General features: G+C 68.9%; 40 protein-coding genes and 1 tRNA gene (1 of these 41 running past the window's edge). 29 read left to right on the forward strand and 12 right to left on the reverse strand.

The genetic code is table 11. The annotated features are described in order from the left end of the window. The 3 genes in view from ABIB15_RS10890 to ABIB15_RS10900 are tightly spaced (at most 39 nt apart) and all read left to right on the forward strand, a layout consistent with a single transcriptional unit that may run on beyond the window. A protein-coding gene (locus tag ABIB15_RS10890; protein WP_354478211.1) for an MFS transporter crosses the window boundary here: on the forward strand, positions 1–197 show its end. 1021 nt of this gene lie to the left of the window's left edge; the window shows 197 of its 1218 coding nt (coding positions 1022–1218); the start codon falls outside the window, past its left edge; its stop codon occupies positions 195–197. A 39-nt stretch (positions 198–236) separates the two neighbouring features. After that, positions 237–953: a MerR family transcriptional regulator gene (locus ABIB15_RS10895; protein ID WP_354478214.1), complete on the forward strand. Its 717-nt coding sequence runs from the start codon at positions 237–239 to the stop codon at positions 951–953. Beyond that, entirely contained in the window at positions 950–1909 is a 960-nt protein-coding gene (locus ABIB15_RS10900; protein ID WP_354478299.1) for a hypothetical protein, read from the forward strand. The genes ABIB15_RS10895 and ABIB15_RS10900 overlap by 4 nt, the downstream gene beginning before the upstream one ends. 41 nt (positions 1910–1950) lie before the next feature. On the opposite strand, the gene ABIB15_RS10905 is transcribed toward ABIB15_RS10900, so the two are convergent. Next, a complete protein-coding gene (locus ABIB15_RS10905) occupies positions 1951–2637 on the reverse strand; it encodes a GntR family transcriptional regulator (protein ID WP_354478216.1) in 687 nt (228 codons plus the stop codon). Between the two features lie 134 nt (positions 2638–2771). Between ABIB15_RS10905 and ABIB15_RS10910 the strand changes: the two genes are divergently transcribed. From ABIB15_RS10910 to ABIB15_RS10920, 3 genes are all read left to right on the forward strand, one after another. After that, positions 2772–4502, forward strand: a complete 1731-nt coding sequence (locus tag ABIB15_RS10910; RefSeq protein WP_502908951.1) for an L-lactate permease — start codon at positions 2772–2774, stop codon at positions 4500–4502. Continuing rightward, positions 4499–7375: an FAD-binding and (Fe-S)-binding domain-containing protein gene (locus tag ABIB15_RS10915; protein WP_502908949.1), complete on the forward strand. Its 2877-nt coding sequence runs from the start codon at positions 4499–4501 to the stop codon at positions 7373–7375. Before ABIB15_RS10910 ends, ABIB15_RS10915 begins: the two co-directional genes overlap by 4 nt. A 102-nt stretch (positions 7376–7477) precedes the next feature. Further along, positions 7478–9001, forward strand: coding sequence for a M20/M25/M40 family metallo-hydrolase (locus tag ABIB15_RS10920; protein ID WP_354478221.1), 1524 nt, complete (start codon positions 7478–7480; stop codon positions 8999–9001). Between the two features lie 59 nt (positions 9002–9060). On the opposite strand, the gene ABIB15_RS10925 is transcribed toward ABIB15_RS10920, so the two are convergent. Beyond that, a complete protein-coding gene (locus tag ABIB15_RS10925; protein WP_354478223.1) occupies positions 9061–9699 on the reverse strand; it encodes an MBL fold metallo-hydrolase in 639 nt (212 codons plus the stop codon). 64 nt (positions 9700–9763) lie between these two features. On the opposite strand from ABIB15_RS10925, the gene ABIB15_RS10930 reads away from it, so the two are divergent. After that, a complete protein-coding gene (locus ABIB15_RS10930) occupies positions 9764–10669 on the forward strand; it encodes a diacylglycerol kinase family protein (protein WP_354478226.1) in 906 nt (301 codons plus the stop codon). A 67-nt stretch (positions 10670–10736) separates the two neighbouring features. Continuing rightward, positions 10737–10809 (forward strand) — tRNA-Glu (locus ABIB15_RS10935). A 75-nt stretch (positions 10810–10884) separates the two neighbouring features. Here the strand turns inward: ABIB15_RS10935 and ABIB15_RS10940 are convergent. The 3 genes from ABIB15_RS10940 to ABIB15_RS10950 all read right to left on the reverse strand — a co-directional run bounded on the left by ABIB15_RS10940 (position 10885) and on the right by ABIB15_RS10950 (position 12940). After that, entirely contained in the window at positions 10885–11139 is a 255-nt protein-coding gene (locus ABIB15_RS10940) for a hypothetical protein (RefSeq protein WP_354478228.1), read from the reverse strand. Positions 11140–11179: 40 nt separating this feature from the next. After that, complete coding sequence (locus tag ABIB15_RS10945) at positions 11180–12094, reverse strand: hypothetical protein (RefSeq protein WP_354478231.1); 915 nt, start codon at positions 12092–12094, stop codon at positions 11180–11182. 207 nt (positions 12095–12301) lie between these two features. Next, entirely contained in the window at positions 12302–12940 is a 639-nt protein-coding gene (locus ABIB15_RS10950; RefSeq protein ID WP_354478304.1) for a TIGR00645 family protein, read from the reverse strand. 281 nt (positions 12941–13221) lie between these two features. Between ABIB15_RS10950 and ABIB15_RS10955 the strand changes: the two genes are divergently transcribed. Further along, the gene (locus ABIB15_RS10955; RefSeq protein WP_354478234.1) at positions 13222–14229 is read left to right on the forward strand and encodes a TerC family protein; all 1008 of its coding nucleotides are present in this window, start codon (positions 13222–13224) and stop codon (positions 14227–14229) included. A 29-nt stretch (positions 14230–14258) separates the two neighbouring features. Here ABIB15_RS10955 and ABIB15_RS10960 read toward each other — a convergent pair whose 3' ends face one another. Next, positions 14259–15338: a Glu/Leu/Phe/Val dehydrogenase dimerization domain-containing protein gene (locus ABIB15_RS10960; RefSeq protein ID WP_354478237.1), complete on the reverse strand. Its 1080-nt coding sequence runs from the start codon at positions 15336–15338 to the stop codon at positions 14259–14261. Positions 15339–15508: 170 nt separating this feature from the next. Here ABIB15_RS10960 and leuC point away from each other — a divergent pair, with 170 nt between their 5' ends. From leuC to ABIB15_RS11005, 9 genes are all read left to right on the forward strand, one after another. Next, positions 15509–16927: a 3-isopropylmalate dehydratase large subunit gene (gene leuC, locus ABIB15_RS10965; protein ID WP_354478240.1), complete on the forward strand. Its 1419-nt coding sequence runs from the start codon at positions 15509–15511 to the stop codon at positions 16925–16927. Next, the gene (leuD, locus tag ABIB15_RS10970; RefSeq protein WP_354478243.1) at positions 16927–17523 is read left to right on the forward strand and encodes a 3-isopropylmalate dehydratase small subunit; all 597 of its coding nucleotides are present in this window, start codon (positions 16927–16929) and stop codon (positions 17521–17523) included. Before leuC ends, leuD begins: the two co-directional genes overlap by 1 nt. Before the next feature lie 40 nt (positions 17524–17563). After that, the gene (gene murA / locus ABIB15_RS10975) at positions 17564–18931 is read left to right on the forward strand and encodes a UDP-N-acetylglucosamine 1-carboxyvinyltransferase (RefSeq protein WP_354478244.1); all 1368 of its coding nucleotides are present in this window, start codon (positions 17564–17566) and stop codon (positions 18929–18931) included. Continuing rightward, positions 18921–19670, forward strand: coding sequence for a lysophospholipid acyltransferase family protein (locus ABIB15_RS10980; RefSeq protein WP_354478247.1), 750 nt, complete (start codon positions 18921–18923; stop codon positions 19668–19670). Before murA ends, ABIB15_RS10980 begins: the two co-directional genes overlap by 11 nt. Before the next feature lie 8 nt (positions 19671–19678). Then, on the forward strand, positions 19679–20710 hold the full coding sequence (locus ABIB15_RS10985) for an NAD(P)H-dependent glycerol-3-phosphate dehydrogenase (RefSeq protein ID WP_354478250.1): 1032 nt from the start codon (positions 19679–19681) through the stop codon (positions 20708–20710). Further along, a complete protein-coding gene (locus tag ABIB15_RS10990; protein ID WP_354478253.1) occupies positions 20711–21820 on the forward strand; it encodes a D-alanine--D-alanine ligase family protein in 1110 nt (369 codons plus the stop codon). It abuts the gene before it with no gap. A 249-nt stretch (positions 21821–22069) separates the two neighbouring features. Then, entirely contained in the window at positions 22070–22957 is an 888-nt protein-coding gene (locus ABIB15_RS10995; RefSeq protein ID WP_354478255.1) for an ABC transporter substrate-binding protein, read from the forward strand. Between the two features lie 6 nt (positions 22958–22963). Next, a complete protein-coding gene (locus ABIB15_RS11000) occupies positions 22964–23938 on the forward strand; it encodes an amino acid ABC transporter permease (protein WP_354478257.1) in 975 nt (324 codons plus the stop codon). A 47-nt stretch (positions 23939–23985) separates the two neighbouring features. Further along, the gene (locus tag ABIB15_RS11005) at positions 23986–24738 is read left to right on the forward strand and encodes an amino acid ABC transporter ATP-binding protein (protein WP_354478307.1); all 753 of its coding nucleotides are present in this window, start codon (positions 23986–23988) and stop codon (positions 24736–24738) included. 35 nt (positions 24739–24773) lie between these two features. On the opposite strand, the gene ABIB15_RS11010 is transcribed toward ABIB15_RS11005, so the two are convergent. After that, the gene (locus ABIB15_RS11010) at positions 24774–25271 is read right to left on the reverse strand and encodes a DUF3515 family protein (RefSeq protein ID WP_354478310.1); all 498 of its coding nucleotides are present in this window, start codon (positions 25269–25271) and stop codon (positions 24774–24776) included. A gap of 33 nt (positions 25272–25304) precedes the next feature. Between ABIB15_RS11010 and thiL the strand changes: the two genes are divergently transcribed. After that, positions 25305–26288, forward strand: coding sequence for a thiamine-phosphate kinase (gene thiL / locus ABIB15_RS11015; RefSeq protein ID WP_354478260.1), 984 nt, complete (start codon positions 25305–25307; stop codon positions 26286–26288). Here the strand turns inward: thiL and rsmD are convergent. Continuing rightward, positions 26285–26851 (reverse strand): 16S rRNA (guanine(966)-N(2))-methyltransferase RsmD, encoded by a 567-nt coding sequence (gene rsmD, locus ABIB15_RS11020; RefSeq protein ID WP_354478262.1) that lies wholly within the window; start codon positions 26849–26851, stop codon positions 26285–26287. The two genes, thiL and rsmD, sit on opposite strands and share 4 nt — an antisense overlap. A gap of 87 nt (positions 26852–26938) precedes the next feature. Here rsmD and ABIB15_RS11025 point away from each other — a divergent pair, with 87 nt between their 5' ends. The 10 genes from ABIB15_RS11025 to cofC all read left to right on the forward strand — a co-directional run bounded on the left by ABIB15_RS11025 (position 26939) and on the right by cofC (position 39580). Then, entirely contained in the window at positions 26939–28651 is a 1713-nt protein-coding gene (locus ABIB15_RS11025) for an acyl-CoA dehydrogenase family protein (RefSeq protein ID WP_354478265.1), read from the forward strand. A gap of 53 nt (positions 28652–28704) precedes the next feature. Next, a complete protein-coding gene (corA, locus tag ABIB15_RS11030) occupies positions 28705–29835 on the forward strand; it encodes a magnesium/cobalt transporter CorA (protein WP_354478267.1) in 1131 nt (376 codons plus the stop codon). A gap of 42 nt (positions 29836–29877) precedes the next feature. Then, positions 29878–32049: an ATP-dependent DNA helicase RecG gene (locus ABIB15_RS11035; protein ID WP_354478269.1), complete on the forward strand. Its 2172-nt coding sequence runs from the start codon at positions 29878–29880 to the stop codon at positions 32047–32049. Between the two features lie 61 nt (positions 32050–32110). Next, positions 32111–32599 carry a pantetheine-phosphate adenylyltransferase gene (gene coaD, locus ABIB15_RS11040; protein ID WP_354478272.1) on the forward strand — a complete coding sequence of 163 codons (489 nt, stop codon included), beginning with the start codon at positions 32111–32113 and terminating at the stop codon, positions 32597–32599. 9 nt (positions 32600–32608) lie between these two features. Further along, the gene (locus ABIB15_RS11045) at positions 32609–33610 is read left to right on the forward strand and encodes a TIGR03557 family F420-dependent LLM class oxidoreductase (protein WP_354478275.1); all 1002 of its coding nucleotides are present in this window, start codon (positions 32609–32611) and stop codon (positions 33608–33610) included. Then, on the forward strand, positions 33611–34378 hold the full coding sequence (gene cofE, locus ABIB15_RS11050) for a coenzyme F420-0:L-glutamate ligase (RefSeq protein WP_354478278.1): 768 nt from the start codon (positions 33611–33613) through the stop codon (positions 34376–34378). Between the two features lie 104 nt (positions 34379–34482). Next, entirely contained in the window at positions 34483–35514 is a 1032-nt protein-coding gene (locus ABIB15_RS11055; RefSeq protein ID WP_502908950.1) for an AAA family ATPase, read from the forward strand. Positions 35515–35521: 7 nt separating this feature from the next. Further along, entirely contained in the window at positions 35522–36793 is a 1272-nt protein-coding gene (locus ABIB15_RS11060) for a DUF58 domain-containing protein (RefSeq protein WP_354478315.1), read from the forward strand. Next, complete coding sequence (locus ABIB15_RS11065) at positions 36783–38966, forward strand: transglutaminase TgpA family protein (RefSeq protein WP_354478281.1); 2184 nt, start codon at positions 36783–36785, stop codon at positions 38964–38966. Before ABIB15_RS11060 ends, ABIB15_RS11065 begins: the two co-directional genes overlap by 11 nt. Then, complete coding sequence (gene cofC / locus ABIB15_RS11070; protein ID WP_354478284.1) at positions 38963–39580, forward strand: 2-phospho-L-lactate guanylyltransferase; 618 nt, start codon at positions 38963–38965, stop codon at positions 39578–39580. The genes ABIB15_RS11065 and cofC overlap by 4 nt, the downstream gene beginning before the upstream one ends. A gap of 9 nt (positions 39581–39589) precedes the next feature. Here cofC and cofD read toward each other — a convergent pair whose 3' ends face one another. From cofD to ABIB15_RS11090, 4 genes are read right to left on the reverse strand one after another with little or no spacing between them, the layout of a single operon-like run. After that, positions 39590–40582, reverse strand: coding sequence for a 2-phospho-L-lactate transferase (cofD, locus tag ABIB15_RS11075; protein WP_354478287.1), 993 nt, complete (start codon positions 40580–40582; stop codon positions 39590–39592). Beyond that, complete coding sequence (locus ABIB15_RS11080; protein WP_354478290.1) at positions 40579–41388, reverse strand: ABC transporter ATP-binding protein; 810 nt, start codon at positions 41386–41388, stop codon at positions 40579–40581. Before ABIB15_RS11080 ends, cofD begins: the two co-directional genes overlap by 4 nt. Continuing rightward, a complete protein-coding gene (locus tag ABIB15_RS11085) occupies positions 41385–42293 on the reverse strand; it encodes an iron chelate uptake ABC transporter family permease subunit (RefSeq protein ID WP_354478293.1) in 909 nt (302 codons plus the stop codon). Before ABIB15_RS11085 ends, ABIB15_RS11080 begins: the two co-directional genes overlap by 4 nt. A 6-nt stretch (positions 42294–42299) precedes the next feature. Further along, positions 42300–43301 (reverse strand): putative F420-0 ABC transporter substrate-binding protein, encoded by a 1002-nt coding sequence (locus ABIB15_RS11090; RefSeq protein ID WP_354478296.1) that lies wholly within the window; start codon positions 43299–43301, stop codon positions 42300–42302. Positions 43302–43798 lie beyond the last annotated feature (497 nt).

The following is a 43798-nucleotide window of genomic DNA, read 5'->3' on the forward strand; positions in this document are numbered from 1 at the left end:
CGGGGCCCAAGGGTGGCCGGCCGGTGGCCGTCTTCTCGATGTTCGCCGACTTCGGCGCCATCATCGGCCCGCTGGTCGCGGGATACCTCGCCGACACCGTCTCCTACCCCGTCGCCTTCGCCGTCGGCGGGATGCTTCTGCTCGCCACCTCCCTCTACGCGACCCGGATGCCGGGCGGGGTTCCCGCGCAGAAGTGACTATGGACAGTTGTACTATCCGATAGTTACACTATCCACATGCGGATCTCCGAACTCAGCGTCACGAGCGCCGTTGCCACGGCCACGATCAAGTTCTACCAGCGCGAGGGTCTGCTCCCTCCCGGCGAGGCGACGGGCCCGAACCAGGCGAGCTACGGAGACGAGCACGTGCGCCGGCTGCGGCTCATCCGGGCCCTGATCGATGTCGGTGGACTCTCGGTCGCCTCGGCACGCGACGTGCTCGGCGCCGTCGACACCCCCGACCTGCCCCTCGCCCAAGTGTTCGGCGCGGCGCAACGCGCCATCTCCCAAACCGACCTCTACGCGGATCCCGCCTCCGCCGAGGCGACCGCACGCGTGCGCGCGCTCGTCGCCGCGCGCGGCTGGCATGTGTCGGCCGGCAACCCCGGACTCGTCGGCGCGGCCAACGTGGTCGACGCCTTCGGCGCGATCGGACATCCCGAACTCGCGGACCTCCTCGAGGGGTACGCGGCGGCGGCGGAGGTCGTGGCGCGGGCGGATCTCCGCTCCGTCGGCAGGCAGGCGGATGTGGCCGCGATGGCCGAGACCGTCGTCGCCGGCACCGTGCTCGGAGACGCGATGTTCGCCGCACTGCGGCGCATCGCCCAGGAGCACATCACCTTCGAGCTCTACCCGGTCGTCCACTCCGTGGCGCCGGTCCACACCCCCCTCGCGCCGGTCGCCGCAGACGCCGGGCACGACGACCCGAGAGGAATCATGCCGTGTCCGAAATGATGGCGGATGTCCACGCAGCCCATCGCCCGGAGGAGACGCCCCCGCGCATCCGCTGGCACCGCCCGCTACTCTGGCTCGCGGCCGTCATGGCCGCGCTCGCCGTGTTCGCGCTCGTCGCCCGATTCGTCGACGAGAGGGAGGTTCTCGGCGCGAACCTCTGGGACAAGCCCCTCAAGTTCGCGATCTCCACGGTGATCTACGCGGTCACCTGGTCGTGGCTCATCGGGCAGCTCGAGCGCTCCCGGCGCGTCGCCTGGGCCTCTGGCACCGTGATCGCGGCCGCCCTCGTCGTCGAGCTCGCGATCATCGTCAGCGTCGCGGCGGCCGGAACGACGAGCCACTTCAACGTCTCCACGCCGCTCGCAACGGCCATGTGGTCGGTGATGGCGGTGTCGATCTCCGTGCTCTGGGTCGCAACCTTTGTGGCCTGCATCCTGCTGTTCCGCACCTCGCTCGGCGACCGCGCGCGCACCATCGCGATCCGCGGCGGTGCGCTCATCTCGCTCGTCGGGCTGGGGCTCGGCTACCTCATGACGTCGCCGACCGCGGCCCAGCTCGCGGACTTCGGCGGCATCGCGGGCGCTCACGCCGTCGGCGTTGCCGACGGCGGGCCCGGACTCCCGGTTCTCGGCTGGAGCACGGTGGCGGGCGACCTGCGCATCCCGCACTTCATCGGCATGCACGCGCTCCAGGCGATTCCGCTCGCGCTCATCGCGATCGAGCTGCTCTCGCGGCGCACCCCGGTGCTGCGGGATGTCGCCGTGCGCGCCCGGCTCGTCGGCACTGTGGCGGTCGGCTACCTCGCTTTCGTCGGGCTCGTGACGCTGCAGGCGCTACGCGGGCAGTCGGTCGTGGCGCCGGACGCGGTGACGCTGGGCCTCGGCGGGGCGATCGCCGTCGTGATGGCGGCCGCGGCGCTGGTGGTCGTTGCACCGGGAAGGACGCGGGCGACGTAGGCGAGCCGGGCGCGCCCGCCCTGCCCCCGCCCGTGGCGCGCTCAGGGTCGAAGCGCCGACGGCACCCGCGCCTCGGGGCCCGCGACGCCGCCGACCGCCTCGACGAGCAGCTCTCTGGCCCTGCCGAGGTGTTCTTCCAGCAGGGCGACGGCGGCCTCGCCGTCGCCGGCCGCGATGAGTTCGAGCAGGCGGGCGTGCTCATCGTGGATCAGCCCGGCAGGCAGGAGTTCCCTCCCCTGCACCTGGCTCATGCACAAGCGCACCTCGGACACGAGGGAGCGATACATCCGGCTCGTGCGCGGGCTGTCCAGTGCGTCGACGAGGCACATGTGGAACCGCATGTCCGGCTCGACGATGCCGACCGGGGAACCGCCGGCCACGGCGATGTCGGCGTTGGCCTGCGCCGCGCCCGCCGGAACGGCCCGCACGCCGGCGAGGCGCCGCAGCACCTCGCTCTCGAGATAGGCGCGGGAACGGTAGATGTCGCGCACATCCGCCGGGCCGAGCGCCGGAACGCGAGCCGACTTGTTGGCGCCGCGCACGAGCAGCCCCTCGGCGACAAGCTTCTCAATCGCCGCCTTCGCCGTCGGCCGGGCGACCTCGTACGTCGCGGCGACCTCCGACTCGGTGAGCACGGCATCCTGCCCCAGGTCGCCCGAGAAGAGCCGCAGGCGCAGATCGGCTCCGATTGCCTCGACCGCGGACTTCGTGACGACCCGCACGACCATGAGGCTCCCTTTCGACCCGAGACCACCATTTTGACATGCAAATAGAAGAGAATGCTTGACTGTATTGCGTACTTGTATAACAATCGAGACAAGCCGCGGTACTGGAGCCGTGCATGACTCAGTGCGGAGTTCTTATGTTCGAGCAGGTTCTTGATCCGATTCTCGGCTCGCTGGCGGTCTCCGCCGCCGTCGCCGCGTTGCCGCTTGCGGCCCTCTTCATCCTTCTGGGCGTGTTCAAGATGAAGGCCGCCTACGCCGCCCTCGTCAGTCTCGCGATCGCCATGGCCCTCGCCGTGTTCGGGTGGCGGATGCCGGTGACGCAGTTGCTCAGCGCGACCGCGGAGGGCGCCTTCTACGGCCTGTTCCCGATCCTCTGGATCCTCGTCAACGCCCTCTGGATCTACAAGCTCACGGTCGTCACCGGGTGGTTCGAGGTGCTCGGCCGCACGATCCGTGCGATCTCGCCCGACCTGCGCATCCTCTCGATCCTCGTCGCGTTCTGCTTCGGCGCCCTGCTCGAGTCGCTCGCCGGGTTCGGGGCGCCGGTGGCCATCTCCGCCGCGATGCTGCTCGCCGCGGGCATGAAGCCCATCCGCGCCGCCGTCGTCTCCCTCCTCGCCAACACCGCCCCCGTGGCCTTCGGCGCCATGGCCGCCCCGATCATCACGCTCTCGGGCGTCACGGGACTGCCCATCGATGACCTCGCGTCGATGGCCGGGCGGCAGACGCCGTTCGTCGCCATCCTCATTCCCCTTGTTCTCGTCTTCGTCGTCGATGGTAAGCGCGGGGTGCGCCAGACGTGGCCCGTCGCGCTCGTCGCCGGTTTCGTCTTCGGTCTCGCCCAGTTCGTGACCTCCAACTTCTTCGCGGTCGAGCTCACCGACGTCGTCGCCGCCGTCGCCACCGTCGCTGCGGTGCTCGTCATGCTGCGGTTCTGGCAGCCGAGGGAGATCGTCGGGCTGGGTGTCGACGGGGACGTCGTCGTGCAGACCCGCGCCGAGGCCGCCGCGGCCGAGAGCATCCGCAGCGGCATCGCCCCGCGCGCCACCGAGACGATCAGCGGCGGCGCAGCGGTCGCCACGGCCACCGCGACTTCCGGCGTCCCCGTCGCCCAGCGCACGGGAGCCCGGTCGGTGTGGATGGCCCTCGCGCCGTACCTCGCGATCATGGCGATCTTCTCGGTCGCCCAGATCCCCGCGGTGAAGACCTGGCTCGCCGAGGTCGGCACGGTCGTCTTCCAGTGGCCCGGACTCGACGTCGTCGATGCGAGCGGCGCCCCCGCTCCCGCGATGACCTTCAAGCTCGACCACCTCAAGGCGACCGGAACGCTGCTGCTCCTCTCCGGGATCGTCACGATGGCGCTGTACCGGGTCGGCCTGCGCGACGCGGTCCGGGCCTACCGCGACACGATCGTGCAGCTCAAGTGGACGATCCTCACCGTCACCGTCGTGCTCGCCCTCTCGTTCGTCATGAACCTCTCCGGCCAGACCGCGAGCCTGGGCTTCGGGCTCGCGGCGACCGGAGGACTGTTCGTGCTGCTCTCCCCGGTGATCGGCTGGTTCGGTGTCGCCCTGACCGGATCGGACACCTCCTCCAACTCGCTCTTCGGCCTGCTCCAGGTCACCGCGGCCCGCCAGGTCGGGCTCGACCCGGTGCTGATGGCCGCCGCGAACTCCTCTGCCGGCGTGCTCGGCAAGATGCTCTCCGTTCAGAACCTGGCCGTCGCCGCCGCCGCGGTGGGCATGGTCGGCTCGGAGGGCGAGCTGTTCCGCAAGCTCATCGGCTGGAGCCTCGGGCTGCTCGCGTTCCTCACCATCATCATCGTGCTGCAGGCGGGCCCCGTGCTCGGATGGATGGTGCCGTGACAACCGTGGCCGCGCCGGCCGAAGCGGAGTCGGCGCACGGCGCGCGGGCGGCATCCGCCTCGGTTCTCGAGGCCCTGCGGGGGAGCGTGGCCGACCCCGCCCGGGTCACGTCCCGCGCGATCGACCGTTACGCTCTCGCCCACGACGCCTCGCACTTCCTGCTCATCCCGCAGGCGGTCGTCGTCGCGCAGGACGCCGAGGAGGTCGGCCGCCTGATGCGCTCGAGCGCCGCGCACGGGGTGCCCCTCACCCTTCGCTCTGGCGGTACCAGCCTCTCCGGGCAGGCCATCACCGACGGCATCCTCGTCGACGTGCGCCGCAACTTCACCCGCGTCGAGGTGCTCGACGGCGGCGCTCGGGTTCGGGTTCAGCCCGGCGTGACCGTGCGCGCCCTCAACGCCCGGCTCGCACGGTTTGGCCGCAAGTTCGGCCCGGACCCGGCGAGCGAGATCGCCTGCACGATCGGCGGCGTGATCGCCAACAACTCGAGCGGTATGGCCTGCGGTACGGTCGACAACGCCTACCAGACCCTCGAGTCGTTGCTCATTGTGCTGCCGAGCGGCACCGTTATCGACACCGCCGAGGTCGACGCCGACGCCCGCCTGCGCGCCCTCGAGCCGGTGCTGCACGCCGGCCTCGTGCGGCTCGCCGCCAGGGTGCGGCAGAACCCGGCATCCGTCGCGGTCATCCGCCACCAGTTCTCGATGAAGAACACGATGGGATACGGGCTCAACTCGTTCCTCGACTTCGAGCGCCCGGTCGACATGCTCGCCCACCTCATCGTCGGCAGCGAGGGCACCCTCGGTTTCGTCGCGGAGGCCGTGTTCCGCACTGTTCCGCTGAAGACGTACGCGGCCACCGCGCTGCTCGTGTTCGACGACCTCCTCGCCGCGAACAGTGCTCTGCCCGCGCTCGTCGACACGGGCGCCGCCACCGTCGAGCTCATGGACGCGCTGTCGCTTCAGGTCGGGCAGTCCGGCGCGGACGCCCCCGCCCAACTGCGGGACCTGCGCATCGACAAGCACGCCGCGCTGCTGCTGGAATACCAAGGCGAGAGCGCCGCCGAGCTCGAGCAGTTCGCGACCGCCGGCCGGGGCCTTCTCGCCCGTCTTCCGCTCGACGCGGCGACCGCGCTGTCGACGGATGCCGCGGCGCGGGCCGCGCTCTGGCACCTGCGCAAGGGCCTCTACGCGACCGTCGCCGGGGCGAGGCCCCCTGGTACCGTCGCCCTGCTCGAGGACGTCGTCGTCCCCGTCGACGCGCTCGCCGGGACTTGCGAGACGCTGATCGGGCTCTTCGGCAAGTACTCCTACGAGAACAGCGTGATCTTCGGCCACGCCAAAGACGGCAACGTGCACTTCATGCTCACCGACACGTTTGTCGGGGAGGAGTCCCTCTCGCGCTTCGGCGCCTTCACCGAGGACCTCGTCGAGCTCGTGCTCGGCGCGGGCGGATCGCTCAAGGCCGAGCACGGGACCGGGCGCGTCATGGCGCCGTTCGTGCGCCGCCAGTACGGCGACGAGCTCTACCGGGTCATGCGCGAAGTCAAGAACCTGTGCGACCCGGGCGGCCTGCTCAACCCCGGCGTGCTGCTGAGTGACGACCCGAACGCGCACGTCACGTCGATCAAGTCGTCTCCGCCGGTCGAGGCCGAGGTCGACTCCTGCGTCGAGTGCGGGTATTGCGAACCGGTGTGCCCCAGCCGCAACGTGACCCTCACCCCGCGCCAGCGCATCGTCACGAGGCGGGCCATCGCGCAGGCAGAGCTCGACGGCGACACCGCCCTCGTGGCCGAGCTCGAGAAGGACTCCGTGTACGAGTCGGTGCAGACATGTGCCGTCGACGGCATGTGCCAGACCGCCTGCCCGGTGCAGATCAACACGGGCAGCCTCGTCAAGCGGCTGCGGGAGCAGGACAACACCCGCATCGAGAAGGCCCTATGGGCGCAGGCGGCCACCCATTGGGGCGTCGTCACCCGCGGCGCCGCGGCCGCGCTGAGTGTTGTCGATCGCGTGCCGATCGGCCTGCTCGCCGCGCCCAACGCGGCAGCGCGTGCGGTGTTCGGCACAGACCGTGTGCCGCTGTACTCCGACGAGCTCCCGCGCGGTGGCGCGTCGAGACGTCGGCCGGCCCCGACCGGTGCGCCGGATGCCGTCTACCTGCCCGCCTGCGTCGGGACGATGTTCGGACCCGTAGACGGAAGCCCCGGCATCCAGGCGAGCTTCGAGGACCTGTGCGAGCGGGCCGGCATCACCCTGCTCGTGCCGACCGAGATCGACGGGCTCTGCTGCGGCACACCGTGGTCGTCGAAGGGACTCGCCGACGGCCTATCCCGGATGCAGGAGCGCACGGTCGCCGCGCTGCTCGCGACGACCCGAGGGGGAGAGCTGCCCGTCGTCTGCGACGCGTCCTCGTGCACCGAGGGCCTGCTCCAGTCGATCGCCCAGACCCCCTCCGGAGCGGCCCTGACGATCGTCGACGCCGTCGAGTTCGTCGCCACGCGGGTGCTGCCCGGCCTGCCGCCGCACGAGCGGATCGCGTCGCTCTCGCTGCATCCGACCTGCTCCTCCACCCGGCTCGGCACGAACGGGCACCTCGCCGAGGTCGCTGCCGAGGTTGCCGAGAGCATTCGGGTGCCAGAGGACTGGGGATGCTGCGCCTTTGCGGGTGACCGCGGGATGCTGCATCCGGAACTCACCGAGTCGGCGACCCGGGTGCAGGCCCAGCAGGTGCGCGACGCCGGCAGCGAGGCCCACGCCTCATGCAACCGCACCTGCGAGCTGGGCATGACCCGCGCGACCGGCCAGGAGTACCAGCACGTGCTCGAGCTGCTCGCGGCGGCGACGAGGCCGGGGGAAACCCCGGCACGGTAACAAAAGTTTTCCTTGGCTCTCCCCCGTTCGGGGGATAGCGTCGAGATCACGGCCTCAAGCCGGACCGGCTCGAGTCGAATTCCGTGATCATAGGAGATCCCCTTGGAACAGAATAGGAAAACCCGGCGAGCCGTGCTCGCCACCTCGGCCGTCTCGGCCATGGCCCTTGTCGTGAGCGTCGGCTTGCCCGCCAACGCCGACAACGGCACCGACACGAGCGCTCTGCGTGAAGCGGTATCGTCCGCCGCGATCATCGATCACCTCGAGCAGCTGCAGCTGATCGCCGACCAGAACGACGGCAACCGCGCCGCCGGCACTTCCGGCTACGAGGCCTCGGCCGTGTACATCGAGGAGCAACTGGCCGCCGCGGGATACACCACGTCGCGCCAGGCATTCTTCTACGACCAGTTCGTCGTCACGAGTTCCGCCGTCGCGCGGATCACGCCGTCCCCGCGCACCTACGTGGACTTCGACGAGTACTACGTCATGACCAACTCGGGCGCGGGTGACGTCACCGCCGCCGTCACCGCGGTGGACCTCAACCTCGCCGGCGACCGCGCCTCCACCAGCGGGTGCGAGGCGAGCGACTTCGTCGGCTTCCCCGCGGGAGATATTGCCCTCATTCAGCGCGGAACCTGCGCGTTCGCGGACAAGGTCGTCAACGCAACGGCAGCCGGAGCATCGGCCGTCATCGTGTTCAACCAGGGCAATGCCGACGACCGCCTCGGTGTCGTCTTCGGAACCCTCGGTGACGTGCAGCTGGGCATCCCCGCGATCGGCACGAGCTTCGCCATCGGCGAGGAACTCGCCGGGCTCGCCGGCGTGACGATGAGGGTCGCCGTAGACGCGGCGCTTGAGACGATCGACACGTTCAACGTGCTCGCCGACTCGGCCGGTCGCACCGACCGCACCGTCGTCGTGGGTGCGCACATTGACTCGGTGGCCGAGGGTGCCGGAATCAACGACAACGGGTCGGGAGCAGCCGCAATCCTCGAGACCGCCATCCAGCTCGCCGAATCCGGCAACGCGCCCACCAACCGGGTCCGCTTCGCCTTCTGGGGAGGAGAGGAGGACGGCCTGATCGGCTCCGAGTACTACGTGTCCCAGCTCAGCAAGAAGGACATCCAGGACCACGCCGTCAACCTGAACTTCGACATGGTCGGATCGCCGAACTACATTCGCTCCGTCTACGACGGCGACGGATCCGCGTTCGGCGCGACCGGCCCCAACGGCTCGTCGCTCGTGGAGAAGGTGTTCCTCGACTACTTCGCCTCGCAGGGTCTGACGACCGTGCCGTCGGAGTTCGACGGCCGCTCGGACTACTTCGCGTTCATCAACAACGGCATTCCCGCCGGTGGACTGTTCACCGGAGCCGAAGGAGTGAAGACGGCGGAGGAGGCCGCGCTGTTCGGCGGCACCGCCGGTGCGGCCTACGACCCGTGCTACCACGCGGCGTGCGATGACATCAACAACATCAACCCCGTGGTGCTCGAGCAGATGGCCGACGCCATCGCACACTCCACGCTGACGTTCGCCGAGACCACCTCCGCGATCAACGGCACCGGCAAGGGCAAGGGCTCCGGCTCGATCGACATGGAGTTCAAGGCCGACCGCAACATCAAGTAGCGCACGCACGCGGGGGGAGGTCGCCTTCGGGCGGCCTCCCCTTTTTTCTAGGTCGAGTTCTACAGGTCGAGCGACTCGCCCGGCTCGAGTGGGCTGAACTGGCCGCCGTTCTGTTCGGTCACCGACCCGATCCGCGCGTTCGACAGCGACTTGCCTGCGACCGAGAGCAGCATCTCGTGCACCGGGAAACTGCGCTGCGGCTTGACGGCGTCGACGTAGTCCATGACCTCGGCGATCTTGAGCCAGGGGGCGCTGGCCGGCACCGCGAGGGTGCCCACTTCCACGCCCTCGGGGATCGTGAACGAGTCGCCGGCGTAGTAAAGCTCGTCGTTCACGAGAACCCCGACGTTGTCGACGATCGGGATCGACCGGTGAATCTCCGCGTGCGAGCCGCCGAAGAAGCGCAGGGTGAACGGACCGACCACGTGGGTGTCGCCAGCGGCAACCTCGGTGACGTCGAACCCCTCGGCAGCCGTCACGACGCCAGCCGGGCCGAAGATCTGCGCGTCGGAATTGACGTCGAGGATGCGCCGGAGGTGCTCCGGGGTCCAGTGGTCGGGATGCTCGTGCGTGATCACGATCGCGACGACGCCGCGCGCGTCGGTGAGCGGCAGGGTGAACGAGCCGGGATCGACGATGAGCGTCTCACCGGCCTGTTCGAGGACCAGGCAGGAGTGTTCGCGTTTGGTGAGCTTCATGTCGAAATCCTACGCGCGGGCCGAATGGCGTCGAAGGGGGCGAGCCGCGCCTAATGTTGGCCTCGTGGAGACGGCGCCGAAGAGAATTGTCGTCGCGATCAATCCGGCGGCCGCGTTCGGGTCGAACGGCGGCGTGGGCCCGGCGGTCGTCGCTGCGCTCCGTGCCCGCGGACACGATGTCACGAGCCTGAGCGAGGCGAACTTCTCGCGGCTCCTCGAGGTGACGACCGCGGCTCTCACCGATCCCCCCGACGCCCTGGTTGTCGTGGGCGGCGACGGCATGGTCGGTTTCGGAGTGAATCTCACCGCGCAAACCGGCATCCCCCTCGGCATCGTGCCGTCAGGCACCGGCAATGACATGGCGCGCGGGCTCGGCATCCCCGTCGACGACACCGAGGCCGCCATCGCGGGCCTCGTCGCCGCGATCGAGCTGCCGCCGCGCACGATCGACGCGGGGCTCATCACGCGCACCGACGGCAGCATCCGCTGGTTCGCCTGCGTGTTCTCGGGCGGATTCGACGCGAAGGTCAACGAGCGCGCGAACCGGATGCGCCGCCCCAAGGGCAAGAGCCGTTACATCGTCGCGCTCCTCCGGGAGCTCGTGACGCTCGCGCCGATCCGGTACGGCCTCGAGCTCGACGGCGTGCGCTCGAGCCAGGACGCGATCCTTATCGCCGTCGGCAACAACGTGTCGTTCGGGGGAGGGATGCGGGTGGCCCCGGACGCACGTCTCGACGACGGACTGTTCGATGTGGTGACGCTCGACCCGGTGAACCGGCGCCAGCTGCTGAGAATCTTCCCCTCGGTGTTCTCCGGCACCCATATCCGCGACCCGCGGGTGCGCGTGCGGCGTGCGGCGCGCGTGCGGATCGCGGCCGCCGGCGTTGTCGCCTACGCCGACGGGGAACGGGTGGGGGAGCTGCCGCTCGACCTCCGGGTCGTGCCCGGTGCCCTGGCAATTCTCGCCTGACGCGCCCGGGCGCGCTCGGTTGGTGCGGCACCCCGAGTTATGGCATACTCGTTGAGTTGTCTACTACGGCCCCATCGTATAGCGGCCTAGTACGCTGCCCTCTCACGGCGGTAACACGGGTTCGAATCCCGTTGGGGTCACAACTGCCCGGCGCTCTTGTTCTGCAAGGGTGCCGGGCACTTTTTCGTTCAGTGCGCCGTTCGTGCGGCTGTTGTTCACTCGTGCGGCCGTAATCGCACTAGCGCGAGTGAACGACGACCGCGCGACCGCTGCCGGACCGCCACGTACGCCGCTTCGACGGGGAGCTCGAGTTGCCCGGCGGAGCCGACGTCGATCGAGACGACGGATGCCAGTGCCCTCGACATCCTGTTCGAGACCGATTCCGACGGGCCGTGCACCGCCGACCTCGCGCCGACCACCTCCGAGTTCACCGTGCCCGACGATGCCGCGACGTCACCGCTTGTGATCACCGGTCGCGGCGTGAGCGAGGAGCCGCTCGAGCTCGCTCGACTAGCCCGCCATGCCGCACGCCTCCACGAGGTAGGCGTAGATCTCCGAACGCAGCTCGTCGCTCACGGGCACGGAGTAGACGCCATCCACCTTGCCCATCGATACCTCGACCGGCAGCAGAGTACCCCGCTTGTCTTCGGCGATCGCGTGCGGGTCGCAGCGATTGGGCACGAAGTCGACCATGATCAAGCTCGGTCTGCCGGCGGCGTCCACCTCGAGGTTCAGACCCCTCGATTCGATGATGGCCCCGGATGCCGGATCGGCGAGTGCCATCAGGATCGCGCCGCGCATCGATACCAGGGTCAGAGACCCGGATGCCCCGGTCGGCACGATCTCGAGCCCGAGCGACCCGACGAGGGTGCCGCCGATGACGGTCGTGCTGAGCGGCCCGGCCAGTGCGAGCATGGCGATGGTCTCGACGGACTGCGCGAGGCAGTCCTCGGCGCGGAGGGCGGGCAGTCGATCGAAGCGGTCGAGCGGGAGCACCTCGGCGACCTTGGGGCCGTCCTGCACGAAGCTCAGGCGCACCTTGTGCTCCGCCCGGCTCGACGAGCAGTCCGCGGCGCTGAGCTGGACGGGCAGGTTGACCGTCGTGCCCGGGCGGATCGTCGCGGAGTCGCGCACGGTCCAATCGGCCGGTGCGACGAACTGCGACGAGTCGAAGCGAGCTCCGGTGACGACGATGGCCGCCGCCGTCTCGTTCGTGATCGAGATCTCGAGACGGCGCGTTGGCACGTCGGCCCGGGTCTGGAACACGCTCACCGAGACGCCCGCCGGCACCGAGGCCGGCTCGGCCGTCGGGGGAGGGGTCGCGACGGGAGTCGGATCGGTCACCGAGCATCCGGCCACGACGAACGCCGTAACGAGCGCTCCAATGAGCGCCGCGCCCGCCGACCTGCCAGCTCGCCCGTGCATCCGCCGTCCGTCCTCTCGAGCGGAAGGCGTCAGAGACCGCGCCCCTTAGCCTGGCCGGTCATCCGCGCGATCTCCGCGTCGACATCGGCCTCAGTGTAGTAACGGCGGCCGGGGCCGTAGGCGTCGAGGCCGATGAACAGCGCCGCGATTGCTCATACTGCGAGGTTACGCCGAGCCCGCGCCGTTCCCCACGGACGAAGGTCCCGTTCAGCGGGCGCGCAGCTCCCGGGCGAGCTCGTCGTAGCGGGCGGCCTTGAGTTCGTTCTCGGCGCGCACGAGGTACTCGTCGATCGTCGGGTCGACGGGCGCCCCAACGGCGGGGGCGGATGTAGGACCGGCGTGCGTTCCGGCCGACATCCGGTCGATCCAGGCCAGCGCGATCGCCGACACGATGAAGACGATGTGGATCATGACCTGCCAGAAGACGCCGTCGTAGGTGTAGTTGTCGCCCGTGACGTTGTCGGAGGCGGCGCCGGTGGCGCCGAGGTCGCCGACCTCGATAAAGGTCTTGAGCAGGTGAATCGAAGAGATGCCGATGATCGCCATCGCGAGTTTGACCTTGAGTACGTTGGCATTGACGTGCGAGAGCCATTCGGGCTGGTCGGGGTGCCCGTCGATCCTGATGCGGGAGACGAAGGTCTCGTAGCCGCCGATGATGACCATGATCAGAAGGTTCGCGATCATCACGACGTCGATGAGGCCGAGCACGCCGAGCATGATCGCAGCCTGCTCGATGTGGAGGGGGTCAGCGATGACCTCCTCTGCGAGGTGGAATAGCTCGACCATGAAGACGATGACGTAGATGACCTGGGCAACGATGAGGCCCAGATAGAGGGGGGCCTGCAGTCAGCGGCTGAAGAAAATCAGGTATCCGACCGCGGAGACCCACGCGGATTGCGGCCGATATTGACGGGGACTATTGAGAGATGACACCCGAGGGAGCGTAGCCCCACGCATCCTCGGCTATCCTGTAGGTCGCGAAGGGGAGTATCCCAATTCGCCGCAGTCGTCATCACGGGCAGCAGAGTCGAGGCCCCGGTTGCGGTGGTGATGTCCATCTGGTCGTCACGGGAGAGACTTTCGGTCTGTTTGGCGTTCGCGCCCCCCCTCACAGTGAAAGGTTCCTCGTGGAACTCACCCAACTCCCGCTCGCATTCGAGGTCATCTCGATCGTCGTGCTGCTCGTCATCCTCACAATCGACCTGCTGCTCGTCATCCGGCGCCCGCACGTTCCGTCGCTCAAGGAGTCGAGCCTCTGGGTCGCGTTCTACGTCTCACTCGCGCTGGTCTTCGCGTTGCTGATGCTGATCCTCGCGGGCGGCGAGTATGCGGGCCAGTTCGTAGCCGGGTGGCTCACCGAGTACTCCCTCAGCATCGACAACCTCTTCGTCTTCGTCATCATCATGGCGAGGTTCGCCGTGCCGCCGAAGCTGCAGCAGGAGGTGCTCATGATCGGCATCGTCATCGCGCTGATCCTGCGCGGTATCTTCATCCTGCTCGGAGCGCAGCTGATCGAGAACTTCAGCTGGATCTTCTACATCTTCGGCGCATTCCTCCTGTATACGGCGTGGAAGCAGGCCTTCCACGAGGAGGACAACGCGACCGAGGCGACCGACAACTTCGCCATCCGCATGATCAAGAAACGCGTCGCGACGACGCCCGAATACCACGGCGCGAAGATCCGCGTGAACATCGACGGCCGCAAGGTGTTCACCCCGATGCTCATCGTGTTCCTCGCGATCGGGTCGACGGATCTGCTGTTCGCCCTCGACTCGATCCCGGCCATCTTCGGGATCACGCAGAGCCCGTTCATCGTGTTCACCGCCAACATCTTCGCCCTGATGGGCCTGCGCCAGCTCTACTTCATGCTCGGTGGCCTGCTCGAGCGCCTCGTCTACCTGCACTACGGGATCGCGTTCATCCTCGCGTTCATCGGCGTCAAGCTCGTGCTGCACGCGATGCACGTCAACGAGCTCCCGTTCATCAACGGCGGCGAAGGGATCGAGTGGTCGCCGGAGATCGGCACGTTCACCTCGCTCGGCGTCATCGTCGGGGCGATGGCCGTCGCGACCGTCGCGAGCCTCGTGAAGTCGTCGCGCGACGAGCGCAAGCGTCTGGCCGGCGTCACGAAGTAGCGGGACGGAGTGCGGTCTGCCGCTCGCTGTCAGACCGCCGCGCCCAAGCGCTCCGCCGACAGGCGCTCCGCGGCCTCGAGCGTCGTGGTGCCCTGCTCCCGCGAGGTCGTCAGGATCGCCGCGACCGTGTCGCCGATCGCGTCGACCCGACGGGAGACCGCGTCGAGGTCGGCGCCGTGAACGGAGGCCATCGAGAGGTAGATGACGCCGCCCGCGTTCACGACGAAGTCGGGCGCCCAGAGGATGCCGCGAGCGTCGAGCAGTGCCGCGCCGCTGCGGTGGGCGAGCTGGTTGTTCGCGGCGCCGACGACACCGAGCACCCGCAGCTCCGAGATGACGCGCTCGCTCAGCACGCCGCCGAGGCCGCACGGCACGAAGAGGTCGGCCTCGACCGTGTGGGCGGAGTCCACGTCGACCCACTCCGCACCGATCTCGGCCGCGAGCTTCCGTGTGGTGAGGTTCACATCGGTGACCGTCAGACGCGCGCCGGCGGCGGCGAGGGCGCGGGCCAGGCGGCCGCCGACCTGCCCGAGGCCGGAGATGACGAGATGGCGGCCGGCGATTTCCCTGGTTCCGAAGAGGGCCTCGACCGTCGCGAGGATGGCCGCATAGACGCCGGCCGCGGTCGCATCCGCCGGCTCGCCGACGCCGCCGCGGTCGGCGGGTAGGCCGCAGACGTGGTCGGTGCGCTCGGCGACGATCGACATCAGCTCGGCGCTCGTACCGACGTCTTCGGCGGTCATGTACGCGCCGTTCAGGCTCTCGATCGCATCGCCGAGGTCGAGCATCGCGTCCCGCTTCTGTGCGGAGGTCAAGACGGTTCCGACCGGAATGCGGATGACCGACTTGCCGCCGCCGAGGGAGAGCCCTGCCGCAGCGTTCTTCAGGGTCATGGCCGCGGAAAGGCGGAGGGCGTCGGCGAGGGCATCCGTCCAGTTCTCGTACTGCCACATGCGGGCGCCGCCGAGGGCCTGCCCGAGGGCGGTCGAGTGAACGGCGACGATGACGACGAGACCGGAGCGAGGGCCGGTGGTCACGAGCACGCGCTCGTGGGTGAGATCGATTCCATCGAGGGCATCGCGAACGGGGGTGGGCGTGGCAATCGTCATTGAACTGCTCCTGTGTGACTGGCCTTGTGGGCGGATGTTGGCGCGCGATTGTGGTGCGCATCGACTCCCAGCATATGGGCGAGCGTTCCTCCAGCGTGCCCCGTCCGATGCTCGGCACGTAGAATGACGAGATTGAGCGCACGCGCTCGTCGTGACGGAAAGGTGGGACAGTGGGCAGGACGCTGGCAGAGAAGGTATGGGACGACCATTTGGTCGTCGAGGGTGCCGACGGCAACCCCGACCTGCTGTACATCGACCTCCACCTTCTCCACGAAGTCACCAGCCCGCAGGCGTTCGACGGGTTGCGCCTCGCCGGTCGCCCGGTGCGTCGGCCCGACCTGACGATCGCGACGGAAGACCACAACACCCCGACGCTCGACATCGACAAGCCGATAGCCGACCTCACCAGTCGCACCCAGATTCAGACCCTGCGCAATAACGCCGCCGAGTTCGGGGTGCGCCTGCACTCGCTCGGGGACATCGAGCAGGGAATCGTGCACGTCGTCGGCCCGCAGCTCGGCCTCACGATGCCGGGCATCACCGTCGTCTGCGGCGACTCTCACACCTCGACGCACGGCGCCTTCGGCGCGATGGCGTTCGGTATCGGCACGAGCGAGGTCGAGCACGTGCTGGCAACCCAGACCCTGCCACTCACGCCGTTCAAGACGATGGCCATCACCGTCGAGGGGACGCTGCGCTCCGGCGTCACCGCGAAGGACATCATCCTCGCGGTCATCGCCAAGATCGGCACGGGAGGCGGCCAGGGCTACGTGCTCGAGTACCGCGGCAGCGCCATCCGCGCCCTCTCGATGGAGGGCCGCATGACGATCTGCAACATGTCGATCGAGGCCGGAGCACGCGCCGGAATGATCGCACCCGACCAGACGACCTACGACTACCTGCAGGGGCGCCCGCACGCGCCGACCGGAGCCGACTGGGACGCCGCGGTCGCCTACTGGGAGACCCTCGCGACCGACGCCGATGCGGTGTTCGACGCCGAGGTGTTCCTCGACGCGGACGAGCTCGAGCCGTTCGTCACGTGGGGCACGAACCCCGGCCAGGGCGTCTCGCTCAGCGACAGCATCCCCGACCCCGCATCGATTGCCGACCACAATGATCGCGCGGCAGCCGAACGAGCCCTCGCCTACATGGACCTGGCCCCCGGCACCCCGATGAAGGACATCGCCGTCGACGCGGTCTTCATGGGCTCGTGCACGAACAGCCGCATCGAGGACCTTCGTGCCTTCGCCTCCGTCATCAAGGGCAAGAAGAAGGCCGAGGGCGTGCGGGTCATGGTCGTACCCGGCTCAGCCCGTGTGCGGATCGAAGCCGAAGCGGAGGGGATCGACAAGATCGTCACCGAGTTCGGTGCCGAATGGCGTTTCGCCGGATGCTCGATGTGCCTCGGAATGAATCCCGACCAGCTCGCCCCCGGAGAGAGGTGCGCCTCGACCTCGAACCGCAACTTTGAGGGGCGTCAGGGCAAGGGCGGACGCACCCACCTCGTCTCCCCGCTCGTCGCCGCGGCGACCGCGATCCGCGGTACGCTATCGAGCCCCGCCGACGTCGCCCTGGAAGTGAACGCCTGATGGAAAAAGTCCTGAGCATCACCGGGATCGCCGCGCCTCTCGCCGAGTCGAACGTCGACACCGACCAGATCATCCCGGCAGTGTTCCTCAAGAGGATCACGAAGACCGGGTTCGACGACGCGCTGTTCTACGCGTGGCGGCAGGATCCGGACTTCGTGCTCAACAGGCCGGAATTCCAGGGCGCGAAGGTGCTTATCGCCGGCCCTGATTTCGGCACCGGGTCCAGCCGCGAACACGCCGTCTGGGCGCTGCGCGACTTCGGGTTCGCCGCGGTGCTGAGCCCCCGGTTCGGCGACATTTTCCGAGGTAACTCGGGCAAGCAGGGCCTCCTCGCCGGCGAGATCAGCGAGGCGGATGCCGAGAGGATCTGGGCCGTCATCGCCCAGTCGCCGGGCATCGAGGCGACGGTCGACCTCCTCGAGAAGACGGTCACCGTCGGCGATTTCACCACCGGATTCCAGATCGACGACTACACTCGCTGGCGGCTACTCGAAGGCCTCGACGACATCAGCCTCACGCTGCGCGAAGAGGCGCAGATCACCCAGTTCGAGGACCGTCGGGAATCCTGGCGGCCGAAAACCCTCCCCGCCCAGTAATTTTCCCCCCTCCACTACAAAGTCAGCGCAGGTGTAATGCATGATTCCTCTCGTCACGGATGCCAATAAGGCAGCAGCACGTGTGGGCCTGAAATCCGACTCGATCGTCATCAACGGCGGCAAGCGCCTCGAAGGGCGAATCGAGGTGCGGGGTGCGAAAAACCTTGCGACCAAGGCCATGGTCGCCGCGCTGCTGGGCGACACCCCGAGCCTGCTCAAGGGCGTGCCCGAGATCAGTGACGTCGGAGTCGTTCGTGGCCTCCTCGAGGTCTACGGCGTCAAGGTCACGAGTCCGGCCCCCGGCGAGCTGAGCTTCGACACGAGCCGGGTGGAGAGCGCGCACTTCGCCGAGATCGACGCGCACGCCGGTGCCAGCCGCATCCCGATCCTGTTCTGCGGTCCGCTCCTGCACCGCCTCGGCGAGGCTCGCATCCCGGACCTCGGCGGATGCCGCATCGGCGATCGCCCGATCGACTTCCACCTGGATGCGCTGCGCCAGTTCGGCGCGGTCATCGAGAAGGGTTTCGAAGGAATCCACCTCACGGCGCCGGACGGCCTCAGGGGTGCTGACATCGAGCTGCCCTACCCGAGCGTCGGTGCGACGGAGCAGGTGCTGCTGACCGCGGTGCTCGCGACGGGAACCACGGAGCTCAAAAACGCGGCGATCGAGCCCGAGATCATGGATCTCATCGCGATCCTGCAGAAGATGGGCGCGATCATCTCGGTCGAACCCAACCGCGTGATCCTGATCGAGGGCGTCGAACGACTCGACGGCTACAACCACCGCGCCCTGTTCGACCGCAACGAGGTCGCCAGCTGGGCCGCGGCCGCGCTCGTGACCCACGGTGACATCTTCGTCGGCGGGGCCCGCCAGACCGAGATGATGACCTTCCTCAACGTCTTCCGCAAGGTCGGCGGCGCGTTCGACGTGCAGGAGGACGGCATCCGCTTCTGGCACCCGGGCGGCGACCTCAAGCCCGTCACCATCGAGACGGATGTGCACCCGGGGTTCATGACCGATTGGCAGCAGCCGCTCATCGTCGCCCTCACCCAGGCGCACGGCGTGTCGATCGTGCACGAGACGGTATACGAAAACCGCTTCGGATTCACCGAGGCCCTGAATGAGATGGGCGCGGAGATCGTCGTACACAAGGACGGGCTGCCCGACCACCCGCGCCGCGTCGCCCGCCGGGACTTCGAGCAGGCCGCCGTGATCACCGGCCCGACGAAGCTCCGCGGCGCGAACATCTACGTTCCCGACCTGCGCGGCGGGTTCAGCCACCTCATCGCGGCGCTGAGCGCCGAAGGCCAGTCGGTCATCAGCAACATCGGCATCATCAGCCGCGGGTACGAGCACATCATCGACAAGCTCGAGACGCTCGGGGCTGACTTCGTCTATGAAGGCTGAGTTGTCCCAGTACCCCTCCGAGAAGACCCCGATCTTCCGGTTCCTCGCCGTCCTGTTGCTCCCGTTCATGCACGTGGTGGCGCGCTACCGCATCCACGACGGCGACAAGATGCCGAAAGCGGGCGCGTTCGTGCTCTCGCCGAACCACTACAGCGAGATCGACCCGGTCGTCATCGGCGTCGTCATGTGGAAGCTCGGACGGATGCCGAGGTACCTGGCCAAGGCGAGCCTGTTCAAGTACCCGGTGCTCGGCGCACTGCTGCGCGCCTCCGGCCAGATCCCGGTCGAGCGCGCGGGAGCAATGCGTGGCAACGACCCGCTCGTCGCCGCACGAAAGATCGTGAACGACGGACTGGCCGTCGTGATCTACCCCGAGGGGTCACTCACCCGCGACCCCGACATGTGGCCGATGCGGGGCAAGGCCGGCGCGGTGCGGATGGCCCTCGAAGCGGACATCCCGCTGATCCCGATCGCCCACTGGGGCACTCAGCTCGTGATGCCCCGCTACGGTAAGCGCATCAGCCTCTTCCCCCGCAAGACAATCCACGTGAAGGTCGGCGACCCCGTCGACCTGTCGGCGTTCCGCGGCAAGCCGCTCGATGGCCAGACGCTGGCCGCCGCGACCATGGTCGTGATGGATGCCATCACGGCGCTGCTCGAGGACCTCCGCGGCGAGAAGGCGCCGGCACAGCGCTGGGACCCGTCGAAGAACAACCAGAAAGAGACCGGTCGCTTTTGATCAACACGATGCCCATCCGGATCGTCTCACCCGGATCTCGCCGTGTCGCCGTGCTCGGTGCCGGCAGCTGGGGAACCACCTTCGGCAAGATCCTCGCCGACGGCGGCTCTGACGTCGCGATCTGGGCTCGCCGCCCGGAGCTCGCTCGCGAGATCTCGCAGAGCAAGCGCAACAGCGACTACCTGCCCGGCATCAACCTGCCCCGGCGGCTCTGGTCGAGCTCGCTGCTGCCGGACGTGCTCGAAGGCGCCGAGTACGTGTTCGTGTCGGTGCCGAGCCAGTCGGTGCGGGAGAACCTGCTCATCGTGCGCGAGCTCATCCCGAAGGACACCATCGTCGTGAGCCTCATGAAGGGCGTCGAGAAGGGCACCGGGATGCGCATGAGCGAGGTGATCCGCGAGGTGCTCGACATCGACGAGGACCGAATCGCCGTCGCATCCGGCCCCAACCTCGCCCTCGAGATCGCGAAGGAGCAGCCGACGGCCGCCGTCGTCTCCTCGACGAGCATGGAGACGGCGACGGCGGTCGCGATCGCCGCGACGAACCCGTACTTCCGCTCCTACGTCAACACCGACGTCATCGGCACGGAGTTCGGCGGCGTGCTCAAGAACCTCATCGCCGTCGCGATCGGCATCGTCGACGGCGTCGGCTACGGCGAGAACACCAAGGCCTCGATCATCACCCGCGGCCTCGTCGAGATGACCGACTTCGCCGTCGCCTATGGCGCGCGCCCGGAGACGCTCTCTGGGCTCGCGGGCCTCGGCGACCTGATCGCGACGTGCGAGTCGTCGCTCTCGCGCAACAACACCGCCGGGCGGCTGCTCGGCCAGGGCTACAGCTTCTCCGACGTCGTCGCGCAGATGAACCAGACCGCCGAGGGGCTCGCCTCGGTGGCCCCCGTGCTCAAGCTCGCGGAGGCGAAGGGGGTCGACATGCCGATCGTGTCGCAGGTGGCGCAGGTGCTCGCCGGCACGATGAACCCGCGCGACATCGCGCCTCACCTGACAACCGACAGCGACGAACCACGACCGGAGTCCTGAGTGACCCACGACAACGGCACCGGAAAGCTCGTCGTCGCCGTCCTGTTCGGCGGCCGCTCGAGTGAGCACTCGATCAGCTGCGCGACGGCCGGGGGAGTGCTCGCGGCGATCGACCGCGGCAAATACGACGTCATCCCGATGGGCATCACGGTCGACGGCGCGTTCACCCTCCAGCCGGATGATCCCGCCGCGTTCGCCCTCGACGGCGAGATGCTGCCCAGCGTGCCCGACAACGGCACCCGCGTGCAGTGGCCCCTCTCCTCGGCGTCGCGCGAGCTGACCGTCACGGATGCGGCCGGCGCGACACGCAGCCTCGGCGACATCGACCTCGTGTTCCCGATCCTGCACGGACCGTTCGGCGAGGACGGCACCATCCAGGGCCTGCTCGAGCTCATCGGGCTGCCCTACGTGGGCGCCGGCGTGCTCGCGTCGGCGGTCGGCATGGACAAGCACTTCTCCAAGACCGTGCTGCAGCACTCCGGCATCGCCGTCGCCCCGTGGCGCACCGTGTCCGCGCGCGAATGGGCGGCATCCCCCGGCATCATCGTTTCGGCGGCCGCCGCCCTCGGCTGGCCCGTGTTCGTGAAGCCGGCCCGTGCCGGATCGAGTGTCGGAGTGTCCCGGGCGGACTCGGCCGAAGACCTTCCCGCCGCCATGGCCGTTGCTCTCGCCGAAGACAGCAAGGTGCTCATCGAGGCGCGGCTTGTCGGCCGCGAGATCGAGTGCGGGGTGATCGGCGGGCGACGAGGCGAGGCCCCTCGTGTCTCGGTTGCCGGCGAGATCATTGTGCGCGGCGCCGGCTTCTACGACTTCACCGCCAAGTACCTCGACGCCGGTGGCGTCGACCTCGTCTGCCCGGCCTCGCTGACGCCGGGCGAGCTCGTCGAGATGCAGCGCCTCGCGGTGCTCGCCTTCGAGGCGATTGGGGCGGCGGGCCTCGCCCGCGTCGACTTCTTCCTCACCGACTCCGGGTTCGTCATCAACGAGCTCAACACGATGCCGGGCTTCACCCCGATCTCGATGTTCCCCAAGTGCTGGATGGCCACCGGGCTCAGCTACCCCGAGCTCATCGACGAGCTCATCGAGATCGGGCTCGAGACGGTTCGCTGACCACCGGCGTCGCCAGCGGAGCCGGCTCGGTTCGACGGCCGTCCGCGTGACCTTGTTCACCAGCCCCTCGAGCCGACACCAGACGCCGAAATGGGGCAGCGCCCGCACGACGGACACAGACACTGGCATCCACCACAGGGCCGCATCGTGGCGAGGGGATGTTGGGTCCAATGGCCACTGACGCTGCTACCCGCCCGGAGTAGGCTCACACCCAACAGCACCAGCAGAACAAACACCAGAGGTGGAATCATGCGCGCAAAATTCGCTGTACCGGCACTCGCGGCCATCGCCGTTGTGCTCCTTTCCGGATGCGTTGACAACTCGACGCCCGGCACCGACACCGGTTCGCCCCGGGAGATCACCGTCGACGAGGCGGCAGTTGCACTGCTCCCCGAGGCCGTTGCGAGCTCCGGCACCCTCCTTGTCGGGACCGACCCGACCTACGCGCCCAACGAGTTCAAGGACGAGGCGGGTGCCCCCATCGGCTGGGGCATCGAGCTCGCCGAGGCGATCGCCGCGAAGCTCGGCCTTGAGCCGGAGTTCCAGGTCTCGAAGTTCGACAACATCATCCCGAGCGTGACGGGGGGCAAGGTCAACATCGGCATGTCCTCGTTCACCGATACGGTGGAGCGGGAAGAGCAGGTCGACTTCGTCAACTACTTCACGGCAGGCATCCAATGGGCGTCCGCCGCCGGAAACGACATCGACCCCGACGCCGCGTGTGGGCTCAAGGTCGCAGTTCAGGCCACAACGTACGAAGACACCACTGAGGTGCCCGCAAAGAGCGAAGCGTGCGTTGCCGATGGCAAGCCCGCGATCGAGAAGATCCAGTTCGACACGCAGGATGCCGCGACCAACGCCGTCGTGCTCGGCCAGGCTGACGCCATGAGCGCCGACTCTCCGGTGACCCTCTACGCCATCGCCCAGACCGGCGACCAACTGCAGTTGGCTGGGGAAACCTTCGACGTGGCACCCTACGGAGTCGCAGTGGGCAAGGATTCCGGCCTCGCCGAAGCGATCCAGGCTGCGCTGCAGGCGATGGTCGATGACGGAACCTACAGCGACATCCTCGACGAGTGGGGCGTCGCCGACGGCGCTATCGACGAGATCACGATCAACGCCGCCGCGAACGGCTAGCCGGGCATGAGCAGCGAGAGCCCGATTCAGGCCATCCGGCTGCGCCACCCGTGGCGCAACGTCTTCGCGGTGGTCCTCATCGCCGGGGCCGCGCTGTTCATCCTCGACGCCGCGGGGCGATCGGCCTACGACTGGCCGGCCGTTGCGAAGTACGTGTTCGACCGTCGCATCACCCAGGCCGCCGTTAACACGTTGCAGTTGACGGTCTACTCGATGATCATCGCGATCGTGCTCGGTGTGATCCTCGCCATCATGCGGCTCTCCCCGAACCCCGTCGTCAAGAGCGTGGCATGGTTCTACCTCTGGGTATTCCGGGGAACCCCCGTGTACGTGCAGCTCGTGTTCTGGGGCCTGCTGTCGATCATCTACCAGAGCATCGACATCGGCATCCCGTTCATGGAGCCGTTTTACTCGTTCCAGACCAACGCGGCGTTGAACACGTTCACGCTCGCAATCATCGGGCTCGCCCTCAACGAGGCGGCGTACATGGCCGAGATCGTTCGCGCCGGTCTGCTGTCGGTTGACCGTGGCCAGGAGGAGGCAGCGACGGCACTCGGGATGAGCTGGTTCCAGACCATGCGCCGGGTCATCGTGCCGCAGTCGATGCGCATCATCATCCCGCCGACTGGCAACGAGGTCATCTCGATGCTCAAGACGACGTCGCTGGTCACGGCCGTGCCCTACAGTTTCGATCTCTACACGCGGTCGAGGGACATCTCGGCGGAGACCTTCAACCCCATCCCCATGCTCATCGTCGCGTCGCTGTGGTACCTGTTCTTCACCTCCATTCTGATGGTGGGCCAGCACTTCCTCGAGAAACGTTTCGCCCGCGGCATCGGTGACCGCCGACCGGACAAGAAGGGCGGCGCGCCCATCGGCACCGCAGCGGTGCCGCTGGTCACGGGCACCCAGCCGACGGTCGTCGCCCCGATACAGAGCACGAACCCACCGGCGGCGCCGGGCAGGGACGGCGCCAAGTGAATGCGAGCACGGCGTCCGGCGCATCCGGTGACGGGTCCATTCCCCCCATGGTGCTCGCCGAGTCGGTCTCCAAGAGCTTTGGCTCGAACGAGGTGCTCAAGGGGATCTCGCTCGAGGTGAAGCGCGGCGAGGTGCTGTGCCTCGTCGGCCCGTCGGGCTCGGGCAAGTCCACCTTCCTGCGCTGCATCAACCACCTCGAGGTCGTCTCTGCCGGGCGCCTGAGCGTCGACGGCGAGCTCATCGGGTACCGCGAGGCGAACGGCAAGCTCTACGAGCTGCGGCCGAGAGAGGCCGCCCGCCAGCGTCGCGACATCGGCATGGTCTTCCAGCGGTTCAACCTCTTCCCTCACATGACGGCGATGCAAAACGTGATGGAGGCGCCGCTGCGGGTGAAGGGCGAGAACAAGGCACTCGCCGAGCAGAAGGCCAGGGACCTGCTCGACCGAGTCGGGCTTGCCGACCGGGAGGACTACTTTCCCGCGCACCTGTCCGGTGGACAGCAGCAGCGCGTCGCGATCGCGCGCGCGTTGGCGATGGAGCCGAAGCTCATGCTCTTCGACGAGCCCACCAGCGCGCTCGACCCTGAGTTGGTCGGCGAGGTTCTCGATGTGATGAAGGGGCTCGCCGCCGACGGCATGACGATGATCGTCGTCACCCATGAGATGGGCTTCGCGCGCGAGGTCGCCGACTCCCTCGTGTTCATGGATGCCGGCGTCGTCGTCGAGACCGGCGACCCCGCTGCGGTGCTCGCTAACCCGCAGCACCAGCGCACGAGGGCGTTCTTCTCGAAAGTGCTCTAGCTGGCTGGGGCGCCGAACGCGGACGGACCAACCATCTACTGCTGTGGCCTCAGCACGGCGTCGTCGTCGATGGTGGCGTCTTCTGGGGATGTACAGGCGCCGACGACGGGGCTGTACCCGATGGAGTTCGCGAGTGCGTTGAGCGCATTCGAGTCCGAGGTGGCGACGACGTCGATGACGACCTGCACGGCCGGATCGCGGCCGTACGTCGTGAATACCCCGCGGCCCTCCTCGGAATCGTCCACGAGCCAGTCGACGCCGTCGATCGTGACGCAGCGCTGAGTCGACGGGCCGGGAACCTCGACGCCGCAGGAGAGCAGGATGACTGCCGGGTCGCCCCACGCCCCGGTGCCCTGGGCGTCGGTCTCGCGTCTCTCCTGCCCGTCGATGTCCTCCGGCAGGCGCACAACGATGTCGGCGCAGACGGGGTTCGTGGCATCCTCCGCCACTTGCATCGGCACTGCGGCGGTGCAGCCCGCGAGGGAGACCAGAACAAGGAGAATGGCTGCGGCCTTCGCCCCTGGCCCGCGCATCGACTTCACTCGGATCAGGCTACCGTTTGTTCCATGACGGTTCCTGACACGCTCGGCGGCATCGGCGAGATCGCAACGCTCGCCCGCATCTTCCCCCGACTGCCTCAGGCCGCCGCGCAACTGCTCGGTCCCGGCGACGACGCCGCCGTCATCACGGCACCTGACGGGCGCTTCGTCGTGACCTGCGACATGATGATCCACGGGCCCGACTTCCGCCTCGCCTGGTCCACGCCCCGCGACCTCGGCTGGAAGGCCGCGGCATCCAACCTCTCCGACGTAGCCGCGATGGGGGCCGTCCCCACCGCGCTCGTTGTCGCGATCGCCGCGCCCGCGCATTCTCCCGTCGCGCTGCTCGAGGGCATCGCGGACGGGCTGCGGGAGGCGTGCGCCGCGCTGTGGCCCGGATGCGGCGTCGTCGGCGGCGACCTGTCCGTGTCGAGCACCCTCACGATCGCGGTCACGGCGTTCGGCGACCTTGAGGGCCGCGACCCCGTGCTGCGCTCCGGTGCCCGCGACGGCGACGTGCTCGCGGTGTCGGGTGCACTCGGCCTGGCGGGAGCGGGGCTGCAGCTGCTCTTCGAGCGCGGCGTCGATGGGCGGGGGGAGCCGGATGCTGCCGCGGCAGCATCCGTGCGCGCCGAGAATCCCGACATGGTCGGCGCCCAGCTCGCCCCCGCCCCGCCGATCGCCGACGGCCGCGCTGCGGCCCTCGCCGGCGCCACGGCGATGCTCGATCTCAGTGACGGGCTCGCGATCGACGCGCGCCGCCTCGCCGGCGCGAGCGGCGTGCGGCTCGACATCGCGTCGGCGGCCCTCGGCGATGACCCGCGGCTTGCGCTCGGAGGAGGGGAGGACCACGCGCTGCTCGCGACGTTTCCCCCGGAGACGCTGCTACCGGGCGGGTTCCGGGCGATCGGCACCGTGCAGGCTGGCGACGGGCTCGCGGTGGACGGGGAGCCGTTCCTGGAGAACGTCGGGTGGGACCCGTACCGCGGCTGGAACGGCGCGTCGGGCTAGGAGCCCCGCAGCCACCACAGGGTGGTGTCGCCGTAGTTCTTGCGCTTGTCGAGCTCGAGGCCGTCGGGCAGCACCGGCTCGGCCGACCGCGAGCTGCGCTCGACCATGACGATCGCGTCGGGCGCGAGCCGTGGCACAAGCCCGGCCAGGGCATCGGCAAGCTCGCCCTCGCCGAGGTCGTAGGGCGGATCGAGGAACACGAGGTCGAACGTGTCGCCGCCCGCATCGAGGTACACCTGAACCGACTGGGCGCTCACCTGAATCACCGGCGCGCCCACCCTCGGCGCACTCTTCAGCACGACGGCGGCATTCTTGCGGCAGGTGGCGGCCGCGGAGGTGCTCTTCTCGACGAGCGTCACCCGCGCCGCGCCCCGGCTCGCCGCCTCGAGGCCGAGGGCCCCGGAGCCGGCGTAGAGGTCGAGCACTGCCGTGCCGCGGATCGCGTCGCGCGCGTCGAGCGCGGAGAAGATCGCCTCGCGCACGCGGTCGCTCGTCGGCCGGGTGTCCGAGGCGGGCACGGCGATCATGAGTGAGCCGGCGAAGCCCGAGATTATGCGCGTCATCTCCCTCACCGTACCCACCCGGGCCACCTGCTGTAGAACATCCACAATTGGTTGGCCTCCAATCAGTGGATCATCCACACTGGCGGCATGGCCACAGTCGACCGCTCCATCAAGCCCTCCTTCACCAAGTCGCTCTTCCTCGGACGCGTCGCGTCGGAGCTCGTGCTGCCGTACCCGGTGATGGTGGGCGCCGAGCGCGAGAAGGTCGGCCGCCTTGCCGCATCAGCCCGCGACTACCTCGCCAACGTCTACGACCCCGCGAAGGCCGAACGTGACGGCTGGGTCGGGGACGACACGATCCGCGACCTCGGCGAGCTGGGCCTGCTCGGCCTCTTCGTCGACGAGCAGTACGGTGGGCAGGGCCTCAGTCAGAGCGGCTACTGCCGAGTCATGGAGGAGTTCGGCCGCGTCGACGGCGCCCTCGCGGTCGTCATGGGAGTGCACCAGTCGATCGGCACCAAGCCCATCTATCTCTATGGCACCGACGAGCAGAAGGCCCGCTGGCTGCCCGACCTCGCAGCCGGCCGCAAGCTCGCCGCGTTCGTGCTCACTGAACCGAATGTGGGGTCTGACGCCTACAACCTCGAGACGCGGGCTGAGCGCCAGTCGGACGGATCCTGGATCCTCAACGGCGAGAAGCGCTGGATCGGCAATGGTGCCGGCGACGTTCTGACCGTGTTCGCCCGATCCGAGCTCGGCCACGTCGCCCTCGTCGTCGAGAAGGGTGTGGAGGGGCTCAGCACCGGCCCGCGTTTCGAGACCCTCGGACTCAAGGCCAACCGGCTGCAGCGCGTGCGATTCGACAACGTTCGTGTGCCGGCCGAGAACCTCCTCGGCGACGCCGGAGACGGCTTCCGGATCGCGATGAACACCCTCAACAACGGGCGGATGTCGATGGGCACGTCGATCGCGGGCGGAATGAAGCGGTTCCTCGACCTCACCCTCGAGCACGCGACCACCCGGCACCAGTTTGGCCGGCCGCTCATCGACTTCGAGTTGGTCGAGGAGAAAGCGGCATGGATGACCGGCCAGATCTACGGGCTCGAGTCGATGTCGTACCTCACGACCGGCCTCGTCGACCTCGGCGTCGCCGACTTCTCGCTCGAGTCGGCCATGACCAAGGTCGTCGCGAGCGATGTCGGCTGGAAGGGCCTCAACAAGGCGTTCCAGGTGCACGGCGGAACGGCGTACATGGACGACCACCCGCTCTCGAAGGCCCTCCGCGACTTCCGCATCTTCCCGATCTTCGAGGGCGCGAACGACGTGATGCGGGCGTTCGTCGCGCTGAATGGCCTCAAGGCCCTGAGTGAGGACCTGCCCGACGTGCGATCGCTCAGCATGAGCGACCCGGCGAAGGCGATCGGGGTGCTCGCCCCCTACGTCTCCGGCCGCATCAACCGCGCCATCCGCCCCGGCCGCCTCGTCGGCGCCCACCCGGCGTTCGCGAAGCACAACGCCGCGGTGAGCGAGCAGACCGTGCGGCTGCGAGACGCGGCGGAGGCGGCGCTGCGCAAGCACGGCAAAAAGGTGCAGGAGAAGCAGCTGCTGCAGAAGCGGCTCACCGCCGTCGCCTCTGGCATCTACTCTCAGGTCGCCGTAATCGGCCGCGCCTCCGCGACGTTCGAACGCGACGGGCTGCAGGTGTCCGGTGCGGAGAAGACCGTCGCGATCCACTTCCTCAAGCGCAGCCAGCGCGAGGTGGCCAGGCAGCTCCGATCGCTCGAGATCAACGATGACCGCCACACCACCCAGATCGGCGCCGCGACCCGGCAGACCGGTGGCTACGCCTTCGATCTCTGACGACGCGGAGCAACCCTGGCGCGAATTCCCCGCTGTCGGGCTAACGTTCACGCATGACCTCCGATTTCCTCAAGCGATTCCGCGGATTCGCACCCGCGCGGAAGTCCCCGGACGAGCAGCCGGAGCCCGTTCAGGTCGCGGCCACCGATCCAGAGCGCCACGCCTCCCATATCGTCGACAACGCCGTCTACCTCGAGGGGATGCGCGTCGCCTCACCCGGCACTGTGTGCGGGACGGTCATCGAGCTCGACCGCCAGCCCGGCTCGGTCGGGTGGATCGGCCTGTACCGCCCGGATGCCGCAGAGCTGCACGAGCTGGCCCGCCAGTTCGGCCTGCACGAGCTCACACTCGAAGACGCGATCAACGCCCGTCAGCGTCCCAAGGTCGAGCAGTACGACGGGATCACATTTCTGGTGCTGAAGGCCGCACGATACGTCGATGAGACAGAGACCGTCGAGTTCGGCGAGCTTCACCTGTTCGTCGGCCCGAACTTCGTCATCACGCTCCGACACGCCGAGGCCCCCGACCTGCGAAGCGTCCGCTCCCGGCTCGAAGCCCACCCGCAGCTGCTCGCGCGCGGCACCGACGCGATCCTCTACGGCATCCTCGACGCGGTCGTCGACGGCTACCGGCCCGTCGTCGAGGGACTCGAGAATGACATCGCCGAGATCGAGGCGCAGGTATTCGACGGGCATCGGAACGTGTCCCGGCGCATCTACGAGCTGACCCGCGAGGTCATCGAGTTCCAGCTCGCCGTGCTCCCGCTCGCCGATCTCCTCGACACCGTCAAGGAGACGTTCGATCAGAACACCGACGACCCGGCGCTGCGCCAGTACCTGCGTGACGTCGCGGACCACGTTGCGCGGGTCAGCGAGCGTGTCGACCGGTTCCGGCAACTCCTGCGCGACATCCTCACAGTCAACGCGACCCTCGTCGCGCAGCGTCAGAACGACGAGATGCAGCGGGTCGGCGTCGCGAGCAACCTGCAGGCCGACCAGACTCGCAAGATCTCGGGATGGGCGGCGATCCTCTTCGCACCGTCCCTGATCGGGTCGCTCTACGGGATGAACTTCCGCAACATGCCGGAGCTCGAGTGGTTTTACGGGTACCCGTTTTCGATCGCCCTGATGATCGCCGTGAGCGGCGCGCTCTACGTCATCTTCCGGAAGCGCGACTGGATCTGATCGCGTTCGAAAACTGACGGTGGTGGCGAATACCATCGAGGCATGCCCGGATCGCCGCTCGATGCCAAGCTCAGCAGCGCGCTCGGCGGGCGCACGGCTGCGGCGCTGAAAAAGGGCCTCGGCCTCGACACCGTCGGCGACCTGCTCAGCCACTACCCGCGGCGATACGCCAAGCGCGGCGAGCTCAGCGCCGTGACCGATCTGCCCACCGATGAGAATGTGACGATCGTCGCGCAGGTGCGCGGCGTGAGCGAGCGCAGGATGAAGGCGAGGAGCGGATCGATCCTCGAGGTGCGGATCAGCGACGGCACTGGCATCCTCACCCTCACCTTCTTCAACCAGCCCTGGCGGCGGGCCGAGCTGGTCACGGGAGCGCGCGGAATCTTCGCGGGCAAGGTCACCGACTACAAGGGCACGAGACAGCTCGCCCACCCCGACTACGAGCTCTTCCCACCCGATGAGGAGCGCTCCGCCGACGACGCGAAGGCGTGGGCCGACGTCCCAATCCCGATCTACGCGGCCACGGCATCCGTCGCCTCCTGGCAGATCCAGAAGTCGATCGGGGTCGTGCTCGACACTCTCCCGCCGCTCGACGACCCGGTCCCCGACGCGGTTCGGTCCGCCCGCAAGCTCATGAGCTACTCCCGTGCGGTCGAACTCATCCACCGCCCGATGAAAGACGCCGACTGGGGCGCTGCACGCAAGACACTGCGGTTTCAGGAGGCGTTCGTGCTTCAGTCAGCCCTGCTCGAGCAGCGCGCGCTGCTGCGCCTGCAGCTGGCCGAACCGCGGATCCCGGCCGAGGGCGGGCTGCTCGACCGGTTCGACGCGAACATGCCGTTCACCCTCACCGGCGACCAGACGAGCGTTGGCGCGGAGGTCTCCTCCGACCTCGCTGCGGCCGTGCCGATGAACCGACTCGTCCAGGGAGAGGTGGGCTCCGGCAAGACCATCGTTGCCCTGCGCGGGATGCTCGCGGTCGCCGAATCCGGCGGTCAGTCGGCGCTGCTCGCCCCGACCGAGGTGCTCGCCGGCCAGCACCTGCGGTCGATCGTCAAGACGCTCGGGCCCGACCTCGCAGCCCAGCTGCGGCCGACGCTCGTCACGGGTCAGCTCACGGTCGCCGAGAGGCGCAAGGCTATGCTCGCCGTCGTCACGGGGCAGGCGCGCATCGTCATCGGAACCCACGCGCTGCTGAGCGACAGCCTCGACTTCTTCGACCTCGGCCTCGTCGTCGTCGACGAGCAGCACCGGTTCGGCGTCGAGCAGCGCGAGGCCCTGCGCCGCAAGGGCCAGACGCCGCCGCACGTGCTCGTGCTCACCGCGACACCGATTCCGCGCACGGTCGCGATGACCGTGTTCGGCGACCTCGACGTCTCGACGATCGCCGAGCTGCCCTCCGGCCGCATCCCCATCGAGACCCATGTGGTGCCCCTCGCCGAGAAGCCGGCGTGGGCACAACGCATTTGGCAACGCGTCGCCGAGGAGCTCGCGCTCGGCCGGCAGGCCTTCGTCGTCTGCCCCGCGATCGACAGCACCGTCGTCGAGGCGGAGGAGGGCGGCGCTCCGCCGAGCGCGGATGCTGCCGACCCGGCGACGCCCCGCGCGAATGTCACCGACACCCTTGCCGAGCTCCGCGCCAACCCGCAGTTGGCCGCGGCCCGCATCGCGGAGCTCCACGGTCGCATGCCGAGCGATCTGAAGGACGCAACGATGCGGGCGTTCGCGGCCGGTGAAATCGATGTGCTCGTCGCGACCACGGTGATCGAGGTCGGGGTCGACGTGCCCAACGCGTCGGTCATGGTCGTGCTGGATGCCGATCGCTTCGGGGTCTCCCAGCTGCACCAGCTGCGCGGCCGCGTCGGCCGAGGCGGCGTGCCGGGGCTCTGCCTCATGGTCACCGGGGCCGAGGGCGAGACGCTCGCCCGGGAACGGGTCGAGGCGGTTGCCTCGACTCTCGACGGCTTCGAGCTGGCCCAGAAAGACCTCGAACTTCGCCAAGAGGGCGATGTGCTCGGCAACCTGCAATCCGGCGGCCGCTCGTCACTGCGGCTGCTGCGCGTCGCGAAAGACGGAGTGCTCATCACCGAGGCGAGACAGATCGCGGCGGAGCTGATCGATTCCGACCCGACCCTCGCTGCGCATCCGCACCTGCGCGACGCCCTCTCACGCCGGCTCGACGAAGCCAGCAGGGACTTCCTCGCGAAGAATTGACCGGATTCCGAGGCGCCCGCCGTGTCACATGTCGGTAACGCTGGCCGGATAGGGTGAGGCAATGAGCAGGATCGCCGTCGTCCCTGGTTCCTTCGACCCCGTGACCCTGGGTCACCTGGATGTGATCGAACGCGCTTCGCGGATTTTCGACAAACTCCACGTGCTCGTCGTGCACAACCCCGATAAGGCGGCCATGCTTCCCGTCGCGCAGCGGGTCGCGCTCATCGAGAAGTCGATCTCCGATGCCGGGTTCGGCGGCAACATCACCGTCACCTCCTGGAGTGTTGGCCTGCTCGTGGACTACTGCCTCGATGTCGGCGCCACAGTGCTCGTGAAGGGCGTGCGCTCCCAGGTCGACGTCGCCTACGAGACGCCGATGGCTATCGTCAACCGCAACCTCGCGGGGGTTGAGACCGTTTTCATGCTGCCCGACCCCGGCCACGCGCACGTCTCCAGCTCGCTCGTCCGCCAGGTTGCGGCTCTCGGCGGTGATGTGAGCCCGTATGTGCCCGCCGCCGTCTACGAGTTCTTGCAAAATCCGCGCGGTTAGGATCGGCCCATGAGGCAGTTGCAGATCGGCTTCGCCGCCATGCTCGAGCAGTTCCACCCGACCGAGGCTGTCGCGCTGAGTGCCTACGCCGAGAGCCGCGGCTTCACCGGGGTGATGGCCGCCGACCATTTTCAGCCATGGGTTCCCGCCCAGGGGCAGAGCGCCTTCGTCTGGAATGTGCTCGCGGCCGTCGGCGAGCGCACGACGGGCGACTTCGGCCCCGGCGTGACCGCGCCGACCTTCCGTTGGCACCCCGCGATGGTCGCGCAGGCGAGCGCGACGCTCGCGGCGATGTACCCCGGTCGTCACTGGCTCGGGCTGGGCTCCGGTGAGGCACTCAACGAGCACGTCGTCGGCGGCTACTGGCCCGAGGCGCCCGAGCGAATCAACCGCATGTTCGAGGCGATCGAGATCATCAACAAGCTCTTCACCGCGTCGCTCGCGGGCAAGGATACCAAGCACTCCGGCCAGTACTACAAGCTCGAATCGACGAGGCTGTGGACGATGCCCGAGGTCGCCCCGCAGATCCTGGTGGCGTCGGGCGGCCCGGTCACCGCCAAGCGCGCCGGCAAGCACACCGACGGACTGATCACCGTCGGCGCCCCACTGCAGAAGGTCTCCCTGCTCATTAACAAGTTCGCCGAGGGTGCTCGGGAGGCGGGGAAAGACCCGGAGACAATGCCGAAGGTACTCCAACTGCACCTCAGCTGGGCGTCGACGCACGAGGAGGCGCTCCGCAACGCCATGGTCGAGTGGCCCAACGGGGCAATGAAGTTTCCCAAGGCGGACATCCGCTCCCCGTTCGAGCTCGAGCAGATGGCGAAGATGGTGCGCCCGGACGACTTCGAGGGGCGCCTGGTCATCTCGGAAGACCCCGACGTGCACCGCCAGTACATTCAGGGATTCGTCGACCTCGGATTCGACCGCATCTACCTTCACAACGTCGGGCGCAATCAGCGCGAGTGGATCGACGTTTTCGGGCGCGACGTGCTCCCGCGGCTGGCGCGCTAGGTGTTCTCGGCCTGGGCCGTCGCAGGCATCCCCGAGATCGTGGCCGGTATCGACCTCGCCGCGGTCATCGGCGACGCGATTTCGCACACGGAGGAGGGGCTCGCCGACGGCGACATCCTTTCGATCACGAGCAAGATCGTCTCCAAGGCCGAGGGGCGCAGCGTCGCCGCGGAGGATCGGGAAGACGCCATCACCGCGGAGACGGTGCGCATCGTCGCGACGCGCGAGTACCCGGGAGGGGTCACGCGCATTGTCGAGAACCGGCAGGGCCTGGTGCTCGCGGCGGCGGGCGTCGACTCCAGCAACACGCCCGACGGCACCGTTCTGCTGCTGCCGCTCGACCCCGATGCCTCGGCGCGCGCACTCTGCGCGGCGATCCGCGCCCGGTTCGGTGTTCGCGTCGGCGTCGTCATCACCGACACCCTCGGCCGGGCCTGGCGCGAGGGGCAGACCGACGTCGCCATCGGGGCGGCGGGCGTGCGCGTCATGGACGATCTGCGCGGATCGACGGATTCCGGAGGCCGCGCCCTCAACGTGACCCTACCCGCGGTCGCGGACGAGATCGCCGGCGCGACCGACCTCGTCAAGGGGAAGGCGGCGGGCCTCCCGGTGGCGATCGTGCGCGGACTCGGCCACCTCGTCAGCGGGCTCGACGAGCCGGGCGCCCGTGCGCTCGTGCGCCCGGCAGCCCAGGATATGTTCCGCCTCGGCTCCGACGAGGCCTACGCCAGGGGGTTCGCTGCGGGCCGCGCCGACCGGGCTCCATAAATTTTCGTCACCTTTTCTGGCGCTCCCGATAAAACGCTGGGAGCGTTCGCGGAACCATCTGGCAGACTTCCCTGAGGACAGCTACAGGAATGGTGAGGTCGTCGGTGAGCAGCATTCCACGTGAGATCGAGCATCATCTCGCCGAGGCACGGATCGAGCAATCCCCGACCCTGTCGGCGGACGAGTTCCAATCACTCAGCGGCGCCATCATCGGCAGTGTCGAACGGGTCATCGACGGAAAGCGCACCCCCGTCGAGCTTGCCCTCACCGTGCTCCTCGCCGAGGGGCACCTGCTGATCGAGGATGTCCCCGGTGTCGGCAAGACGATGCTCGCGCGCGCGCTCGCGCGCTCAGTCCACTGCACGGTCAACCGCATCCAGTTCACGCCCGACCTCCTCCCCTCCGACATCACGGGGGTGTCGATCTTCAATCAGGCCTCCCGCGAGTTCGAGTTCAAGCCGGGGCCCGTCTTCGCCAACATCGTCATCGGCGACGAGATCAACCGCGCGAGCCCCAAGACCCAGTCGGCGTTGCTCGAGAGCATGGAGGAGCGCCAGGTCACCGTCGACGGCGTGACCCACGTGCTCGCTGCCCCCTTCACCGTCGTCGCGACCCAGAATCCGGTCGAGATGGAGGGCACCTACCCGCTGCCGGAGGCGCAGCGGGACCGATTCATGATCCGAGTCTCGATGGGGTACCCGGATGCTGCGGCCGAGCTCGCGATGCTTCGCCAGCGGGAGTCCAGCAGCCCCCTCGACACCCTCGAGGCGGTCGTCACCACCGACCAGCTCCTCGCGATGATCCACACAGTCAGGGGAGTGTTCGTGTCGCGTGCCGTTGAGCAGTACGCCGTCGCGATCGCGCAGGCGACTCGCGGCGACCGAGAGCTCCGCCTCGGCGCCAGTCCCCGCGCCACGCTCCAGCTGGTGCGCGCCGCGAAGGCCCGCGCGGCCCTCGATGGCCGCGAGTTCGTGCTGCCCGACGACATCGACGCGCTCGCCGTGCCGGTGTTCGCGCACCGGCTCATTCCCTCGTCGAGACTGTCGGGCGGGGCCACTGCGGCGCAATCCAGCTCGCTCGCCGACGTGATCTACCGGATCCTCGCGGCCACCCCGGTGCCGCTCGGCTCGGCTTGAGGCCGTGATGGCGCGACTCCGACCGATCCGGTTCTCGCGTTCCGCGCGGCTCACGCCGAGGGGCGCGACGCTCGCCGTCGTCGGAGGCGCGAGCGTCATCGGCGCCTATGCGAGCGGGCGGCCGGAGCTGCTCTACCTCGGCTGCCTCACCCTGTTGCTGCCTGCCCTCGCGGTCGCCTTCGCGAGATTTCGGCGCGTCGGGCTCACCGTCTCCCGCTCATTCCGACCGGAGCCTGTCGGCGTCGGGCAGCCGGCCGTCGTCGAGCTCACGATCGCGAACGGGGGCCAGCGGCCGACCCCGCAGGTCGAGTGGCGTGACTATCGGCCGTGGGCCAGCGGGGGCAACGGATCGAGGATGCTCCCGGCGCTCGCCGCCCGCGGCTCCCGCGGCACCACCGCCCGGCTGCGGTATGAGCTGATTCCGCCGCACAGGGGCGAGTTCCCGATCGGTCCGCTCGGTGCTCGCCTCGCCGACCCGTTCGGCCTCGCGAAGGGGGAGGTTGCGGTCGGCGCGGTGGACTGGCTGGTCGTGACCCCGGTCATCCGCGAGCTCCCCGACACGGGACTCGCGATCCTTGCAAGCGATGGCGCGTCGCTGCTCGTGCGCCGCTCGATCGGGGGCGAGGACGACCTCTCGACCCGCGAGTACCGCACGGGCGATGCGATGCGACGAGTGCACTGGCGCGCGACGGCCCGGCACGGCGAGCTCATGGTCCGGCAGGAGGAACAGCGCAGCCACGCCGAGGCGCGCATCATTCTCGACACCCGCCGCAGCGGGTACGCCGACCACCAGCCCGGCAGGCAGAGCAACGAGCCGGAGAGCGAGTCCTTCGAGCTGGCGGTGTCCATCGGTGCCTCGATCGCCCTGCACCTCGCGCGCGGCGGATTCGCGGTCGAGTTCGTCGAGACGGGTGACCGGCACCTCGCACCGGTGTCGCCGATGGAACCCTTCCTCCGTTCGCTCGCCACTCTCGAACTCGCCGGCGCCGCCGGTGACTACCCGGTCGGGTCCCCGCTCACCAGCACGAGGCCCGATCGCACCCACGGGTCGGTCTTCGCGATCCTGGCGGACGCCGACGCGCCGACGATCGAGCGGCTCGTCGCCCAGCGCAGCGATTTCGACCTGGCGGTGGCGTTCGTCGTCACCTGGCGCGACTCCCTCGCGCTCGAGGCCCTGCGCCGGGCGGGCTGGACGTGTGTCCCGGTCGCCCTCGGCGATTCGGTCGAGGACGCGTGGCGTGCCGTCGCCGAGCTGCATGGGGTGCGCCGTGGCCGCTGATCGGAGGGACTCTCCCGTCGCGTGGCAGGTGAGCCTGGCTCTGCTGCTGGCGATCGCCGTCGCGACGGGGGGACTCCATGTGATCTTCGACGACCAGACCTGGTGGCTTCTGGTGTTCTTCGTGCTCGCCGCCGTGCTGGGGGCGGCGGCCACCGCGCGGGCGTTCTCCCACCGCTGGTTCGTTCCGTCGGCCGCCGCGGCAGCGACCCTCATCGGGCTCGTGACCCTGCTGTTCGCCCCCGGCAGTGCGCTGCTCGCCGTCATCCCGACCCTCGACACCGTCAGGGCCTTCGGTGGGCTGTTCGGCGAGGCGGGAGCCTCCATCTACCGGCAATCGGTCCCGGCGAACGCGGATGCGCCGATCGTGTTCGTGCTGTGCGTCGGGGTCGGCGCGATCGCCCTCCTCTGCGATGTGGTCGCCATCACCCTCGCGAGGCCGGCGCTCGCCGGAATCCCGCTGCTCGGGGTGCTGGCCGTCCCCGCCGTCACCGCGCGGGATGTCACCGACCTGTTCGTGTTCGCGCTCTGCGCCGCCGCCTTCCTCGCGCTGCTGGTGGTGGGCGGGCAGAGGAGGCAGCCGGGCCTCGCCGTCGGCATCGGTGCGGCCGCCATCGTCGGAGCCCTCACCTTGCCCCTCGTGCTCCCCGCGGTGGTGTTCTCAGCCGGCAGTTCGCCCGGCCTGTCGACCGCGGTGAATCCGGTGCTCAGCCTCGGCGACGACCTGCGGCGTTCCGCCGAACGGGAGGTTCTCAGCTACCGCACGGCGTCGGGCGAACCGCACTATCTCCGGCTCGTCAGCCTTGAGAATTTCACCGGTACCGATTGGGCTCCGACCGAGCGTGACGTCGACCGCAGCAACTCGATCGCGGCCTTCGCGCCGCCGCCGGGGCTGTCAGGTGCCGTCCCGACCGCGGAGGAGCTCACGAGTATCGAGGTCCGCAATCTCTCGAGCGGCTGGCTCCCGGTTCCCTATCCGCCGCGGAGCATCGAGGGTGTTGCCAGGGACTGGTTCTGGGAGTCGGCCGACTTCTCCGTCTCGAGCCCGAACGACACCGCGCGCGGGCAGGACTACGTGGTCGAGAGCCTCATCGTCGAGCCCACACCCGAGCAGCTGCTCGCGGCCGGCACGATTGTCCCGGCCGACTTCGAGCAGTACCTCGAGCTGCCGGAGGACCTGCCGACGGTGATCTCCGAGACCGCGGCCGGAATCGCCGGGCCCGCCCCGACGAACTATGGGAAGGCGATCGTGCTGCAGGAGTTCTTCCGATCGGGGGAATTCACTTACTCGGAGGACGCGCCCGTCGACGGGGACTACGACGGTACCGGAATGGACGTCGTGGCGACCTTCCTCGATGTGCGTTCCGGCTACTGCGTACAGTTCGCCTCCGCGATGGCGGTCATGGCGCGCAGCCTCGGCATCCCCGCCCGCATCGTCGTCGGATTCCTGCCGGGCACACCGACCGCCACCCAGGGCGACGACGGCTTCACCGTCACCACCGACGACCTGCATTCCTGGCCCGAGCTGTACTTCGACGGCATCGGCTGGGTTCAGTTCGAGCCGACCCCCGGGCGCGGCTCGCTCGGGGACTACGCCGACGTGAGCGTTGCGGGAGTGCCGGCGCCGGTCCCCCCGACGGCGGCGCCCGACGCTCCGACGCCGGCCCCGTCGGCGCCGGTCGACGACGCCGGCGATCCGGGGCTCGACGACAGCGGGACTCCCGTCTCCTCTGCGACCCAGACCGCGCTCCCGCGCCTTCTCCTCGCCCTGCTCATCGTCGCCGGAATCTCGCTGCTTCCCGCATCCGTCCGTGTGCTGCAGCGGATGCTCCTCACCCGGCGTCTGCTGGCGGGCGAGGCGACCGCGATCGACGCGTGGCACGAGGTGCTGCGGACGGCGATCGACTTCCGGCTCCCTGTGTCCAACACCGAGACGCCGCGCGAGAACGCGGCAGTGATCGGGGCTTCCGGCGCCGCTCTGGCCCGCCTGCTCTCGGCCGTCGAGCACGAGGGGTATGCCAGGGCGACGATCAACGATCCCGGCTTTCTCGTGAGCGAGCTCGATGGCTTCCGCACCGAGGCTCGGGCCGGCGCGAGCACGCGCACGCGGCTTCTCGCGCGCTTCTACCCGGCGTCGCTCTGGCGCCGCGCGACACGTCCGAGGCGGACGTTGTGAGCTGGACGATCGTGATCCCGGTCAAGCGTCTCGACGAGGCGAAGAGCCGACTGCGGCCCGACCTCGCGGATGTCGCCGATCTCGCGCTCGCATTCGCGACCGACACCATCGTCGCCGCCCGGAACAGCGTTCTGGTCGACGAGGTCATTGTCGTTACCCCCGATGCGCGGGTCGTCGAGCGCGCAACGGCGTTGGGCGCGTGGATCGTGCCCGACCCCGGCACCGGGCTCAACGCCGCGGCGACGGCAGGGATCCGCGCCGCGCGCACCCGCTGCGTCGCCGTGCTCACGGGAGACCTCCCCGCCCTCGATACCGCCGACCTCGACCGCGCCCTGCACCTCGCCGAACTGTTCGAGCTGTCCATGGTGGCCGATCATGGCGGCATCGGAACGACCCTCATCGCCTCCTCGAACGGAGCCGCGCTCGAACCACGGTTCGGGCCCAGCTCGCGGGAGCGGCACGAGGCGGCCGGCCACGCCGTCCTCGCGCTCCCCGTCGGGTCGGCGCTGCGCTGGGACGTCGACACCGTCACCGACCTCGCGACAGCTCTGACCCTCGGCGTCGGCGAGGCCACGGCGAGCGTCGTGTCGACGAGGGCAGGGCACCCCGCCTAGCGCGACAGGTCAGCCGCTCCGCGCGCCGACCCGATCCGCGAGACGCAGGGCGTCGTCGGCGAGCCGCGCCGACCGCGGGAGGTCGTTCATCCACAAGGGCACGGCCGCGGCGCGGATCCCCGCGCTCTCGATCTCCGGCAGCATGGCGGCATCCGTCTCGTCGACGAGCCACCCGTCGAGGAGGCCGCCGGATCGGCGGGAACCGTAGTGGCGCGCGACGGCCACCGCTGTTGCATCGACGCCGATCGCGGCGAGGCAGGCGTCGGCCATGCCGCGCACGGCCCGCCCCTCGATGATCGGCGAGACGCCGACGACCGGCGCCGCCGTGGCGGCCAGAGCCCCGGCGATGCCCGGGATCGCGACGAGGGTGCCGATCGACACGACGGGGTTGGAGGGCGCGACGAGCACGACGTCGGCGGACTCGATCGCCTCCACCGCGGCATCCGTGGCCTGGGCACTCTCGATCCCACGCTGCACAAAGCGCCGGGCGGGAATGGCGGCGCGGTGCCGCACCCACCACTCCTCGAAGTGGATGACGCGGCGGGCGCCGTCGGACGGGTCGATGATCTCCACATTCGTCTCGACCTCGTCGTCGGTGACGGGAAGCAGGCGCACGCCGAGATTCCAGCGGGCGCAGAGCCGTGCGGTCGCCTCGGTGAGCGTGAGGCCCTCACGCAACAGCGCTGACCGTGCGATGTGCGTTCCGAGGTCGAGGTCACCGAGGGTGAACCAGGGCCAGCCGATGCCGTAGGCGTCGAGTTCTGCGCTGACCCGTTCCGACTCGCCGACGCGGCCCCAGCCGCGGTGGTCGTCGTTCGCCCCGCCCAGCGTGTACATGATCGAGTCGAGGTCGGGACATACGCGCAGTCCCGTCAGCCACATGTCGTCGCCGGTATTGGCGATCACGGTAATGGCCGCGTCGGTGCCCGCGAGGTGCTCGCGGAGTCCGCGGGTGAATCGGGCGCCGCCGACGCCGCCGGCCAGCACGGTGATCGCTGTCATGGGTGGGTCCTCTCGGGAAGGTCGAAGGTGATCACGGGCGCGCCGGTGACGGGGTGGGTGAGCACCGTTGCCGCCACATGCCACACGCGGAGGATGAGTTCGGCGGTAAGCACCTCCGCTGGCGGGCCGGATGCGCGCACGCGGCCGGCGTCGAGCACCACGACGTGGTCCGCGAACGCGACTGCGAGGTTCAGATCGTGCAGCGCCGCCACGACCGCGAGCCCGTTCCTCGTGGCCAGATCGCGAACCAGCGCGAGGGTGGTGAGCTGCGCGAGCACGTCGAGGTGGTTGGTCGGCTCGTCGAGCAGCCGCGGCTCCTGGGCGAGCGCCCGAGCGAGGTGCGCTCGTTGGCGTTCGCCGCCCGACAGTGTGCTGATCTGGCGGTGCGCGAACTCGGTGACGCCGGCATCCGACATCGCGGCGTCGATGACCTCGTCGTCACGTCGCGACGGGCCGGCGAGGAAGGAGGCGTGCGGGGTGCGGCCGAGGGCGACCGCTATGCGCACCGTCAGCGGAAGCTCGGCGCTGACGTCCTGCTCGACGAGTGCCGCGACCCGTGCGCGGTCACGCCTGCTCGTGGCGAACCAGTCCTCTCCCGCCCAGCTGAGCGCGCCGGATGCCGGGCGGTCGACTCCCGCGAGCACCCGGATGAGGCTCGACTTGCCCGCGCCGTTCGGGCCGAGGATCGCGGTCAACCGCTCCCCGCGCAATTCGGCGTCGACAGCGTCGACCACCGTGCGCCCGCCGAGTACGACCGAGAGCTGCCGCGCGCTCATCGAGTCGCCGAGTTCGGCATCCGGAATCATGCGAACCTCCGCGAGCGTATGACGAGCAGCACGAACACCGGGGCGCCGATGACGGCCGTGACGATTCCGACGGGGAGCTCCCGCGGATCGAACAGGGCACGGGCGGCGGTGTCACACCAGATCAGGAAAATGGCGCCCGACAGCGCGGCCAGCGGTAGCAGGGCCCGGTGCTGGGCCCCGACGATGAGGCGCACGGCGTGGGGGAGGATGAGGCCGACGAAGCCGATCGATCCGCTTACCGAGACCCTCCCGCCGACCATGAGCGGGATGCCGATCACGACGACCGCGGCGACGGCGATGGCGACAGCGGGCCACCGTGCGCCGGCGAGGGAGCCGAGCAGCCACGAGATGATCTCGCGATAGGAGTCCCCCGTCGCCGTCCAGAAGATGACGAAACTCGTGAGTGCGGCGCCGAGGCTCGAGACCGCGATTCCGGCGAGGATCATCCGGCTCGGGGTGATGGCGGAGCCGGAGCCGGCGATCAACAGCGTCGCCGCGAGGGCGACGAGCGCGCCGAGAAACGCCGCCGCCGGCAGCAGCACCGAGACGCCGAGCACCAACACGGCGACGGCGCCGAGCGACGCCCCGGAGGAGAGGCCCAGCAGATAGGGGTTGGCGAGTGGGTTGCGGGTGATCGCCTGCATCACCGCGCCGGAGACTGCCAGGCCCGCGCCGACCGCCGCGGCCGTGAGCACCCGGGGCAATCGCAGTTCCCAGACGATTCCGTCGCGCAGCGGGGACAGGGGGGTTACCCCGAGGCCGAGGTGGCTGGCGATCGAGGCCCAGACCTCGTCGAACCGGATGTCTGCCGGCCCGAAGGTCACCGCGGCGGCGATCGACGCGACGAGCGCCGCCGCGAGTGTGAGCGAGGCGACGAGGATGCGCGGAGGGCGGGCCGTGCGCACGCTCAGCTACTCGACATCGACGGCTGCGAGCTGCTGTGCGAGATCCGCCGTGGCCGAGACGTTGCGCACGCCGGCCTCACCCGCCGCGAACGGAACTACCAGGTAGCGTGAGGACTGCACCGCGCCGAGGGCCGCGGTGGCGGGGTTCGACTCGAGAAGCTCGATCTTGCTCGCGGCGGCGTTCCACGAGGCATCCACGAGCACGATCACGTCAGGGTCCGAGTCGATGATGGCCTCCCAGCCGAGCGGGCTCCAGGTGTCGGCGACATCGGCGGCGATGTTCGTCAGCCCGAGGCGCTCCATCATCATCTGCGGTGCCCCGATGCCGGCGCCGACATAGGGGGTATCGGTGCCCGAGGAATTCCAGAGCACGGTCAGGCCCCGGTCGTCGGCCTCGATCGCCTCGAGGGCGGAGCGCTGCTCGGCCACTAGGTCGGCGGCGGCCTCCTCCGCGTGGAACACCCGTCCGGCCTCGGCAATCTCCGTGAAGACCTCGTCGAAGGTGAGCTTCTCGGGCTGGTAGCCGGCCTCCTTGCACGCGGACGGCGCCACGTAAGTACCGACGCCGAGCCCGGCGAGGCCAGCAGCCTCCGCGGTGAGCATCGACTCCCAGCCCGCGAAGACGAAGTCGGGCTCGAGCTCGAGCACGGACTCCTGGCTCGGCGCGAAATCAGAGATGACGGGAATGTCCGCCGCAGCCGCGGCCCACTCCTCGGGAACGGGGCCGTCTTGGAAGGCAGACCCAATCACACGGTCCGCGAGCCCGAGCGCGATCAGCAGTTCGGTGGACGTCGACTTGATGGTGACGATGCGCTCCGGGGCGGCCGCAGCCGTGTCGACGTCGCTGCCGCAGTTGTCGATGACCGCCTCGGCAGGAGCGGCGGAGCTTTCGGCGCCGGTCGACGTGCTGGAACAGCCGGTGAGGGCGAGAAGACCCGCCGCGGTCGGGCCGGTCAGGGGGCGGATGCGGCGGGGGAGGGTGATGAGGCTGCGCGCGAGGTTTGTCATGGTGTCTCTCGGTCGGTCGGCAGCAGGAGCGCGAGTTGACTAGCGGGGAGACCTGCCGCCCCAAATCCGGGACCGACGCACCGCACCACATCCGGTGCAGGGGCCTGATAAGCCCAGTTTAGCGACCACCGGCGCGGGCGACACGCCCGGGCAGCGGCCGGGATTTGCTCAGCCCCCGACCGCCACGTAGTGTTTCCTCTTGTCGCCCCAAAGGTTCGCCCAGCCGCAGTGCTGAACGGCCTCAAGAGGGACAAAATCCGGTTTCGAAGTAGTTCTTGGTAGCAAGAACCCGACTTCGGAGCATAGGATGGTAACCCGCTTGGACCGCTAATCTCCTCGCCGCCTCCGGTGGTAAGGATGACGGAGTCCAGGTGGTAAGGTTGTGAAGTTGCCCTGAGGCTGCCCTGTGAGGGTGTGGTGCAGGAGCGTCCGATCCTTGAGAACTCAACAGCGTGCACAATGTCAAATGCCAAAAACCTCGTGTGTGGATCCCGTTT

The sequence above is a fragment of the Marisediminicola sp. UYEF4 genome (assembly GCF_040546025.1).
GTDB lineage: Bacteria > Actinomycetota > Actinomycetes > Actinomycetales > Microbacteriaceae > Marisediminicola.

Excerpts from the sequence above, each read along its gene's own strand:
- ABIB15_RS11060 (WP_354478315.1), top strand. The coding sequence starts at position 35,522 with ATGGCGCGACTCCGACCGATCCGGTTCTCGCGTTCCGCGCGGCTCACG.
- ABIB15_RS10995 (WP_354478255.1), top strand. The coding sequence starts at position 22,070 with ATGCGCGCAAAATTCGCTGTACCGGCACTCGCGGCCATCGCCGTTGTG.
- coaD (WP_354478272.1), top strand. The coding sequence starts at position 32,111 with ATGAGCAGGATCGCCGTCGTCCCTGGTTCCTTCGACCCCGTGACCCTG.
- murA (WP_354478244.1), top strand. The coding sequence starts at position 17,564 with ATGATTCCTCTCGTCACGGATGCCAATAAGGCAGCAGCACGTGTGGGC.
- thiL (WP_354478260.1), top strand. The coding sequence starts at position 25,305 with ATGACGGTTCCTGACACGCTCGGCGGCATCGGCGAGATCGCAACGCTC.
- cofD (WP_354478287.1), bottom strand. The coding sequence starts at position 40,582 with ATGACAGCGATCACCGTGCTGGCCGGCGGCGTCGGCGGCGCCCGATTC.
- ABIB15_RS10895 (WP_354478214.1), top strand. The coding sequence starts at position 237 with ATGCGGATCTCCGAACTCAGCGTCACGAGCGCCGTTGCCACGGCCACG.
- ABIB15_RS11090 (WP_354478296.1), bottom strand. The coding sequence starts at position 43,301 with ATGACAAACCTCGCGCGCAGCCTCATCACCCTCCCCCGCCGCATCCGC.
- ABIB15_RS10985 (WP_354478250.1), top strand. The coding sequence starts at position 19,679 with ATGCCCATCCGGATCGTCTCACCCGGATCTCGCCGTGTCGCCGTGCTC.
- ABIB15_RS10960 (WP_354478237.1), bottom strand. The coding sequence starts at position 15,338 with ATGACGATTGCCACGCCCACCCCCGTTCGCGATGCCCTCGATGGAATC.
- ABIB15_RS11005 (WP_354478307.1), top strand. The coding sequence starts at position 23,986 with ATGGTGCTCGCCGAGTCGGTCTCCAAGAGCTTTGGCTCGAACGAGGTG.
- ABIB15_RS10980 (WP_354478247.1), top strand. The coding sequence starts at position 18,921 with ATGAAGGCTGAGTTGTCCCAGTACCCCTCCGAGAAGACCCCGATCTTC.
- ABIB15_RS11000 (WP_354478257.1), top strand. The coding sequence starts at position 22,964 with ATGAGCAGCGAGAGCCCGATTCAGGCCATCCGGCTGCGCCACCCGTGG.
- leuD (WP_354478243.1), top strand. The coding sequence starts at position 16,927 with ATGGAAAAAGTCCTGAGCATCACCGGGATCGCCGCGCCTCTCGCCGAG.
- corA (WP_354478267.1), top strand. The coding sequence starts at position 28,705 with ATGACCTCCGATTTCCTCAAGCGATTCCGCGGATTCGCACCCGCGCGG.
- ABIB15_RS10900 (WP_354478299.1), top strand. The coding sequence starts at position 950 with ATGATGGCGGATGTCCACGCAGCCCATCGCCCGGAGGAGACGCCCCCG.
- ABIB15_RS11080 (WP_354478290.1), bottom strand. The coding sequence starts at position 41,388 with ATGATTCCGGATGCCGAACTCGGCGACTCGATGAGCGCGCGGCAGCTC.
- ABIB15_RS10905 (WP_354478216.1), bottom strand. The coding sequence starts at position 2,637 with ATGGTCGTGCGGGTCGTCACGAAGTCCGCGGTCGAGGCAATCGGAGCC.
- rsmD (WP_354478262.1), bottom strand. The coding sequence starts at position 26,851 with ATGACGCGCATAATCTCGGGCTTCGCCGGCTCACTCATGATCGCCGTG.
- ABIB15_RS10945 (WP_354478231.1), bottom strand. The coding sequence starts at position 12,094 with ATGCACGGGCGAGCTGGCAGGTCGGCGGGCGCGGCGCTCATTGGAGCG.
- ABIB15_RS11045 (WP_354478275.1), top strand. The coding sequence starts at position 32,609 with ATGAGGCAGTTGCAGATCGGCTTCGCCGCCATGCTCGAGCAGTTCCAC.
- ABIB15_RS10925 (WP_354478223.1), bottom strand. The coding sequence starts at position 9,699 with ATGAAGCTCACCAAACGCGAACACTCCTGCCTGGTCCTCGAACAGGCC.
- ABIB15_RS11035 (WP_354478269.1), top strand. The coding sequence starts at position 29,878 with ATGCCCGGATCGCCGCTCGATGCCAAGCTCAGCAGCGCGCTCGGCGGG.
- ABIB15_RS11025 (WP_354478265.1), top strand. The coding sequence starts at position 26,939 with ATGGCCACAGTCGACCGCTCCATCAAGCCCTCCTTCACCAAGTCGCTC.
- ABIB15_RS11010 (WP_354478310.1), bottom strand. The coding sequence starts at position 25,271 with ATGCGCGGGCCAGGGGCGAAGGCCGCAGCCATTCTCCTTGTTCTGGTC.
- ABIB15_RS10910 (WP_502908951.1), top strand. The coding sequence starts at position 2,772 with ATGTTCGAGCAGGTTCTTGATCCGATTCTCGGCTCGCTGGCGGTCTCC.